Origin of the sequence: Paenibacillus sp. FSL R5-0623, assembly GCF_037974265.1 — a bacterium.
Taxonomy (GTDB): Bacteria; Bacillota; Bacilli; order Paenibacillales; family Paenibacillaceae; genus Paenibacillus.
Genome location: NZ_CP150233.1, coordinates 3,344,949 through 3,402,619 on the forward strand (window position 1 = coordinate 3,344,949; position 57,671 = coordinate 3,402,619).

44 protein-coding genes (2 of these 44 cut by a window edge) are annotated in these 57,671 nt (G+C 44.9%); 40 read left to right on the forward strand and 4 right to left on the reverse strand.

The features are described 5' to 3' along the window. From MKY92_RS14685 to MKY92_RS14770, 18 genes are all read left to right on the forward strand, one after another. On the forward strand, positions 1-289 hold the end of the coding sequence (locus MKY92_RS14685; protein ID WP_036615906.1) for a sugar ABC transporter permease. Its footprint begins 668 nt before the window's first position; 289 of the gene's 957 nt are visible here — the last part of the coding sequence; its start codon lies beyond the left edge, outside the window; it ends in the stop codon at positions 287-289. A 2-nt stretch (positions 290-291) separates the two neighbouring features. Next, positions 292-1,167, forward strand: coding sequence for a carbohydrate ABC transporter permease (locus MKY92_RS14690; protein ID WP_026081082.1), 876 nt, complete (start codon positions 292-294; stop codon positions 1,165-1,167). Positions 1,168-1,182: 15 nt separating this feature from the next. Further along, a complete protein-coding gene (locus MKY92_RS14695) occupies positions 1,183-2,646 on the forward strand; it encodes a hypothetical protein (RefSeq protein WP_339301480.1) in 1,464 nt (487 codons plus the stop codon). Continuing rightward, positions 2,630-3,265: a YIP1 family protein gene (locus MKY92_RS14700; RefSeq protein WP_074095068.1), complete on the forward strand. Its 636-nt coding sequence runs from the start codon at positions 2,630-2,632 to the stop codon at positions 3,263-3,265. The genes MKY92_RS14695 and MKY92_RS14700 overlap by 17 nt, the downstream gene beginning before the upstream one ends. A gap of 17 nt (positions 3,266-3,282) precedes the next feature. Then, positions 3,283-5,859 (forward strand): DUF5696 domain-containing protein, encoded by a 2,577-nt coding sequence (locus MKY92_RS14705; RefSeq protein ID WP_339301482.1) that lies wholly within the window; start codon positions 3,283-3,285, stop codon positions 5,857-5,859. 53 nt (positions 5,860-5,912) lie between these two features. Further along, a complete protein-coding gene (locus tag MKY92_RS14710) occupies positions 5,913-6,758 on the forward strand; it encodes a sugar ABC transporter permease (protein ID WP_082219083.1) in 846 nt (281 codons plus the stop codon). Between the two features lie 17 nt (positions 6,759-6,775). Next, a complete protein-coding gene (locus tag MKY92_RS14715; protein ID WP_036615897.1) occupies positions 6,776-7,723 on the forward strand; it encodes a carbohydrate ABC transporter permease in 948 nt (315 codons plus the stop codon). Between the two features lie 58 nt (positions 7,724-7,781). Continuing rightward, on the forward strand, positions 7,782-8,003 hold the full coding sequence (locus MKY92_RS14720) for a hypothetical protein (RefSeq protein WP_339301484.1): 222 nt from the start codon (positions 7,782-7,784) through the stop codon (positions 8,001-8,003). Further along, the gene (locus MKY92_RS14725; RefSeq protein ID WP_339301486.1) at positions 8,000-9,706 is read left to right on the forward strand and encodes an RICIN domain-containing protein; all 1,707 of its coding nucleotides are present in this window, start codon (positions 8,000-8,002) and stop codon (positions 9,704-9,706) included. Before MKY92_RS14720 ends, MKY92_RS14725 begins: the two co-directional genes overlap by 4 nt. 295 nt (positions 9,707-10,001) lie before the next feature. Continuing rightward, a complete protein-coding gene (locus tag MKY92_RS14730; protein ID WP_339301488.1) occupies positions 10,002-12,353 on the forward strand; it encodes a helix-turn-helix domain-containing protein in 2,352 nt (783 codons plus the stop codon). A 276-nt stretch (positions 12,354-12,629) separates the two neighbouring features. Beyond that, a complete protein-coding gene (locus tag MKY92_RS14735) occupies positions 12,630-13,484 on the forward strand; it encodes an ABC transporter permease subunit (protein ID WP_339301796.1) in 855 nt (284 codons plus the stop codon). A 27-nt stretch (positions 13,485-13,511) separates the two neighbouring features. Then, positions 13,512-14,441 carry a carbohydrate ABC transporter permease gene (locus MKY92_RS14740; protein ID WP_339301490.1) on the forward strand — a complete coding sequence of 310 codons (930 nt, stop codon included), beginning with the start codon at positions 13,512-13,514 and terminating at the stop codon, positions 14,439-14,441. 38 nt (positions 14,442-14,479) lie between these two features. Beyond that, complete coding sequence (locus MKY92_RS14745) at positions 14,480-16,120, forward strand: ABC transporter substrate-binding protein (RefSeq protein WP_339301491.1); 1,641 nt, start codon at positions 14,480-14,482, stop codon at positions 16,118-16,120. Positions 16,121-16,180: 60 nt separating this feature from the next. Continuing rightward, positions 16,181-18,025: a beta-L-arabinofuranosidase domain-containing protein gene (locus MKY92_RS14750; RefSeq protein ID WP_339301493.1), complete on the forward strand. Its 1,845-nt coding sequence runs from the start codon at positions 16,181-16,183 to the stop codon at positions 18,023-18,025. Positions 18,026-18,242: 217 nt separating this feature from the next. Then, positions 18,243-20,489, forward strand: a complete 2,247-nt coding sequence (locus tag MKY92_RS14755; protein WP_339301494.1) for a helix-turn-helix domain-containing protein — start codon at positions 18,243-18,245, stop codon at positions 20,487-20,489. 292 nt (positions 20,490-20,781) lie between these two features. Then, positions 20,782-21,666: an ABC transporter permease subunit gene (locus tag MKY92_RS14760; RefSeq protein WP_339301798.1), complete on the forward strand. Its 885-nt coding sequence runs from the start codon at positions 20,782-20,784 to the stop codon at positions 21,664-21,666. Positions 21,667-21,677: 11 nt separating this feature from the next. Continuing rightward, on the forward strand, positions 21,678-22,574 hold the full coding sequence (locus MKY92_RS14765; protein ID WP_339301799.1) for a carbohydrate ABC transporter permease: 897 nt from the start codon (positions 21,678-21,680) through the stop codon (positions 22,572-22,574). A gap of 46 nt (positions 22,575-22,620) precedes the next feature. Further along, on the forward strand, positions 22,621-24,255 hold the full coding sequence (locus MKY92_RS14770) for an ABC transporter substrate-binding protein (RefSeq protein WP_339301496.1): 1,635 nt from the start codon (positions 22,621-22,623) through the stop codon (positions 24,253-24,255). A gap of 148 nt (positions 24,256-24,403) precedes the next feature. On the opposite strand, the gene MKY92_RS14775 is transcribed toward MKY92_RS14770, so the two are convergent. Next, a complete protein-coding gene (locus tag MKY92_RS14775) occupies positions 24,404-25,237 on the reverse strand; it encodes a helix-turn-helix transcriptional regulator (RefSeq protein WP_339301498.1) in 834 nt (277 codons plus the stop codon). A gap of 236 nt (positions 25,238-25,473) precedes the next feature. Beyond that, positions 25,474-26,616, reverse strand: a complete 1,143-nt coding sequence (locus tag MKY92_RS14780; protein ID WP_339301500.1) for a glycosyl hydrolase family 8 — start codon at positions 26,614-26,616, stop codon at positions 25,474-25,476. A gap of 290 nt (positions 26,617-26,906) precedes the next feature. Here MKY92_RS14780 and MKY92_RS14785 point away from each other — a divergent pair, with 290 nt between their 5' ends. The 13 genes from MKY92_RS14785 to MKY92_RS14845 all read left to right on the forward strand — a co-directional run bounded on the left by MKY92_RS14785 (position 26,907) and on the right by MKY92_RS14845 (position 41,471). After that, positions 26,907-28,190, forward strand: coding sequence for an SGNH/GDSL hydrolase family protein (locus tag MKY92_RS14785; RefSeq protein ID WP_339301502.1), 1,284 nt, complete (start codon positions 26,907-26,909; stop codon positions 28,188-28,190). Between the two features lie 41 nt (positions 28,191-28,231). Beyond that, a complete protein-coding gene (locus MKY92_RS14790; RefSeq protein ID WP_339301503.1) occupies positions 28,232-29,005 on the forward strand; it encodes an alpha/beta hydrolase-fold protein in 774 nt (257 codons plus the stop codon). 71 nt (positions 29,006-29,076) lie between these two features. Beyond that, positions 29,077-29,712 (forward strand): glycoside hydrolase family 11 protein, encoded by a 636-nt coding sequence (locus MKY92_RS14795; RefSeq protein WP_339301505.1) that lies wholly within the window; start codon positions 29,077-29,079, stop codon positions 29,710-29,712. Between the two features lie 133 nt (positions 29,713-29,845). Next, entirely contained in the window at positions 29,846-30,685 is an 840-nt protein-coding gene (locus MKY92_RS14800) for an SUMF1/EgtB/PvdO family nonheme iron enzyme (RefSeq protein WP_339301507.1), read from the forward strand. Between the two features lie 306 nt (positions 30,686-30,991). Beyond that, positions 30,992-32,107 (forward strand): response regulator, encoded by a 1,116-nt coding sequence (locus MKY92_RS14805; RefSeq protein WP_237175375.1) that lies wholly within the window; start codon positions 30,992-30,994, stop codon positions 32,105-32,107. A 4-nt stretch (positions 32,108-32,111) separates the two neighbouring features. Continuing rightward, entirely contained in the window at positions 32,112-33,893 is a 1,782-nt protein-coding gene (locus MKY92_RS14810; protein WP_339301509.1) for a sensor histidine kinase, read from the forward strand. Between the two features lie 13 nt (positions 33,894-33,906). Then, positions 33,907-35,448, forward strand: coding sequence for a response regulator (locus tag MKY92_RS14815; RefSeq protein WP_339301510.1), 1,542 nt, complete (start codon positions 33,907-33,909; stop codon positions 35,446-35,448). Between the two features lie 139 nt (positions 35,449-35,587). After that, entirely contained in the window at positions 35,588-37,243 is a 1,656-nt protein-coding gene (locus MKY92_RS14820; RefSeq protein WP_339301512.1) for an ABC transporter substrate-binding protein, read from the forward strand. Positions 37,244-37,353: 110 nt separating this feature from the next. Then, positions 37,354-38,319, forward strand: coding sequence for an ABC transporter permease subunit (locus MKY92_RS14825; RefSeq protein WP_083657036.1), 966 nt, complete (start codon positions 37,354-37,356; stop codon positions 38,317-38,319). A gap of 12 nt (positions 38,320-38,331) precedes the next feature. Further along, on the forward strand, positions 38,332-39,234 hold the full coding sequence (locus MKY92_RS14830; protein ID WP_017688457.1) for a carbohydrate ABC transporter permease: 903 nt from the start codon (positions 38,332-38,334) through the stop codon (positions 39,232-39,234). 282 nt (positions 39,235-39,516) lie between these two features. Then, positions 39,517-39,891, forward strand: coding sequence for a response regulator (locus MKY92_RS14835; RefSeq protein WP_091016260.1), 375 nt, complete (start codon positions 39,517-39,519; stop codon positions 39,889-39,891). Continuing rightward, on the forward strand, positions 39,881-40,516 hold the full coding sequence (locus MKY92_RS14840; RefSeq protein WP_017688455.1) for a hypothetical protein: 636 nt from the start codon (positions 39,881-39,883) through the stop codon (positions 40,514-40,516). The genes MKY92_RS14835 and MKY92_RS14840 overlap by 11 nt, the downstream gene beginning before the upstream one ends. Continuing rightward, complete coding sequence (locus MKY92_RS14845; RefSeq protein ID WP_339301514.1) at positions 40,509-41,471, forward strand: sensor domain-containing diguanylate cyclase; 963 nt, start codon at positions 40,509-40,511, stop codon at positions 41,469-41,471. The genes MKY92_RS14840 and MKY92_RS14845 overlap by 8 nt, the downstream gene beginning before the upstream one ends. Positions 41,472-41,783: 312 nt before the next feature. On the opposite strand, the gene MKY92_RS14850 is transcribed toward MKY92_RS14845, so the two are convergent. Next, positions 41,784-42,128 (reverse strand): helix-turn-helix domain-containing protein, encoded by a 345-nt coding sequence (locus MKY92_RS14850; RefSeq protein WP_339301516.1) that lies wholly within the window; start codon positions 42,126-42,128, stop codon positions 41,784-41,786. A 265-nt stretch (positions 42,129-42,393) separates the two neighbouring features. On the opposite strand from MKY92_RS14850, the gene MKY92_RS14855 reads away from it, so the two are divergent. The 4 genes from MKY92_RS14855 to MKY92_RS14870 all read left to right on the forward strand — a co-directional run bounded on the left by MKY92_RS14855 (position 42,394) and on the right by MKY92_RS14870 (position 47,678). Next, positions 42,394-43,497 carry a Gfo/Idh/MocA family oxidoreductase gene (locus tag MKY92_RS14855; RefSeq protein ID WP_339301517.1) on the forward strand — a complete coding sequence of 368 codons (1,104 nt, stop codon included), beginning with the start codon at positions 42,394-42,396 and terminating at the stop codon, positions 43,495-43,497. A 274-nt stretch (positions 43,498-43,771) separates the two neighbouring features. Next, positions 43,772-44,512, forward strand: coding sequence for an oxygen-insensitive NADPH nitroreductase (nfsA, locus tag MKY92_RS14860; RefSeq protein ID WP_339301519.1), 741 nt, complete (start codon positions 43,772-43,774; stop codon positions 44,510-44,512). 137 nt (positions 44,513-44,649) lie between these two features. Then, entirely contained in the window at positions 44,650-45,075 is a 426-nt protein-coding gene (locus MKY92_RS14865; protein WP_339301521.1) for a MarR family transcriptional regulator, read from the forward strand. Positions 45,076-45,362: 287 nt separating this feature from the next. Continuing rightward, a complete protein-coding gene (locus tag MKY92_RS14870; protein ID WP_339301523.1) occupies positions 45,363-47,678 on the forward strand; it encodes a glycoside hydrolase family 95 protein in 2,316 nt (771 codons plus the stop codon). Positions 47,679-47,798: 120 nt separating this feature from the next. On the opposite strand, the gene MKY92_RS14875 is transcribed toward MKY92_RS14870, so the two are convergent. Then, positions 47,799-48,650, reverse strand: coding sequence for an AraC family transcriptional regulator (locus MKY92_RS14875; protein WP_339301525.1), 852 nt, complete (start codon positions 48,648-48,650; stop codon positions 47,799-47,801). A 159-nt stretch (positions 48,651-48,809) separates the two neighbouring features. Between MKY92_RS14875 and MKY92_RS14880 the strand changes: the two genes are divergently transcribed. From MKY92_RS14880 to MKY92_RS14900, 5 genes are all read left to right on the forward strand, one after another. Continuing rightward, positions 48,810-50,792 carry a hypothetical protein gene (locus MKY92_RS14880; protein WP_339301526.1) on the forward strand — a complete coding sequence of 661 codons (1,983 nt, stop codon included), beginning with the start codon at positions 48,810-48,812 and terminating at the stop codon, positions 50,790-50,792. A gap of 105 nt (positions 50,793-50,897) precedes the next feature. Further along, positions 50,898-52,484, forward strand: coding sequence for a response regulator (locus tag MKY92_RS14885; RefSeq protein ID WP_339301527.1), 1,587 nt, complete (start codon positions 50,898-50,900; stop codon positions 52,482-52,484). Further along, on the forward strand, positions 52,466-54,205 hold the full coding sequence (locus MKY92_RS14890; protein ID WP_339301529.1) for a sensor histidine kinase: 1,740 nt from the start codon (positions 52,466-52,468) through the stop codon (positions 54,203-54,205). The genes MKY92_RS14885 and MKY92_RS14890 overlap by 19 nt, the downstream gene beginning before the upstream one ends. A 121-nt stretch (positions 54,206-54,326) precedes the next feature. Further along, on the forward strand, positions 54,327-55,988 hold the full coding sequence (locus MKY92_RS14895) for an ABC transporter substrate-binding protein (RefSeq protein ID WP_339301530.1): 1,662 nt from the start codon (positions 54,327-54,329) through the stop codon (positions 55,986-55,988). Positions 55,989-56,030: 42 nt separating this feature from the next. After that, on the forward strand, positions 56,031-57,671 hold the 5' portion of the coding sequence (locus tag MKY92_RS14900) for an ABC transporter substrate-binding protein (RefSeq protein WP_339301531.1). Its footprint extends 36 nt past the window's final position; only the first 1,641 of its 1,677 coding nucleotides appear in the window; it begins with the start codon at positions 56,031-56,033; its stop codon lies off the right edge, out of view.

Genomic DNA, 57,671 nt, shown 5'->3' on the forward strand with positions numbered 1-57,671 from the left:
CCGCTGGCAGGAGCTCTGGTACATCACCTTGCCTTCGATGAGACCGCAGCTGATGTTTGGTGCGGTAATGCAGATTACCGCTTCCTTCGCCGTAGCTGAGATCTCCATCGCACTGGCAGGTTTCCCGAGCGTAAACTATGCGGCACACACAGTTGTCACGCATCTGATGGACTTCGGAACCATTCGTTTCGAGATGGGGTATGCCTCGGCCATTGCAACGGTCCTGTTTGCCCTGATGCTCGGTACAAACGTTTTCACGCAAAAAATGCTTAGAAAGATAGGTGAATGACGATGACCAGCAAAGTACGTGCCGTGTTTGGCATGCCAAAAAGGCTTAATCGGTCATTTACCGTCAGCCTGATGTTATTTGCATTGCTGGGCGTGTTTGGCTCCTTTATGGTGCTTCCGCTCATTTATGCTGTCAACAATGCATTCAAGCCGCTGGATGAGCTGTTTATTTTCCCGCCGCGCTTCTGGGTGAACAATCCGACAACGGAGAATTTTGCCGATCTGATCAACCTCATGGGCAATTCGTGGGTGCCGTTATCCCGCTATATTGCCAACACATTGCTCATTACGATACTTGGCACAGCCGGGCATATCCTGCTTGCATCTGCAGCGGCTTATCCGCTGGCGAAATATCGTTTTCCGGGTTCCAAAGTGTTGTTCACCATTGTCATTCTGTCCCTGATGTTCTCGCCGCATGTTACGGCGATTCCGAACTACATGGTCATGTCCTGGCTTGGCTGGATTAACACTCATGCGTCCATTATTGTGCCATCACTTGCGTTCTCGTTGGGACTTTTCCTGATGAAACAGTTCATGGAGCAGATTCCCGATGCTTTGCTGGAGGCAGCCAAAATCGATGGAGCCAATGAATACCGGATATTCTGGAGCATCGTGATGCCCAATGTGAAGCCGGCGTGGCTCACGCTCATGATCCTGCAGTTTCCAGCGTTATGGGGAACGGATGGCGGGAGCTTCATTTACAGTGAAAATCTCAAAACGCTGCATTATGCGCTCAGTCAGATTGTGCAGGGAGGGATTGCAAGAGCCGGTGTAGGTGCGGCTGTTGCCTTGCTGCTGATGATCGTACCGATCACTCTGTTTATCATCTCTCAGAGCAGTGTTATGCAGACGATGGCCACTTCGGGCATGAAAGAGTAGAAAGGAGGCAGCGAGGTGCGGAGAAGCACATGGAAAAAACGTAAATCGATCATCATGGGCATGATCTGCCTCCTGTTGTTCGTTCAAGAGGCGCCCTACGTGAGTGCAGACGGTAAAACGGATGCGTATCATTATTCCTTCTGGGGTGACGCAGTTCCATCACCGGCGGCATATGAGGCAACAACCATTATCACCGGCAAGAAGCTGAACATAACTCCTATGAAAGAGCCAAGTGACATGCATGTTACAGCCAATCAGCACGTCTTTGTGCTCGACTCGGGCAATGGCCGCATCATTGAGATGGATCGCAACTTCAAGCTGGTACGGATGATTGATTCATTTGAGCAGGAAGGCAAGGAAGATCATTTTAAAAATCCACAAGGACTGTACGTCACGGAAAAAGGCCATCTGCTAGTCGCTGATTCGGATAATCACCGGGTGGTGCATCTGGATGAACAAGGGAAGCTGGTCAAGATCGTGTCTGAACCAAAATCGGATCTGCTAAAAGCAGACTTCCAGTTTAAACCGATGCGCGTTGTTATGGACAAAGGGGAGCGTATCTACGTCATGGCCGAAGGCGTATTTGATGGATTCATGGAGTTCAGCGCCGACGGTACATTCTCTTCCTTCATTGGAGCGAACAGAGTTCAGGTGGACCCGGTGGAGTATCTGTGGAAACGGTTTGCAACACGGGAGCAGCGGAGCCAGATGGTGATGTTCACTCCAACGGAATTTACCAATCTGGATATGGATGAAGAGGGCTTCATCTACGCCACTAGCGGGGATCGCGGCAAAGATCCGGTCAAGAAGCTGAATGCCCAGGGTACAGACATTTTGCGCAGAGAAGGCTATCAGACTCCGCAGGGGGATTTGCTGTATACCCAGGAAGCAGGGCCATCCCGCCTGATTGATGTGGATGTGGGTGACAGTGACATGTATTCCGTACTGGATTCCAGCAAGGGCCGAATCTTTACCTACAATGGAGACGGATATCTGCTCCATATTTATGGGGGCATCGGGAACCGGCTGGGCCAATTTAATACACCTGTTGCCCTGGAACGTGCGGGAGACCGGATGTTAGTTCTGGATAAAGCGCTGGGTGAAATCACCGTCTTTCAAACAACTGAATACGGACGTACACTCCACGAAGCGGTGCGCAGCTACTATAACGGTGATGAAGATCAATCTTCGGTGCTGTTTGCCCAAGCTGCCGAGATGAACGCTAACTTGGAATATGCGTATGCGGGAATTGGCAAAGCATTGCTTCGTCAGAAGGAATACGCCGAGTCTGCGAAATATTTCAAGCGCAGCATGGAGCCCAAAGGGTATTCCAAAGCTTTTCTTTTGTACCGCAAAGAGCTGATGCGTGAGCATTTTTCATGGATGATGTCCGGTATATTCCTGGCTGTCGCTGCGATTGTCACCGTCATCATCGTTCGCAGGCAGAAAAGGAGGACTACGAATGCAGGCATCAAGTAAGCAACTATACCAGTACCCGCTGCATCTGATTTTCCATCCGTTTGACGGATACTGGGAATTGAAATATGAACGGAACCAGAGAAACTCACTGCTGATTGCTTTCATGATCCTGGTGCTTCTGGTCATCACCAAAATTTTGCATGCCCAGTACAGCGGTTTTCTTATTAATCTCAGTAATCCAAAGTACCTGAACAGTCTGCTCGAAATGTTATATGTCATTATACCGGTACTGTTTTGGTGTGTGGCTAACTGGTCGTTAACCACATTGATGGACGGGGAAGGCAAGTTCTCCGAAATATTCATGTCAACGTGTTTTGCACTGGTACCGTTGTTACTCATTCATTTTCCATGGATCTGGCTGAGTCTTGTGATCTCTGCGCAGGAAACTGCCTTTTATTATTTCTCCAATGCACTCGCCGTTGTATGGACGGTATATCTGTTATTTGTGGGGAATATGACGGTTCATCAGTACACACCAGCCAAAACGGTGCTCACGATGCTGCTGACACTTGTGGCGATGGCGTTTATGGCATTTCTGTGCCTGTTATTCTTCAGTCTTGTACAGCAGATTGTATCGTTTGTCGTAACCATCTATCAGGAATTAGTGCTTCGGGGCTAAGGGAGGAGGAAATTGTTATGAATTATACCGTAGCCAAAAAAATAACAGGAATGCTGCTCGCGGGCAGTCTGCTTCTTGGCGGTTGTCAATTCTCGCCAACACCGCTCGCTCACGAGACAGTGACGGCCGCAGATCCGACGGACTTTCCCTCCCTGCCTCCCGGAGAGAAACTGAAATCATCGTTCAGCGATGTTCGCCTTCCCGGCATGGTAGGCATTGCGCAGAATGCTGCGCTGCAGTTGTTCATCAACGAAGAGACTGCCGAGATTGCAGTGATTCACACGCAGAGCGGCCAGATCTGGCGCAGCAATCCTGCAGATCGTGAGCAGGATGGGGTTGCAGCTGGGATAAACAAAGACCTTTTGTCATCACAAACGAAGCTCAGCTTCTTCAACAGCCTCGGACAGAGTAGCACCGTGAATTCCTTCACGGATAGTGTTGCACACAAGCAGATAAGCTACGAGGTGCTGCCAAGCGGCGTGCGGGTCCACTACCAGTTTGGAAGCACTGAGCGATCCATAGAAGACTTGCCGATGAAGATCAGCAAGGAGCGATTTGAACAAAAGCTGCTTGCACAGCTAGACAAGGCCGGGCAACGGGCCTTGAAGGTCGGCTATGCGGAAGACAAGGATGAAGGCGCTTACGTCCGGATTGATAAGGCGATGCAAGGATTGCAATTGTCCCGGGCCTTGAAGGCTTTTGACACAGCCGGTTACACATCGGAGGATCTGGCTCAGGATCATGCCGAGTTTGGCATTGAAGAGGAACGAAGTGGACCACGGCTGTTTATGCTTACGATGGAATATGAGTTGGATGGAGAGGATCTGCTTGTACGTGTTCCGTCCTCAGGCATTCATTTTCCGGAGGAATATCCGATCAACAACATATCTGTAATGGATTATTTCGGGGCTGGGGGTACAAAAGAAGAGGGCTCCATACTGGTGCCGGACGGTTCGGGAGCGCTGATCCATTTTAACAATGGCAAGCTGCAGTATCCTGCCTACCAACAAGATATATACGGACCGGATATGACCATGAAACTGCGGGAAGCAAGTTCGAATGAAGCCAGAGCCAGGTTGCCGGTATTTGGACTGATTCGGAAAGAGGGGGCTTTCCTGGGCATTATTGAAGAAGGGGATGCCGTTGCAGTTGTGAATGCCGATATCAGCGGCAAACTGAACAGTTACAACAACGTATATCCAAGCTTCTATGTAGTGAACAAGAGCGATGTGACGCTTCAGGCAAGTGATATGGTTCGTACACTTCCGAAATTCCAGAAGAAACCGACTGTGTCCGACTTCGTCGTTCGATATGCTTTTGTGGGGGCGGATAAAGCCTCGTACTCAGGGCTTGCAACTCTCTATCGGGATTATCTGATGCAAAACGGCGGACTTCCCGAGTTAAACGCCAGCAAGGAGCAGAGTAACGTTCCCTTTTATCTGCAACTGTTCGGTGGCATGACAACAAGGCAGCATATGCTGGGCATACCGTATGATTCAACGGAGGCTTTGACCACATTTGATGAAGCCAAAAACATTCTCTCCGCCTTAACGGAGAAGAAGGTATCCAATATTCAGGTGCGCTATGCGGGATGGCTTAACGGCGGACTTCATCATCGACTGCCGGATTCCATCCAAGTAGATGGCGCGGTAGGCGGGAAAAAGGGATTGCGGGATTTCAGCACATACACACAAGAAGCGGGCATCGGCTTCTATCCCGATATCGCTCTGCTGAATGTGCAATCCAAAAAAGGGTTTAAACCGTCCAAAGAAGCTTCACGCACATTAACTCAGGAACCGGCGGTCTTGTATCCGATGAACCAGGCCATCCAGCGGCGGGACCGGGATCGTTCACCATCCTATGTGCTTTCGCCCAACATGCTGGAGGACGTGACGGCAGACATGTTAGATGAGCTGAGGTCCCTTCAAAAGGATGGACTGTCACTAAGCCTGAATGATCTGGCAGCTCAGTTAAACAGCGATATGAATCCGAAAAAGCTGGTGGACCGAACACAAGCGCTTGGCTCCGTAAAGAAGGCACTTGAACAGATCGGGCAGCAGTCTGGCTCGCTTGTTGCTGAAGGCGGGAACGCTTATGCCCTGCCGTATGTAACTGATCTGACAGATGCACCGATGACCAGCAGCCGTTTCAAGCTGGAGGATGAAGAGATTCCGTTCTATCAGCTCGTTGTACACGGCAGCATCGGTTATACGGGGACGCCATACAATCTCTCCACATATACCAATGCAAGGCAATATGTGCTGAAGCTGATTGAATATGGAGCCAGTCCTTACTTTGCATGGTTCAATGCGCCAAACCATGTTGTGAAAGAAACGGATTATGATGATCTCTACGCGGCGAATTATGAACAATGGATCGATCTGGCCGCCGAGATCTACAGCGAGGTGAACCAGGTGAACCAGCCGTTTGCCGGACGTTCCATGATATCTCATGAATCCCTGGAGGAGGGCGTCTTCCGGACAACATATGAAGGTGGCGGGTTCGTAATCGTCAATTATAACGACTTCCCTGTAGAAGTTGACAACGATACAGTGGAAGCCCAAAGCTATGTGACTGGTGGTGAGCAGCTCTGAAGACGCTCCTGAAATGGAAATGGGGAAGTCGTACGTATGCTCAGCAGAAAGCCATGTGGGGCGTAATCTACGTGCTTCCCTGGCTCATTGGTTTTGTGTTGTTTTTCTTCATTCCGCTGTTAGCCTCTCTGCGATACAGCATGAGTACAATTCAGGCTAACGCGGAAGGCATAGCAATTCAGTTCAACGGTGTTGCCAATTATATTCAGGCGCTGACCGTCAATACAAGCTTTAACCGTGCGTTAATTGAGGCGATCACAGACGTGCTCATCAACGTACCGCTTATCGTTATATTCAGTCTGTTCCTTGCCGTCATCCTGAATCAGAAGTTCAGGGGCCGGGCTGTAGCGCGGTCGATCTTTTTCCTGCCCGTTATTCTGGCATCGGGAGTGATTATGACACTGGAGAGCACCAGCCTGATTGAAGCGGTTAATCAGAGTAGCACAGGTGGAAGCTCACTCGGGACATTTGAACTCGAAAATCTGATGGTTAACGCCGGAGTGAGCGATTGGATCGTTACGTATCTGAGCAGCGCCGTAGATCGGATCTATCAGATCGTCAGTCAATCCGGTGTACAGATTTTGATCTTTTTGGCAGGGATCCAGACGATTTCCCCTCAACTGTATGAGGCTTCGAAGATGGAAGGGGCAACGGGTTATGAAGCCTTTTGGAAAATTACGTTCCCAATGGTCAGCCCGCTTATTTTTGTCAATGCGATCTATACAATCATTGATTCGTTTGCCAATAACGCCATGACGGAACTGATCCGGGATACCGGCTTCGTCAAATTTGACTTTGGATTAAGTTCTGCCATGGCATGGGTCTACTTTCTGGCCATTGCCATCATTCTGGTTATCGTAAACATCATTTTCTCGAAGCGAGTCTTCTATCAAGATTAGAAAGGAGGGTGTCCCACGTGACAACATCACGATTATTATCGCTGGAGCATTGGAAAGGCTGGCTGTGGGCCATGATCCGATTCGTTCTGATTACCGGGCTTTCCTTCGTTATCCTGTTTCCCATATTTCAGAAGGTTTCCACATCCATCAAAGCTAAAGGTGATCTGTATTCGGCAGTGGTGGTGTGGATTCCACAGAACTTCTCCATCGACAATTTCAAAGAGGCGATACGCGTAATGGATTACTGGGCAACGCTGTTTAATACGTTTGCCCTGTCTGCAACGACTACACTGCTGACTACAGCATCCTGTGCACTTGCAGGATACGGATTCGCCAGACTGAAATTCAGGGGAAGCAACTGGCTGTTTGCTGGTGTAATTCTGACGATTCTTGTACCGCCAACGACCATTCTCATTCCGGTATACCTGAATCTGAAAAGCTTTGATCTCATGGGGCTTATGACGCTTATAGCCGGCAAACCTGTTAATTTGCTTAATACCTATTGGCCGTTTATTCTGACGGCGATTACGGCCAATTCACTTAAGGCCGGTTTGTACATCTTTATCTTCCGGCAATTCTTCAGAGGTATTCCGAAGGAAGTGGAGGAGGCGGCCTATGTGGACGGCGCGGGCATCGGACGAACATTTTCAAGAATCATGCTGCCCAATGCCATTCCGTCCATGGTAACAGTCATGCTGTTTTCCTTCGTATGGCAGTGGAACGACAGCTTTTATACGACGACTTATCTGACTTCAAGTAAAGTCATGTCGACTCAGTTATCGTCCCTTCCGTATAATCTGGCTCAGCAGGTTACTGACGGTGCAGCTTCCCAGGCCGATCCGTTCTATTTGAGCATGATCCAGGATACAGGAATTCTTCTTGCCATTCTGCCTTTGATCATCATCTATTTGTTTGTGCAACGATATTTCGTAGAGAGTGTAGAGCGTACGGGAATCGTCGGTTAAGTTAAGTTCTTCTGTACGTTTGGAGTGGGATCAGACTGGAAGAGGGAGGAGGAACTTCATGCAACATTCCATCTGTGAAAAGGGGGCATGTAACGATCTCATGAACGTCTGCTCACAGCAGAACCGCGATCCTTCCCTGCGCAGGATCCCCCTGCTGATGTGGAACGGGTTGCGGGAGCGGGCGCCGACCCTGAGCGATCTGTTTGATCAGAGATACTCTGACGGAACTTACCTCGCATTATTGCAAGGCAATATATCAGATCAGGAGGAATTAAAGTGAAGAAGTTCATGACATCTTGTAAACTTGTACTCATTCTGGCTTTATTGATCACAATTGCTCCATGGGGAGGCAGCCGTGCCGAAGCATGGGTGGGCATGCCGATGGGCAAGCTGCACGTAAACGGCAAAAACCTGGTGAACAGCAACAACCAACCTGTGCTACTGAACGGTTGGCATCAACCCTCAGGTGCCTACTGGACTTATCAGGACAGCAATTATTATCTCAATCTGCACGGCAATAACCGTCATGCAGCTACACTGGCTTATCTGAAAGACATTACCGATACTTTTGCTGACACCAGCGCGAAGTACGGAAGCAATCATGGCTGGAATATGAATCAGGTGCGTCTGTTCATTGATCGTCAGGACATGGGAGATGTGGCTGCTGGTACATATAACTTTGCCGGTGTGCAGACCGTTACGCAAAATGTAATTATTCCGTACATTCAATATGCCAAAACAAAAGGTGTCTATGTTGTCCTGGGACTGGACTTCACACTGAAGGATGATCAGGCAACAACACCTGCCAACCTGCAAAAATTCAACGAAATCTGGGGTTATCTCGCTTCACGCCCGGAGATCAAAAGTGCAGACAACGTTCACTTCGAACTGATCAACGAACCGGTGAAATCCTATGCCAATGGACATTGGGGTGGATACAACGGGGAAAATGACTTTGTGGATCACTGGAATGACTTGCGTAATTTCCAAAATTCCATGATTTCAACAATTCGTAGCAAAGGTGCGGACAACGTCATCTGGGCGGCAGGTCTGGGATACAACCAATTTTACAGCTTGACGGCAAGCCATCCATTGACTGATCCGCTCAATAACTATGGATATGCGGTTCACTGGTACCCTGGTTATGGCGCATATGACAACTTCTCTATCCTGCAAGACCAGTGGAATACCAACGTGAAGGCAGCTGCTGACAAATATCCGATTAATATTACCGAGGTAACCTGGTTCAAAAACAAACCTGGCGATTCGGCCTATTGGAACTTGTTTAATGGTAGCAATGAAGGGTTTGGCACCAATACCAAAACGATTTTCAACGCAGCAGGCAATGTCAGCATTGCAGCTCATATGAACGGATTCATTCTAAGTGAAGGACCACGAAGCTCCTTTGCCGACCCAACGGCTGGACTGAAATGGGATGGAGATGCTTCACGGAGTGCCATGGGACGATTCCTGTTCAACTGGTACCATGAACGTGCTCAGACTTACCCGGGCAGTGGACAAGGCGGCGGACCGACAACGGGTCTTGTATCCGGTGCAACTTATAAAATCGTAGCCCGGCATTCCAACAAAGTTGTTGATGTTCCTGGTGGTCAAAATGAAAATAATCTTCAGCTCCAGCAGTGGAGCGATCTGGGCGGTAACCCTCAGAAGTGGGTTCTGACCTCGATCGGCAGCGGCAACTATACACTGACAAGTGTGAACTCACCGGACAAAGTCATCGATATTCGCAACGGGACCCTCACCAATGGGGAAGCGGTTCAACTCATGAGCAATCTGAACACAACTGCTCAGCATTTTAAGGTCAACGATCTTGGTAACGGGTACTGGAGTATCATTAACGTGAACAGCAATAAAGCGATTGAAGTGGCAAACGCTTCCACTTCGGATGGAGCCAAGCTACAGCAGAACACCTACACAGGTGCTACAAACCAACAATGGAAATTTGTTGCCGTGAGCAATTAATAAGGACAATGTTAAACAAAAAACCTCCCCAAGTCATTCCATGTCTTGGGGAGGTTTTTTGCGTTTATTTTTAATACTTTGGGAATGAGACCATGCGAAGGTAAAATACAACTATATTTGTGCGTCAACCCGCAGAGTGACAATTATTTTCATGCAAGCATTGTACGCTGCAGTATGTAAATGTACCATAAGGAAGAAGTTGTACCTTCACCAGGAAGAAATGCCCGGTGTATCATTGAACAGCTACCTTATCACAGAGAAATGTAAGCGCTTGATAAAAAAAGGGAGGGTACATATGCAGCTCCTATGGTCCAAATTTTCACCCGTGTTCCGCCGATTCCTCATTTCGTATCTTGTCATTCTAATGATTCCTCAAATTGCGGGATATGCTTCTTACCGAGCTTCCATTGAAGCAGCCCGTTCCAGCTCCATTGAGAACAGTTTGAAGTCGCTGAGTCTTGGCAAAGAGATCATTGAGCGAAATCTTCTTCAAGTCGAAGCTTTTACCAGACAACTTGCCGTCAATCCCGATTTGCAAAATTTAATTGCTGGCCCAAAGCCGCATGATCTCCACAATGTCTACGGTATGAACCGCATGCAGCGGAGCCTCTCCATGTACAGCAGTACCAATGATTACTTGTCTCATTTCTTCATTCACATTCCGAACTACAATGCCATCATCACACCAAGAACTGTGTATTATCGTCCAGAGCATTATTATGCTGCCAATCAACTGGACGGTATGTCGTTTGAACAATGGCATGACCAAATTCTCAAACAACCACACTTTAATGAAATCATACCGCTTCGAAACTATAAACGTGAAATACTGGGCACTGTGCTTGCAGACGTTCCCGCCATTACGTTTCTGCAATCTCTGCCTTTGAACAGCTTCAACAAACCGCAAGCGACGATTGGTGTCATGATTGATCAGGATCAGATGGCCAGCCTTACTCAACATATTGTGGATCAATATGGCGGCTGGACTCTCGTCACCGATGCGGAAGGGCAGATCATTTTCTCCCTTGGCATTGAACAGGGCGAGGCTGAGCAAATGGCACAGAATCATCGGAGAGAAGGTAACACTGGGGAAACGGAGCTGAACGTGCAGAATGTACAGCCTGGAAGTGATGGTCGGCTGCTGATATCGATACAGTCCAGTCAAAATGGATGGAATTACATGGCAGGGATTCCGGAGAAAGCACTCATGACAAAAGCGGACCAAATCAAACAAGTCACGCTGGTCTTTACTTTGGCAACCATTGCCTTGGGACTGTTATTCGGGCTGTTTCTGGCCTATCGTAATAGTGCACCCGTATACAGATTGTTGGCCTCTTTTCGGGAACAAATCACCGATTCTCCAGGCAGACGGGGCAATGAATATGATTTTTTGGCAAGCCATATTAACAATCTCATTGCTAATAATGACTCACTTAAAAACGCCATGAATGAGCAGATTCCGTTATTGAGAGATGGTTTTATCAAACGTTTGTTAACCGGAGAAGTCTATACCTCACTTGAGTTGGAGGTTATCTCATCCCAGGCGCACATTTCTCTTCATAGCAGCAAGGGCTTGGCAGGCTTAGTGAAGGTAAACGGATATGCCAATCCGGACAGTGAAGAAACTATCCATGAACTGGGTGTGGCAAGGCTGCTTATCAAACAAGTACTTACAGAATGGAATGCGCAGCTGCTGATCACGGATTGGGGAACAGACCAGATCGCTTTTGCCTGTCCATTGGATGAGAACTCACTGAATGAAGCTATAGGGAGATGTGAAAAAGAGCTGAACACCTTGATGGAAGTGATCTACCGGGAGCATCGGATATCCACAACAATTGGCACAGGTGCAGCTTACGAGGTCTGGAATGATGCGGGTCGCTCCTTTGACGAAGCCAAACAAGCTCTGGATTATGCCATTCATATGGGAACAGATCATCTGGTGAGATTTGAAGATACGATGAAGGAAAATGAATTGTACTATTATCCGATTGAGTCTGAACAGCGCTTGCTGAACACGATCAAAGTCGGTGAGCCTGAAGAGGCGATACGCATTCTGGAGCAATTGTTTCTTCGTAATTTAGAGGAGCGGGAACTGTCCTACGAGATGACACAGCAGTTCATCATGGAGCTGAAGGGGACTTTTCTGAAGCTGGACGAACCCAAATTCAAGCTGGATGCCTCCCTGCTGGAGGAATATAAATCTCGGGTGACATCCATTCAGATGACAGAAACGATTACTTCGCTGCAGGCAAAATTCAAACAGTTAACAGAAGACATCTGCGGTGACTTCCAGAGAAGAAGAGCAGGAGCACATGCGGATACTGTAAGCGAAATGATTTATTTTATCCAACAACATTATGGGGATGCAAACTTGACGATCTATCGGATTGCCGAGCACATGAGCAAGTCCGAGAAGTTTATATCTCAACTGTTCAAAGAACATACAGGAGAGAATCTTTCCGATTATGTAGAACGGGTACGCATCGATGCTGCCTCGAACTTGTTGCACTCTACCGGTCAGACTATTGACGAGATAGCGGAGGCCACCGGGTATAATAGTGCACATTCATTCCGCCGAGCTTTCAAGCGGGTACGCGGCATTTCTCCGAGTGTATTTCGGAAAATGGACGTTCATAGCGGTTAATGTAGGCTGTTTCTCGGGAACTATATTCGCTATTTGTACTTTCTCAGCGTAACTGTACCTTTACGCATCCCCAGCGCAATCTTATGATTACTCAAAAAGTAAGCGCTACCAAGTTGAGCTGAAGTTCAGCACGATTTGGAGCCAAGAATGGGGGGGATGATTCTGAGAACCACAATGACCAGTGAATCAAAGTCCGTGGAGAAACTAAGTAAACCGTTTGCCTTGAAGCAAGCATTATCCAGAAGCTGGAGGCGACATTGGCAGCTGTATCTGCTGATCCTGCCACCGATTGCTTACTTTATTATTTTCAAGTATGTACCCATGGTGAATGCAGTCCTGGCTTTTAAAGATTACAACGTCATCAAGGGGATCTGGGGCAGTCCGTGGGCCGGAACCAAGTATTTCGAATTACTTTTCAAAAATCCGGCGTTTGTCACGCTGATCAAGAACACGCTCTACATTTCGTTTTACAGCCTGATCGTTGGTTTCCCGATTCCTATATTACTGGCGCTGGCACTGAACGAAATCAAAAACATACGATTCAAAAAAACAGTACAAATGGTGACGTATGCTCCATATTTCATCTCTACCGTTGTTATGGTCTCCATCATTATGCTCTTTCTGTCTCCTAGGCTGGGTATTGTCAACACGATTGCAGGCGCCCTTGGTTTCGAAGCAGTGAATTTTCTCGGTGAGCCTGGACTGTTTCGATCCATCTACGTATTCTCCGATGTGTGGCAGGGAATGGGGTACTCCGCTGTGATATATCTGGCTGCTCTGGCAGGTGTTGATCCATCCCTGTATGAAGCCGCCAAAGTGGACGGAGCCAACCGAATACAGAAAATCATCAATGTTGATCTGCCTGGACTACTTCCGGCAGCCGTCATCATTCTGATCCTGAGTGTAGGGAATATCATGGCTGTTGGCTTCGAAAAAATATATTTGCTGCAAAATCCGCTCAACCTGTCTGCTTCGGAGATCATCTCCACGTATGTCTATAAAATAGGATTGCTGAATGCCAATTACAGCTTCGCTACTGCGGTCGGCCTGTTCAACTCGGTGATTAACCTGATTCTGCTATTAATCGTAAACGCGGTTGCCAAGCGACTGTCCAATACAAGCTTATGGTAACGGGAGCGAAAGGAGGAGAACCAACCCATGCCTAACACACAGACAAATGCAGGTCGTCCGCGGATCAAGAGCAGTAGTACGATCCGTGAATCCTGGGGAGACCGCGTATTTATAACGGTTGTTTACTTCATGCTGACTGTGGTGCTGATTGCCGTGCTGTATCCCTTGATATATATTGTGAGTTCATCGCTCAGTAGCCCTGCTGCTGTCTCCTCGGGAAAAGTCTGGTTGTGGCCCATTGACCTGACGTTTGACGGTTACAAGTCTGTATTGCGGAATGATCAAGTCCTTACTGGTTATGCCAATTCCCTTTTCTATACAGCCTGCGGCACCTTCATCAGCGTGGCACTGACTATTATGATTGCTTATCCATTATCCAAAAAAACGTTTGTTGGTCGCAGCTCGTTAATGATGTTTATTACCTTCACCATGCTGTTCTCGGGCGGTTTGATCCCTACCTATCTGGTGGTCAAAACCATGGGACTGATTGATACCCGCTGGGCGTTGCTGATTCCCAATGCCGTTTGGGTATGGCAAGTCATCATTGCCCGTACTTTTTTTCAGAATTCGATACCGGAAGAATTGTCCGAAGCAGCAGACATCGATGGCTGCAGTGACATCCGGTTTATCTTCAGTATTATCCTGCCACTCGCCAAACCGATTATCGCCGTGTTGTCACTTATGTACGCTGTCGGTCAGTGGAATGCATACTTTGACGCCCTCATCTACCTGAAATCACAGTCGCTCTATCCGCTACAGCTGATATTGCGCAGTATTCTTATTCTGAACAGCAGTACGGGGAACATGGATGCATCGGAAATGATCAAACAGCAGCAGATGGCTGAACTCATGAAGTACTCGTTAATTGTGATGGCCAGCTTGCCGGTGTTAATCATTTATCCATTTGTTCAAAGGTATTTCGTGCAAGGTATGTTGATTGGCTCAGTCAAAGGATAAGTTCATTTTTTCTATTATTCATGAAGGAGAGGATTATATTGAAAAAAGCGGGATTCATCATTCTTGCCTGTATGCTGTTTACCTCGTTGGTACTTGCCGGATGTTCAAGTTCTGATAAGGGGAACGGGGAAGGCAGCGATCCATCAGGCAAGACAGCCATTAATGTGTTTGCTCACCAGGGTTCGGATACCAACCTGTCCACTAACAAATTCACGAAGAAAATGGAAGAGAAGTTTGATATTCAGTTTAACTGGACCACGGTTCCATTCGACGGTGCAGCGGAGAAAAGACAGATTTCCCTGGCTTCTGGTGATTATCCGGACTTGTATCTACTCATCCCTTGGGTAGATCGTTTCTCCCAGACAGACTTGTTGAAGTTTGGTCAGCAGGGGGTTATTTTGCCGCTGAATGATCTGATTGAGGAGCATGCTCCCAATATTAAAAAAGTGCTTGAAAGCAATGACTATTATCGGGCCATGAACACTGCTCCCGACGGAAATATCTATGGTCTGACGGGTCTGAATGAATGTTTTCACTGTTCATACCCGAACAAGATGTGGGTCAACACCAAATGGATGGAACAACTGGGCCTGACCGAACCCACGACGACAGAAGAATTTAAGGAAATGCTTCGGGCATTTAAAACGAAAGACCCGAACGGGAACGGTAAAGCCGACGAAGTACCGCTAAGCGGTTCGACTGAAAATTTCGGTGTGCACATTATTCCGTACTTGATGAACGGCTTTATCTATGACGACGATCGGAATTATCTCATTGTCAATCAGGGGAAAGTGGAGACCGTAGTGAACAAACCGGAGTGGAAAGAAGGGCTTGCCTATATTAAATCCCTGTACGATGAAGGGTTGATTGATCCAGGGGCATTTACCCAAAACGTCGGGGCCTTCAAAAAAATTGGCGATAACGCTGATGCACAGCTTCTTGGTGCGGGAGCAGCGATGCATCCATCGTTATTCGTAACGACTGCGGAAGGTTCACCTTACGGAAATGATTACAATCCCATCCCTCCATTGAAGGGACCCCATGCTGCTTATGCTACGTACAACTATCCAATTGATCCCGGAGCGTCCTTTGTACTGACAAACAAAGCCAGTGAGGCAACGCAGATCGCGGCCATAAAGCTGCTGGATTATATCTATACCCAGGAAGGAACCATGGCATCATATCTGGGAGAAGAGGGCGTAAGCTGGCGCAAACCACAAGAAGGAGAAGTGGCGCTCAATGATCAGATTGAGCCGTTATATAAAGCCATTCCGCTTCCTCCTGGAGAAGAACCTCGTAATGACAGTTGGGCTGCATTGAGTCAGTACAATCATTATCAGGCATATCGGGACTCCGAAGTACAGGGGACAGACATCTATGCCAATGATGGTGGTGAGCGACGTCTCTATGAGGCGACATTGTTAATGGAAGGCAAGGAACCAAAAGAGATTTTCCCTCATTGGGCATTGTGGGTAGATCCGTCCCAAGCTGATGAAGCCAGCATGATGCAGACCAATCTCAAGGATTACATCGATCAGAACGCCCTGCAATTTATTACTGGCGCCAAAAGTCTGGATAAGGATTGGGATGAATATGTGAAAGGCCTGGAGGGACTGAACATTAATCGATATCTGGAGATTATGCAGGCTTCCTATGATACTTCTTCTGTTTCCAAATAATTAAAGGATCTGAAGGTACAAGGTTATGCGTTCAGATATCTAGTTGAAACGAGGTGCCCTTTGTTTACCAACTTTAGCCTGAATGAAGTCAGGTTGACGAATGGAGATTTTGCTCATCGCCAGCAGCTTGTGCAAACCTATTTGATGTCATTCAACTTGGAACGGCTAGTACACACGTTCAGGCTAAATGCCGGAATGCCATCGTGCGCAGAACCGTTGAATGGCTGGGAAGCCGAAAATTGCAGCCTTAGAGGACATTTTACAGGACATTTTCTATCGGCATGTGCCAAGTTGGCTTTTGCCAATCAGCATCGGGCACTCACGGCAAAAGCCAACGAGATCGTGGATATTCTGGAATCCTGTGCACGTTCGGACGGCTATCTAAGCGCATTTGGGGAAGATCAGCTTGACCTGTTGGAAATCGAACAGAACCGAAAGGTATGGGCACCGTACTACACCCTGCATAAAATAATGCAGGGACTCATCGACTGCCATATATATCTGGGCAATGTGAAGGCGCTAACGCTTGGAGTGAAACTGGCCCATTATATATCTGGGCGGTTTGCGAGGCTCTCTTTGTGGCAAATCGATGGCATTCTCCGCTGTACAAAGCTGAATCCGGCAAATGAGTTCGGGGGAATGGGCGATGCGCTTTACTCACTCCATGAACTTACCGGGGATGTGAAAATACTGGAGCTTGCACATCTGTTCGACAGAGACTATTTTATAGGCCCCCTCGTTAACAGTCAGGATGTGCTTGCAGATTTGCATGCCAACACCCATCTTCCCATGATTATAGCGGCAATGCACCGTCACGAGATTACGGGTGAGAAGCAGTACAGAAAGGCGGCTGTACATTTTTACGAATGTTTGAAGGGAAGAACATTTGCCAATGGCAATAACAGTTCAAAGGCTTCATTTCCTGTTCAAGGCGAGGTTTCCGAAAAATCGGAACATTGGGGCGGCTTCGGAAGAATGGAAGATGCGCTAACAGGTGGAGAGAGTGAGAGCTGCTGTGCTCACAACACAGAACGCATGTTGGAGCGATTGCTTTCATGGTCCGATGCGGTTGAATACCTGGATCATATGGAATCATTGAAATATAACGCGATTCTGAACAGTGCGAGCAGCCAAACAGGGCTGTCACAATACCACCAGCCAATGGGAAACGGTGTAACTAAAACCTTCAGCAGCACCTATGATTCCTTCTGGTGCTGTACGGGTTCCGGCATCGAGGCGATGAGTGAACTGCAGAAAAACATCTGGTTCAGAAGCGGAAACAAACTGCTGTTGAATGCATTCATCTCGTCAACCCTTGAGTGGAGCGAGTATACCCGGATTGAGCAGCGCAGCACATTTCCCGATAACCTTGCTTCCAGCCTGGTCATCAAGACGGTCAGACCAGTGACATTGGCCTTGTACCTGAAGGCGAAGTCTGTCACAGCGGTTACAATCAACTCCAAGACGGCAAATTTACAATATAAGAACGGATACATTGTCCTGGAGCGAGAATTTCATGATTGGGATATCATTGAGATTGGAATTGATGCCAAGTTACATCTGGTTCCACTACAAGGTTCGGACAGCATGGCCGCAGTAATGTATGGCAGTATTCTGCTTGCACAGCTGGGTGAGTACAGAAGAGTGAAGGGAATAACGGCAGGTAATCTGCATGAGAAGATCGTCAGACTTCCCCAGGAACAACTGGTATTCACCGCAGAAAGTGAGCAAGGAGAAGTATTAAACTTCATTCCGCTGTTTCGGGTGGAGGAAGAAAGATACACTGTCTACCTGGATTTGCATAATGATGCTTCTGCTGTCCAGCCGTTCTCCATAGCCGAGACCGGCAGCGCGGCTTACGAGAACCAGACAACCAATAATTATGAAGAGGCATCCAGATCCTAAAGAAGCATGGAATACAGAGCGGGAAAAGTTACTCTCTGTATTTGCACACCGAAACGTTCCCGGTTCGCAGTTAGTACTTGCGAGCTGGGAATGTTTTTTTATTTACATAAATTAAATCGTAATATCATTGCATCCTTCTTAAAATTCTGTGATTGAACCTGTTTTCCCGGTCAGATATCATATGAACATCATTTCATTGTCTGGAGGGGAGACGTGCATGAAGAGGAAGATCTTTTATTATCGACAGCTGTTATCCTACATTCCTGTCTTTTTCATTGTAGTTACCTTTATGTTTTTCTTATACTACCAATTGCTGAGCAGTCAGAGTCGTAAGGAAGCGATCATGGCGAATGAAAGCTTGCTTGTTCAGGCCATGAATCTGGTTGATTCTTCACTGAAAACGATGGAGCAAGAACTGCTTTCCGAATTGCTGCACAATAATGAGCTTTTCTTATTTTGGAATGCCAGCCAAACGGACAACGACTACCTGCACATTCAGATAGCCGAGTTCATGAGACAGTTCAAGCAGGATCATCCGCTAGTGGATTCGATCTATGTTGTTCGAACGCATCATCCGGTTGTCATTAGTGACGCAACCATCACAACGTTGGAGGATTTTTCAGATGCTCCATTTATCCACTCACAGTTAACAAAGTCGGGGAATCACTGGACGGAACTCAGGAAGTTTGAACCCTTTTCCATTGTAGGTTATCGCCAGGTTGTCAGTCTAGTGCTCAGAAGTCCCGTTCTCCTTAACGGGGAAGGGCTGCTTGTTGTTAACCTGTCCCCCGGCAAAATGACCGAACTTGTCAACGGAATCTATGAACAGCAGATCAGCTATACCCGAATTCTGGATGGGGCAGGGCAGGATATTCTCGACTTGGCCGGGGCGGAGCATGACGATCTGTCTGTTGTTACGCAGAAAACCTCAGCATTAACCGGGTGGACGTATGTGAGCGGACCATTAAACGGTATTTTTGTAAACGCTACCAATGTCCTGTATAACGTCTGGTTTGTGATAGGCATCGTCATGATTATCGTCGGGGTTGGCTGGTTTTTTTACATTACGCGAAAAAGCTATAAGCCTATTGAACAGATCATCTCCAGGATCAACAGTTTTCCGCAGTTTAAGGATAGTCCTGTCTCGCAGGATCATCAGGGGCTTAAAGACGAGTTTGCATTCATTGAATCAGCACTGAATCTTTTTCTGGCACAGAATCGCATTTACCAGCAGCAAAATCGTGAAGATGAACAATTGAAGAAAACATATCTGCTCCAGCAATTGCTGGATGGCCAATATCCTGAGAATCCAAGCCAATGGGACTCACAGCAAAACGGATTTCAATTGAATGATCTAAACCAAAAACAGGTCATCTGTGTCGTAGAAATGGATGATTATGCTCGTTTTGTACAGTATTACTTGCCTCGGGATCAATATTTACTGAAGTTCGCCATTCTGAGCGTCATTCAGGAAACGGCTGAACAACACGGTTATACGATATGGGCGGGATGGATTTCGGGTGATGTTCTGGGAGCCATGCTGCAATTGGAGGATGAACAGGGAGTTGACCCACATCTGCTTCAGATGTTCGAGGATACACGGACGTGGATTGAGCAAAACATGAATCTCAGAATCAGTGTTGGTGTGGGAAGCATCGCCAATACGTATACGCATATTCCTGATTCTTATCGCCAAGCGCTGCAAGCGTTGAAATACAAGATGGTTTTGGGTGGCAACCAGGTCATTCTGTTTTCCAACGTAGATCAGGATAAAAAGGCAGGAGCGTTTGACTATTTCCAACTGGTTCATGCCATGGCACAATCCCTGCGTACAGCGAAGTCTGACTGGGGACAGCAATACAATACGATTATGCAGCAGATTGAGCAGGATATTCTGGACCGGGATAATATTGTAAGTCTGGTCGGGTATATGATCTATTCCATAGAGCGGGAAATAAGCAGACTTCCCAAAGAATTTCAAGAACTGTGGGCAGCAGAGGTCGAACCCTCCTTGCAGGATGCGTTGTCCTCTTCCGAGACGTTCCAGCAGCTTGAGGCGAATGTACGTCAACCGCTGGAGCAGCTGACAGAGCAGATTCGTATTTTTCAGGAGAAACGAACACATTCGGAACGGATTTTTGAGATTCGCAAATGCATTGAACGGGAGTATGGCAATCCTGAGCTCTCCCTCGATTATCTGGCGCAGCAATTCCAGCTTAGTCCCAAATCCATCAGCAAATTGTTTAAGGAAATGACGGGCAACAAGTTTGTCGATTATCTAATTGATGTTCGAATCAAGCGTGCAAAGCAATTACTGGAACAAACGACGTTGTCCGTGAATGAGGTTGCAGAGGAAGTGGGATACGCCAATGTGATTTCTTTTGGCCGGGCGTTCAAAAAACATGTAAATACTTCACCCGGAGAATATCGTAAATGGGCGCTAAATCGAATTGAGATGAGGTAATGTTGAGCGATAAATCCTTGTTAGATGCACAGTGGGTCAAAGACGAATAATGTTTGTATGGAGAAAAAGATTGGTTCACATGCTATAACTCCCGCTTCAGTTGATACAGGTCTTTTGAGGAAATAGGTTGCATCTGTGAAAGATGTATATTGTTCGAGGATGCATTGTCTGTTTAAGATGGCACCATTACATGCAAAGGAGCGTGACAATGGACAGCAAATCATCCTTCACCGTTTCACCTCGGCAAGAGCCTGTGTTATCCGAAAAGTCACCAAGCGGCATTGCCCGCAAAATGGGCAGACACTGGCAGTTTTATCTGTTAGTTTTGCTGCCTATGTTGTACATTCTCATGTTCAAATACGTTCCGATGTTTGGCGTGCTGATTGCTTTTAAGGATTATAATGTCGTACAGGGAATATGGGGAAGTCCATGGGCAGGTCTCAAGTATTTTGAACAACTGTTTCAGGCACCATTCTTCTGGCAGTATTTTCGAAATACGCTAGTAATTTCGTTATATGGTCTGCTCGTCAACTTCCCGTTACCCATCTTGCTTGCGCTGGCATTAAACGAGATCCGGAACGGCTTTTTCAAAAAAACAGTACAAATGGTCACTTACGCACCCTATTTCATTTCAACGGTAATCATCGTATCCATCCTGATCGTCAATCTGTCACCCAATGTCGGACTTGTCAGCAATCTGTTCAGATTATTCGGGATGGAACCGATTGACTTCATGGGCAGCGCCAGCATGTTCAAGACAATCTATGTATTTTCGGATGCGTGGCAATTCATGGGGTACAACGCCATCATCTACATTGCAGCCTTGTCTGGTGTAAACCCCGAGTTGTACGAGGCCGCCAGGGTGGACGGGGCAACACGACTGCAACGGATGATAAACATTGATATTCCCAGCTTGGTCCCCGTGATGTCCATTCTGTTGATCTTGAGTGTGGGCTCAACTATGAGTGTAGGCTTCGAAAAAATATATCTGATGCAGAACCCGTTGAACCAAAATGCATCTGAAGTCATCTCAACTTATGTCTATAAAGTCGGATTGCTGAACTCCGATTTCAGCTTTTCCGCTGCCATCGGCCTGTTTAATTCCGTTGTAAACTTTGCACTGCTCGTGCTGGTGAACCTGATATCTAAAAAGGTCTCATCCAATAGCTTATGGTAGGGAGGAAAATGATGAAAAGCGTCGCCATACGAGAATCTGCTACCGATCGATTGTTCATGAGTATCATTTATCTGTTTTTAGCGTTCATTCTGTTTATCATTTTGTTTCCCTTGCTTCATATTTTAAGCGCTTCCTTTAGCTCTCCGTCAGCAGTTTCTTCCGGAAGGGTGTGGCTTTGGCCAGTCGAATTCAGCTGGATTGGATATCAGGCCGCATTCCAAAATAAAGACATCTGGATCGGATTTGGTAATTCCCTGTTCTATACCATGGCGGGGACAGTGCTAAATGTGTCGTTTACGGTGATGATCGCATATCCATTGGCTAGAAGGTCGTTCTATGGGCGCAACATCATCATGCTTTTGCTTGTTGTGACGATGTTTTTTGACGGAGGACTGATCCCCAACTATCTGCTTGTGAAATCCCTTGGGCTGCTCGACACACGCTGGTCCATGATTCTTCCGGGGGCATTCGCTGTGTTTCAGGTCATTATCGCCCGGACATTTTTTCAATCCACCATCCCGGATGATCTGGCCGAGGCCGCACAGATTGACGGATGCAGCGATTTAGCCTTTATATGGCGGGTGGTATTGCCGTTATCAAAGCCGGTTCTTGCCGTACTGGCGCTTATGTATGCGGTTGGGCATTGGAATACGTATTTCAATGCACTGATTTATTTAAGTGATTATACAAAATTTCCATTACAAATCTTCCTTCGTAACCTGCTTATCTTGAATGCAGATAACTCGGATATGTACGTTAATATCAGCGCTCAGGCTGTTCAACAGGGATTAAAGGATTTGCTGCAATATTCACTTATTGTGATCGCGAGTGTACCCGTGCTTGTTATATATCCTTTTGTACAGAAACATTTTGTTAAAGGGGTCATGATTGGCTCTCTGAAGGGGTAGCGACTAACCAAATATGAGCTTGATTTATTACAAGGGGGAATTGTAGTTGAAAAGATCAGGACGTCTATTATTGTGTTTGACGCTGGTTATGACCATGGTGCTCTCCGCATGCAGTGACAATAAAGACAAGGATTCTTCTGCAGAAGCGGTAACCAAGGACGGAGCGGTTCGTCTGAGTGTATTGGCACCACAAGGCGAAGCTATTGAAAAGCTGCAAATCAATCGATTCTCGAAATACATCGAAGAAAAACTCAAGATCCAGTTTGCTTGGCAAACGACACCCGGCGGTGCCTATAATGATAAAAAACAGCTTGTTCTCGCGAGTGGAGACTACCCGGCAGTCATTCTGGATGCAGGAATGAGCAAGGCTGATCAGATCAAGTACGGAAAGATGGGAGCCTTTATTCCGCTCAACGATCTTATCAAACAATATGCACCAAACATTCAAAAAGCAATCGACGAGGTTGAAGGTGTTAAAGAAGCGGCTACTGCGCCGGATGGCAACATTTACGCTATTCCCAAAATTAATGAATGTCTTCATTGTACCTACAATCAGAGAGTGTGGATCAATACCGTCTGGCTCGACCAACTAGGCCTCAGTATGCCCACAACAACGGACGAGTTCTATGAGGTGCTGAAAGCGTTCAAGGAAAAAGATCCAAACGGTAATGGAAAAGCTGATGAAGTGCCATATACAACAACTCCGGACGAGTGGGGCGGTGGTGTTGACGCTTTTCTGATGAATGCATTTATCTATAACGATGCCAGTAAATATCTAAGTGTGAAGGATGGCGTGGTCATCTATTCAGCAGCACAACCGGAGTGGAGAGAAGGTCTGGAATATCTTCGTCGCTTGTATCAGGAAGGACTTATTGACAAGGGGGCCTTTACCCAAAATGCAGATGCTGTGAAGCAGCTTGCCAATAAGCCGGATGCCGCAGTGGGCGTTGTGGGTTATGCCATTGTTACCGGCGGGGTCAAGTATCCGCGCAACAAGGATTATGCGGTACTGCCACCCCTCAAAGGACCACATGGCGTGCAGCTCTCCGGTTATTCTGCGGGAATCGGTCAGAGTGACTTCGTCATTACAAATAAAGCGACAGAGGAAGAAAAAATTGCGGCCATCCGACTGGCCGATTACTTGTACAGCGAAGAGGGCACCATCCTGACCACTTATGGTTTTGAAGGAGACGGCTGGAAAAAAGCTGAGAGTGGCCAGATGGATTACAATGGTCAGCCGGCCCAATATGACGTCTTGTTATCTGATTCGAAGACAGATGGAAGTGTGGCCCTAGCCGATACATGGTGGCAGCTTGGCACAATGCAAATGCTCAATTCCATCCGCGAATCCTTTGTAGCTCCTGAAGATCCGCTCGCTGAAGGCGATGGGCCAAGGGAGTATCGATTCTGGCTGGCAGCCAAAGAATACGAGCCATTTGCGGATCTGGATGTGGTATATCCAAGCAATGTCAATTTCAAACCGGAAGATGCGTTGACCATCTCTCAAATCGAACGCACGCTGATGGATTACGTGGATTCTAATATGGCACAGTTTATTACAGGTAACAAGGATATAACGAAGGAATGGGACAGTTATATTGCGGGGTATAAGGGATTACAACTCGAAAAGTATTTACAAGTATATCAAGATGCATACGATGAATGGAAGTTGTCAAAGTGACTTTGAAGTAACTCTTAATTGGGAGTATGAAAAGGAGATCTCAGGATATTCCTTTTCGTGCTCCTGTTGAGTTTAATGGAGCAGGAAGGAAGGAATATAAGGGCGTTAAGAATCAGCAATATAGGTTACATTGTGTGCTTGATCGGTGTTACGCCTTCAGATGAAGGCGACGAAATTCTGCAGGTGTTTTGCCCTCAGACTCCATAAATTTTTTGTTAAAGTAGCTGTTCCCCGGATATCCGCATTGCATGGCAACTTCTTTAATCGGCATGGAAGGATGGCTTAATAACAGTTGTTTGCTCCTCTGTATCCGACATTTAGTGATATAAGATACGGGAGTCATTTTGGTAGCTTTTTTGAACAGACTGCAAAAATAATGAGGGGTTAATCCCAGCTTATCCGACCAGATGGCAAGTTCAAACGGAAGATGGGCTTTTTTCTGCATTTCGGGCAGCAACGCCGTAATCTTCTCAAAATTGTTAAGGTTCCGGTAAGCAGAGAGGGGAATGGCATGACTTATGAAATCAATAAGTACACTGTAATTCAGTGCTGAGATGCGAGATGGACGCAAAAAATTAAATTGCTCAATCTCATCAAGCAAATGTTCAAACGAGGACTCGATTAGCGAAGCATGGCTTTGTGTCCAGACAGAGGATTGATAATGTCCGTTCTCCAGTAAAAAAGCAGAGAGTGCATTTCCGTAGAACTGAATCCAGTAAATATTCCACGGATCATCGTTGGACTGATAATAACGCATTGGGTCGTTTGGAATATGAAGAAACACATTACCTTTACTTAATTCGTATTTCTTATGATGTAACTCGACATATCCGCTGCCTTCGGCAATGTAATGCAAGCTGAAATCCTGAACACCTTCCATTCTGTTGATGTGATGCTGATCAGGTTTGGTGTAATTTCCAACCGAATGAGGAAAACAAAAAAAGGTGAATTCCGATAAATCGGGTAAATAAAATGAACGCATGAACAGCCCCTTCCTGCCTAACCTGTAACGCCATCTTCAATCGCTGAATATGGTTTCAACCATCGTTCAACATCTGTCCGTCACAGGTGTTTGCCATGAAATTACATACGTTGAGTTGTATGGGGTTAATCATACCATGTTTAAGGGGGGATCGTTGATTCATGTTATGTTTGCACCTGTCCTGCAAGCTAAACGTCCACAGGACAGGTACAACGGTTCGTGCACATTCCCTTGGTTTAGTACATGCGATATCTTCCGCTTAGAGCCAGCATGCTGAAAAAATACAGGCAATTGTCGTAATAACGTCGCTCTCCCTGACGCAGAGGTGTGTTCCAGAACTTGCGAACGAATGAGTCAGCATGTGGACCGTCCGCAGCCAGTGAAGCCATGGCATTGGTAGCCAGCAAACCTACAGGATGAAGTGAAGGCTCATCAAAAGGTTCTCCATCTATGGTATAACGACGATAATCGGACATTTCAATATCACTGAAGAAGGACTGAATCCGATTGGATTGTTCGATCTGCCAGTGATCCTTGCGGAACCATTCCCAGTCCATTGCTATATTCGCAGCAACACGGTAAGCATCACTGTAAAAATGTCTGAAATCACCATGCGGCTGTATTGGAGCCGGAGAGCCGTCATAGTTTGCATATTCAGGTGATAGTCCGGTTACGGGATGGCAGGCTGTATGAAGGTAAGCCCGACTAGCGTCCGCTGCTTCTTTCCAGAAGCTCTGATCTTCTTCATCCGCATATTTCGCGAAAAGTTCATAAAAATGAGGCAGATGGTAGGATGGGTCACTAAACGGTGTTTCTGGTATGAATTTGATCAGTTTTGTTTCCGGATCCCACATGGGATCGCCTTCGCCGTCTTCGCCCTGATGTATACATGCACGGAGGATCTTGCGGGCTTGTGCCTTGTAATCATAAGGTTCAGCGCCATCGCTCCAGCGGTTGGAGGCAAAAAAAAGCGCCATGGCAAAAAACTCCTCACCATCAGGAGCAGGACCTTGAGAGAGTCGGGTTCCGTCAGGCTTGCAATGCCAGGCAAAATAATCTTTATAACGTCCCGCTTTATGTTGCATAAACGTGTGTGAGAAATTCCAGAGTCGATCAAATTCTTCCTTTTTGTCCATCTGAACAGCCATCATCATGCCATAGGACATGCCCTCGGAGCGAACATCGAGATTACCGGTGTCCAGCAAATAACCCTTGTCCTCACCCATAGGGTAATATATTCGAGTATTGTCATCGCCATAAAACAGCTCGTTCCATGTTTCTTCCAATCTGTTCGTAATCTCATTCTCATCGTAGCCTAGCTTCAAAAACAGATTTGTATATGTACCCGTATCCCACGCGCCTTGACCCGTGATATTCATGAGAATCCTCCTTCATCAATGCGGTTTTTCAAAATTATAACATGGAAATAGTATACAAATTAAAGCGTTTACACGAAAAATTATAGGTGTTCTGATCTGCATGTCATTGTACTCAACTTAAAATGATATAGTGGTTGAAATCCTATACTTTGTCAGGTTGTTGTAAAATTATGTAAGCGATACACTTTGGGAGAAGGATCACATCTGATCTAATTAATAATACAAGCTGTGATCCTTTAAATGTTGTTTGAGGATGATAAGAATCTAACGGAAGGATGTGATGGTGATTTATGCTCCAGGATTCAGGAGATGCAGGTGAACACACGGAATTCACTGCACCGCGCGATCCAGTTGGAGTGACAGCGTCGGCAGTCAAGCCCGCAATTGACTTTGAATCACATGGATATCGCGACATGATTGGCCGATCTCTTCTGAACAAAGGGAATAATGTCAGATTAAAACGAGCCATTGAGAAGGCAAAAAACGGCGAACCTGTCGTTATCGCTTATATTGGAGGCTCCATTACCCATGGTGCTGGTGCAGTACCTATTCATCTCCAAAGTTACGCTTATCGGTCGTATGAGTCGTTCAAGTTTATGTTTGCGCTTTCAAAAGATAGCCCGATTCATCTGATTAAAGCAGGTGTGGGTGGAACTCCTTCAGAACTGGGGATTGTACGTTATGATCGTGATGTGCTGAGGGGAGGTGCCGTTCAGCCGGATATTGTCATAATCGAATTTGCAGTCAATGACGCAGATGATGAAACCCAAGGTAAATGTTACGAGAGTCTGGTACTCAAAGCACTCACTGCCGATAACAAGCCAGCGGTCATCTTGTTATTCAGTGTATTTGAAAATGACTGGAATCTACAGGATCGTCTCGCTCCGGTAGGCTGGCATTATGATCTGCCAATGGTAAGTGTGAAAGATGCTGTCGTAGATCAGTTCAACAAGACAAAAGATGAAGGCAACGTTATTTCCAAAAAGCAATTTTTCCATGATATATATCATCCAACTAACATAGGGCATCGAATTATGGCCGATTGTTTGGAGTATTTGTTCGACGTGACAAATCGTTCTGAGTGGGATGAGAAAGATCATGATATTGAAAAAGCTCCGCTAATTGGAAATGAATTTGTTAATGTGAAGCTGTTGGATCGGAAAAACGGCAATCACATTGCCCGAATCGATACAGGCTCTTTTTGTAAAACGGACACGGATCTGCAGATGGCTGAGATGGATGCTCATGACTATGGTACACCTCAGTTCCCCAACAACTGGATGCGTACAGGTGAGGGAAAAGAGGATCAGGGCAGCTTTCGGATAAGTTTGCAGTGCAAACGCCTCATTCTGGTCTTCAAGGATTCTGGTAACGACGAATTCGGAACCGCACATATCAAGGTAGATGGGGTAATCGTCCAAAAAGTCGATCCGCGTCAAATTAACTGGACCCATTGCCATGCCACACTTCTGCTTAACGAAGAGCATGTGGGGGAGCACTCCATCGAGATCGAAATGGCGGAAGGTCATGAACATAAATGCTTCACCATTCTGGGTTTTGGCTATGTGGATTAACTGAAGACTGATAGTCACTCATATGTTCGGAGGAAAAGAGAATGGAATTGATCTCACCAGCAGTAACGGGATATGACCAGTATCGGGAGAATATACCACGTGGAGTCATGGAGACGGTAGAGTATCCTTCCACCACGGTTGGCAATTCCCGTAAAGCGATGGTGTACACCCCACCAGAATTTTCTTCGACAACGATGTATCCTGTACTTTTTCTGTTGCATGGTATTGGTGGAGACGAAACCGAATGGCATACTCATGGTTCTCCACAAATTATTCTCGATAATCTGTACAACGATAACTTGCTTGAGCCGATGGTTATTGTTTTCCCCAACGGTCGTGCAATGTCGAATGACCGAGCCGAAGGAGACTTGTTTGAACCTGAGAAAATCAAAGCGTTTAAACGGTTTGAATCCGATCTGCTCAACGATTTGATACCTTACATGGAGTCGAACTACCCTTTGCATAAAAGCCGGGATAAAAGGGCGATTGCTGGTTTATCCATGGGCGGAGGTCAATCCTTAAATATCGGATTAAGTAATCTAGATCATTTTGCATGGATCGGTGCTTTCTCCGCAGCCCCAAACACCAGAAGTCCGGAGTTACTTGTGCCCGAACTTTCGAAAGCGCCTTCATTACTCTCGCTGTTATGGATCTCTTGCGGTGAACAGGACAATCTTATAGAGATTAGTCTTGGGGTTCACCAATATTTGGCGCAACACGGAGTACCTCACATTTGGCATGAGGAATGTGGAGGACATGATTGGCCCGTATGGAAGAACGATCTGTATCTGTTTTCGCAACGTCTTTTCAAGTGAATTTGCTGAAGAACATTCATATCGGATTGTAACATCAACCAAATCTATTAAAATATCAGGAGGTATTATCCATGTTCAAATTCGGCAAAAAATTAATGACCGTTGTTCTTGCAGCTTCCATGAGTTTTGGTGTCTTCGCAGCAACATCGAGCGCAGCAACAGATTATTGGCAAAATTGGACAGATGGTGGAGGAACGGTCAACGCCGTGAACGGATCGGGCGGGAATTACAGCGTGAATTGGCAAAATACCGGGAACTTTGTTGTCGGGAAAGGGTGGACATACGGTACACCTAATCGAGTGGTCAATTACAATGCCGGCGTATTCTCTCCTTCAGGTAACGGCTATCTCACCTTCTATGGTTGGACTAGAAACGCTCTAATCGAATATTACGTGGTGGATAGCTGGGGAACGTATCGTCCGACCGGAACATATAAGGGCTCAATGACTAGTGATGGTGGCACATATGACATCTATACAACGATGAGATACAATGCACCTTCGATTGATGGTACTCAGACTTTCCCTCAGTATTGGAGTGTTAGACAGTCCAAGAGACCAATCGGAGTTAATTCTACCATTACGTTCAGCAATCATGTGAATGCATGGGCGAGCAAAGGGATGTACTTAGGCAACAGCTGGTCCTATCAGGTGATGGCAACGGAAGGTTATCAAAGCAGCGGAAGCGCAAACGTGACGGTTTGGTAAAAATGATGTAATGCAGTTCAACTTCTGCACCTGTATTTGAATTCAATTTTCCGGTAGCGTTGGGTAACGTCATTCTCCAAACTAACGGACCTCGACGTTGCCGGATTTAAGCTTAGTAAAGGAGAATAATTGAATGAGGAAGCTGGTATGGTTAACCTTAATCGCTATAGTTGTTAGTCTAAGTGCTTGTTCAGCAAGTAATACCAAATTAAACGATGGCTTGGTATTCGTCGAAGGGGGAGCCTTCAAGAGCAGTAAGCCGAGTCAGATTGAGAAAAATGAAACGCTGGATTCCTTCTATATTGGTAAATACGAAGTGACTCAAAAAGAATGGATGGAGGTTATGGGGGAAAACCCTTCTGGCTTCAAGGGAGATGACCTGCCTGTTGAAATGGTCAGCTGGTATGACGCAGTGGAATACTGTAATCAAAAAAGTATAAAAGAAAACCTGAAACCTTATTACAATATAGACAAGGACAACCAGGACACGAATAATCACAATGAAAACGACAATATAAAATGGAATGTAACGATCAACGAGGACGCCAACGGTTACCGTTTACCCACAGAGGCAGAATGGGAATACGCTGCAAGCGGAGGTCAAAAGAGTTTAAATTACACATACAGCGGAAGTAATAATCCTGATGAAGTTGCTTGGTACTGGGTAAATGCCGGCGACAACATTCTGACGGGTGACTGGAGCTGGCCCACTATTGAGAACAACCGTAATCAAACCAAAAAAGTCGGAACTCAGAAGGCAAATGAGTTAGGCATCTATGATATGTCCGGGAATGTGAGAGAATGGTGCTGGGAGTGGTACAGTGATTCGGAGGGACCCAATCAAACTTGGCGAGTTGTAAAAGGCGGAGGCTGGATGGGCGGTGTCAATAACAATGAAATATCATTTCGAGGCAAATTTGATGCGAATGGGTTTGGTCCCGATCAAGGATTCCGTATTGTACGTGGAGAATGAAAAATCTTTGTCCTGACAATAGATTACTTCTGAATTCGACCTATAATTTGTCGGGTGAAAACCTATAGTTTATCAGGTTGTTGTACCAAAATGTAAGCGTTACACTTGAATTGTCATCCCGGCGCTTCGTTATAATCGGAGCGTTCTTATAGTACGGTCTGGTGGAAATTTTGTTCCACAAGTTGTGCGAGCAGACAACAATCCTGCTGTTGTTCTGCTGTTTAGCGTTTTTAGAACAACTGGAATCTACCTATAGATATAGATAAAATACATGCAGCTGATCAAGGATAAAAGAGAGGTGAGCTAATGTACAAGGTCATTGTCGCGGATGATGAGCCGTTTATGCTAGAAGGATGGAGAACAATGATTGACTGGCGAACTTGTGGATACGAACTCTGCGGAACGGCAACGGATGGGGAGGAAGCACTTGCTCTATTCAACTCGGTTGAACCGGATCTTGTCGTCACTGATATTCAAATGCCTGTTATGGATGGTCTTGGTTTGATTCACACCTTGCGAGAAGATCTCGCCTATACCTCTAAAATCGTTATCGTTACAGGATACTCCGATTTTAATTACGCGAAGCAAGCCATACGGTATCAGGTTGATCAGTATGTGCTTAAACCTCTTGTTCCCGAGGAAATTCATCAAATCCTTATGGAAATGATTGAACCTCTGGACAAACGCAGAAATGAGCAAAAACAGCAAAATGGAGTCATGGTGACAGATGAAGCCTATGACAATCATCTTAATGAATATCGAATAAGCGAAGAATATAATTTAGAGCAAATGATGAACATCTCCAAAGAGATCTTGGCGTTGATTGAAGCAGAAAACACGTATTCCATCGATATTGCAGTGAGTGCACTGCTAGAGAAGAGTGAGAAAGCAGAGGTATCGTTGGAATGGATACATCATGTCATTCGATATATCCATGGGGAGTTGCTACGAAAATATGGGAAAAGAGAGGGTTGCAGAGAAATACTATGTGAAAAAGAATGGCATGCGGCTGCGAGCTGGTCTTCCGGCACATTGCAAGACTTGTGTGCTCGACTGTCCAAGCAACTTTCCCAGTCTGAATTGAAGCAAAAGACGGGTACGGGAGTGCTGGTTTCAGAAGCAGTGAATGAATTGAAGCAACACTATCGAAGTAAAATTAAATTACAAGATGTAGCTAATCGAATTCACGTGAATTCTGCCTACCTGGGTCAACAGTTCAAGCGGGAGATGGGGGTCAGTTTCAGTGACTATGTGCACCAGCTTCGTGTTGAGGAGGCCCGTAAACTCCTGCGACGTACCAATATGAAGATCACTGACATTGCATTCAGGCTAGGATATCATGATGCTGAATATTTCACCCAAAAGTTCAGAGCGCATACAGGGGAGCTTCCGTCAGTCTATAAAAACAAAAACCAAGGGTGATCATATGCGTCATAAATTCTGGATGTTCCGTAAGGTTAATGATATTCCTCTCCGATCCAAATTTCTGCTTATTTATGTACTTAGTATTCTCCTTCCTGTAATAACGATTAATATCTTCTTTTATCAACGGACTTCTGCGGATATCAAAATTAGAGAACAGGAAAATTTGCGTAAATCCATCGACAGGGCTGCGGGGGAACTGCTAGGTATGATTGATGAGAGCGTTGCCCTGAGCCGAATTATTGCAGCAGATGATTCGCTCTATGAGGCACTGGATCGGACCTATCACTCCCCCGTGGATTATTACAACGTCTACCATGCATTCCTGCGAGATAAATTAACACGGTACATGTCAGCGAATATTCTGGAGGTGCGTATCTATACGGATAACGATACCATTCAGACGGGCAGTCATTATATTGTAATGAAAGACAAGAATGTACTCCCTGGATTGAAACAGCTGAAATCCACCAGTGGAGGCATTCTTGTCGTTGATTATATTGAGCCATCCGGATTTAACGCGGGAAGAAGAATCAGTGTGATTGGCAAAATGGATACCTATACTTCCTATGCCAATTACAACAAGTATTCCAAGATTGATCTGGAACTTAGCCGGGTGTATAGCATTTTAAATCGTGAATCAGACAGTCTTCAGCTGCGTCTGGTGGACAGCAACAATCGAACTGTCGTTTCAAGTGGAGAATTCAGCGAAACCGACTTATCCCCCCTTGATAATGAATCAATACTCAAGGAATCTGGCAGTTCTGCTTACACGCTCGAAAAATCGTTGGGGAATCTAGCCTACCTAAAGGGTTGGAAATTGATTGGAGTTGCCGATACACGTCACCTTGACCATCTGCTGCAAGAAGCCTTTAAGTCAATTCTGGGGTTGCTCGCATTAAGTATCGTGGTCCCCTCTGTATTGATCTATATTATTTTGCGTTCCTACCACTATCGGATTCGCAAGTTATCCAGACATATGGAGAAGGTTCGTAACGAACGATTCGATCTGATTGAAATTCACGAAGGCCGCGACGAAATTGGCGGGCTTATTCGTACATTTAACATCATGATTGGTAAAATTCATACGTTGATTAATGACGTATATAAACTGGAAATCCGTCAAAAAGATCTGGAGCTTGATCAAGTGAGGACTGAATTGTCCATGCTCCAGAGTCAGATGAATCCCCATTTTTTATTTAACACATTGAATGCCTTGCTGGTCGTTAGTACGAAGAATGGATATACGGAAGTAATTGAGATTATTAAAAGTCTGTCCAAACTGATGAGACAGTTGCTCAGTCATTCTGACAATCTGATTCCTTTGCAAGAAGAGCTGGAATTTACGAATCTTTATCTCCAGATTGAGAAGTTTCGCTTCGGGGAGCTTTTTGATTATACCTTCGAGGTTGATCCTGATGCTGCTTCGTTGCTCATTCCCCGCATGAGTATTCAACCGCTCGTCGAAAATGCCTGCAAACACGGCTTGCAGGCGCGAAAAAATGGAAGAGAGATCAAGATAACGGCGAGACGAAACGCTTCCGAACTGGTTATTCAGGTGATCGATAATGGAATCGGTATGGATGCAGGGAGACTAACCGAGCTACTGCGAGATATTCGTTCTGAAAGACCCCGGAACGGCGAGCATGTAGGACTCCGTAATGTCTACCGAAGGTTGGAACTCTTTTATGAAGGAAATGCGATATTTGATCTAAGCAGTGTACCTGGAAAGGAAACCATTGCAGGGTACCGTATACCGATCTCCAAGCTGGAACAGAGGAAATAGGAGGTAAACTCTCATGTACAAAGTACTGTTAGTCGATGATGAACCGTATGCCATTGAAGGGTTACAGCTTCTGATCAACTGGGAAAAGTATGGTTTTGAAATCAGAGGCGTGTGCGCCAACGGTGAGGAAGCCATTCGGATGATGGAACAAGATCAGCCTGATCTCGTGGTGACAGACATCCGTATGCCTGTGATGAATGGGCTGGAACTTGTAGAAGAAGCACGGCGATTGGAACATGAGTCTGTGCTGTTTGTCATCACGAGTGGATACAGTGACTTTAATTATGCCAGACAAGCTATTCGACTAGGTGTCTCCAACTATTTAACCAAACCGGTTGACAGTACAGAAGCAGAGGATATGTTGGTCCGTCTCCGTATGCAATTGCAGGAACGTGAAAACCAGGAGCGTATAAGGGAACATGGAAACGAGCAAAGGATCAAAGCGTTTTTGTCTGCACTGATTAAGGATAAGCAAAATATATCGGAGCAGGAGATGTCAGATATCCTTCCTCGTTTAAACAAGTCACATTGGGCTTACCTGCGGATAGCCTTTCAGGGAGATATTCAGGAAGCCTGTTCAGTAGCCGAACAAACGGCTGAAGAAACAACCTGCTGTTATGTGATAGACAGAACAAGAGACTCATTGGGACTTGTATGGGGGGAGGAAACGAATAATAGAAATGAGACATTTGAAGCAATTAAAGCTTTTACCCAGCGTTTGATGAACAACATGCAACATAACGGCTGCGAAGATATTCATATCGCGGTTGGATTAACGGTCAACAAACTGGAGCATTTATCTGAATCCTTCCGCTCCGCTCAGGAAGTTGGGCGTTATTTGTTTTTTAATCAAGAGCGTCTTTTGTTTGCCGAAGATATTCAGCTGGAGAATTGGCAGTTTGATCCGGAAACGCTGTCAGAGGTGGACCACATTTGCGATCTGCTTGAAAACGGTTCTGTGGAGGAACTCTCGTCTGCGATTTGGAGTGCTTTTGAACTGTTTGTACAGATGAAGGCTGCGCCAGAGATTGTACATATTTTCTCTACCCATATTATATTCCGCGGACTGTCCCTGTGTAGAGAATTAGGAGGAGAACCTAATTCTCTAATGAATGAATTTGCGAGCGGAATTCTGGAGAAGGGCCATCGAAATATAGAAGAGGTTGCTAACAATCTGGAACAGTTCTGTTTGCAATGCAAGTCAGAACTGGCAATTTTCCGGGAGAGGCAATTGGGTGGCATCCAGGCGACGGTTGCTGAATATGTGCAGATGCATTACAGAGAGACATTTACGATCCAGGAGCTCGCAGAACGATTCTACGTGAATCCTGTCCATTTAGGGCAATCCTTTTTGCGAAAGTATGGTAAGGGTGTAATTGAGGTAGTACATGATCTAAGAATGGAAGAAGCGAAGCGTCTGCTCCAGCAGACGAATCAAACATCAAGTGCGATTGCGGAGCAAGTTGGGTACCGCAGTTACCAGCATTTTCTCAGACACTTCGAAAAACGAACAGCAATGAAACCAGTAGAATACAGGCAAAAGTATGCGAATTGATCCTTGAAAAAGAAGAACCCCTCCTGAATAAGACCTACAATTACAGGGGGGTAGACCTTAAATGTATATATTTTGTAACCGCATACATTTCTTCATACTAAAAACAGTAAGACATACCACTTCCAAGGAGGGCAAGTACATGGGGGGACTTAAGAAAAAGAAGCTTTGGGGTTCCGTATCACTCGTTCTGGCTTTGAGTTTGGCACTTGCAGGATGCAGCGGTGACAATGAGAAAGTGACTACAAAGGATGGGAAAGAGGTACTGAACATCACGGCCTTTATCGGAACGCCAAATCAGGCGCCAGCTAAAGATAACCGAATCTACAAGAAGATCCAGGATGAACTCGGCGTTAATCTTGAGATGGAGTTTCTAGTAGGTGATCTTCAACAGAAGCTCGGCGTTATGATTGCCGGTGGCGATTTCCCGGACTTGATCACAGCAGATACCAAATTGGTCTCAGCCGGTGCGGTTATCCCGCTCGAAGATCTCATTGAAGAGCATGCACCCAATCTGAAGAAACATTTCGGTAAAGACTGGAACCGGATGAAAGATTCCAGTGACGGACATATTTACTGGTTGCCTAACTATGGAGTGTATACAGGGGAGTTCATTAGTAACTATTATTCTGGTCCTGCATTCTGGATTCAAAAGTCCATACTGAAGGATGCCGGGTACCCGACTCCTAAAACGTTGGATGATTTCACTAAGTTGATCCGTGATTATGCAGCCAAGAATCCAACGATTGATGGTCAACCAACGATTGGTTTCACTACATTGGCTTCAGACTGGCGGACGTTCCCTTTGCTTAACCCACCTGAACATCTTACGGGTCACCCTAATGACGGGGGCGTAGTCGTAGATGATAGTGGAGTGGCAACCGTTTTTGCCGACAAAGATATCTCCAAACGGTATTATAAAGAACTAAACAATTTGTACAATGAGGGATTGCTGGATAAAGAAGCCTTTGTTCAGAACTATGATCAATATCTGGCCAAAATTTCTTCGGGACGTGTGCTTAGTATGTTCGACCAGCACTGGAATTTCCAAGCCGGCGAAGATCCACTTGTCGCACAGGGGAAAATTGGCCAGACATACGTAGGCTTCCCGCTTGTCTATGATACAAGTATCACAGATCATTATCTGGATCGTCCGGTCATTAACTTGAACAATGGTTTTGGTATCAGTAAAGATGCCGAAGACCCTGTCGCACTCATCAAATTCCTCGATAAGCTTATGGACGAGAAGTACCAGAAACTCTTGTCATGGGGTGAAGAGGGTGTAGACTATCAGGTGAATGAAGAGGGAAGATTCTATCGTACACCAGAGCAACGGAAAGAGCAGGATGATCCGGCATGGAGATTGATTAACAAAGCAGAAGGTTTCTACGCTGCTGCACCGAAGCTCGAAGGAACATTTGAAGATGGCAATGCAATTGGAGCGATCAATCAACCTGAGGAATTCTATGACAACCTCAAACCGGAAGATAAAGAACTTCTGGATGCATATGGCTTCAAAACGTGGAGTGACTTCTTCTCTCCTGCACCAGAGAATCCAGTGTACTATCCAGCATGGCAGGTCGATCTGAAAGAAGGCTCTGATGCTGCGGTAGCGAACAAACAAATGACAGACACTTCATTGAAATTCTTGCCTAAAGCGATCATGTCAAAACCGGATGAATTCGATAACATTTGGACTGAATATGTAGACGCTTACAAGAAAATCGATGTCAAATCCTATGAAGACCGGATTAATGAACAACTGAAATGGAGAATCGAGAACTGGTCTGTTAAATAAAAAAATGCGGCAATGATTCTCTCGGAAGGTATCAACCAAAGGATTACTCAGGCGAGTGCCTTCCGAGACATCATGTTAAAGTCGCTGCAAGCCAATAGGAGGAGTGAAAGATGGCGAACACGCCTGGAGCCATACCAGAGCAAACCACCCGTACAGTCGTTCCAAAAGCACCACTGTTAAAACGATTGCGCGGACAAAGACAACTCATGTTCATGTCATTGCCCATCGTTGCGTACATTCTTGTATTCTCGTATTATCCCATTTGGGGCTGGGTTATGGCCTTTCAGAATTACAGTCCTGCGAAGAGTTTCACGCAGCAGGAATGGGTCGGGCTCAAACACTTTAAGTTTTTGCTAACAGACGATGCATTTCTTAACGTGCTTCGTAATACCATTGCGATGAGCGTCATCAATATGGTGCTCGGATTTGCGACAGCCATTATATTTGCCATTTTACTTAATGAGATCAAACATAAGTTTTATAAACGAACCATTCAAACAATTTCGTATTTACCTCACTTTCTCTCATGGATTATTGTGACAGGTATCGTTGCAAGTTCACTATCTGTTGATGGTGGGATTGTGAATGTGGTGCTCATGAAGCTGCATATCATTCAAGAACCTATCATGTGGCTTAGCGTTCCGGAATACTTCTGGGGCATTGTAGGCGCATCCCATGTATGGAAAGAAGTTGGCTGGAATGCCATTATTTATTTGGCGGCCATCACGTCTATCGATCCTTCCCTCTATGAAGCGGCAGAGATTGATGGTGCGAACCGATATAAGAAAATGCTGTATGTGACCTTACCCGGAATCAAATCCATTGTTATCATTTTGCTGATCATGAATATGGGCTGGATTTTGGAAGCTGGATTCGAGGTTCAGTATCTGTTAGGTAATGGTGTGGTTGTCGACTGGTCACAGACGATAGATATATTTGTCCTGAAATACGGACTACAGATCGGGAATTATTCTTTGGCTACTGCGGCAGGTATCTTCAAAACAGTAGTAAGTATTACGCTGATCTTTGCGGCGAATTCAATTTCCAAACGGCTCGGGGAAGACCGATTAATATAAGGGGGACTAGAGATGGGAATCAATAAATCTCGGCTTGAACCGATTGTCTTCCATACGTTAAATGGTATACTAATGATCGCAATCGCGATTGTTACCCTGTATCCGTTTGTGAATACACTCGCCGTATCATTCAATGCCGGTAATGACACCATCCGAGGTGGGATTTATCTATGGCCTCGGGTATGGACAGATCAAAACTACAGAGCAGTATTTGCAGGAGGGACCATCTTCAGCGCCTTTGGTATATCTGTGGCGAGAACGGTTTTGGGGACAGTTTTAAGTCTATTCTTAACCTCCATGCTGGCTTACACACTAAGCCGAAAAGATTATATATTACGAAAGCCCATTACCATTACAGTTGTTCTTACGATGTATTTTAGTGCAGGACTTATTCCAACTTACTTCCTAATGAAAGATTTGCATTTGTTAAACAACTTCCTGGTGTACATTATTCCTGGGCTGATCAGTGCCTTTAATATGATTGTTATTCGAACCTATATCCAGACACTACCGGAGGGATTAATCGAATCCGCCAAAATTGATGGTGCTGGAGATTTCAGAACATTCATTTCCATTATTCTACCGCTGTGCCAACCGGTTCTCGCTACTGTTGCACTGTTTATTGCAGTCGGTCAATGGAATTCTTGGTTTGATACGTTTCTGTATGCATCTTCCAAACAAAACCTGAGCACGCTGCAATATGAGTTGATGAAGCTATTATCATCTTCTATGAATTCCAACAGCAGTGCAGCCGTTGCCAATGGCGCAGATCTTGGCGCTGCGCGTAACATGGTCACACCTGTATCTATTCGGGCAGCGATTACGATTGTTGCCGCATTACCCATCTTAGTCGTATATCCATTTTTGCAGAAGTATTTCGTTCATGGCTTGCAGCTTGGAGGGGTAAAAGAGTAAACTTAATGCAGTTCCAGATAACCGATCAAAAACGGTCACCTAGTGACCGTTTTTTTATGTTTTTTTAACGATGGGCCGTAGTATGTCAATTGCACACGAATCTAATTTATTCAATAATGTTGTTGACAATTAAATTAAAGTTACTATAATTTATATTTACTTGATTCACCAGTCAGTCTCTTTTCAGGGTGCCACTGCGCGCGTAAGCCCTATATCAAGAACTGTCCACAGCGCCTAACCATCCCGAGCTCTTACCATTTTATCAAGGAGACTGAAGAGAAAATGAAAGTATTAATTGTAGAAGACTCCATTTTCGTACAAAAATTGCTTACAAAGCTGATTGTTGATCATATTCCAGCATGCGAGATTCAGATTGCTAACAATGGAGAGCAAGGATACAACCTATTTAAGGAATTTCAACCTGATTTTATAACCACCGACCTGCTGATGCCTGGTTTGAACGGACAAGAAATGCTTCGTATGATTCGAGAAACGGATAGCAATGTCAAAATTATTATCTTATCTGCAGATATTCAGAAGACAACTAGAGATGAAGTTGAAATGTTAGGCATTTCTGGTTTTTTGAATAAACCGTTAACCGCAGAGAAGGCAACGACCATGATTCAACTGATTCAGGCGGCCTATCATGCTGAATGATTTACAGAAGGATTTGCTTACTGAACTAGTAAACGTTTACGTGGGACAAGCGGCTAACATGTTGTCAGAGATTGTAGACAAGCGTATCGTTTTGAATATTCCGGAAGTGGAACTAATCTCCATATCCGATGTTGATCCTGGAGATCGAAGATACAACATTTTCTTCAGTGAAGGTCACCTGTTTAGGTCATCCTTACAGTTTGGATACGAATTTCAGGGAAAAGCATTTCTGATGTTTCCTGTTGAGCAGGCTAAAGTATTGGCAAACATCTGTCTTGGAGAACTGGGTGAGAGCGTTATACCGAACGATCCGAACCTGATGGATACGGATTTGGACGTTTTGAAGGAAGTTAGCAATGTCTTACTTAATGCCATTATTGGAGAATTCGGTAATTTCCTGGAGATCAAACTGGAATACGTCCTGCCTGATATTGAACTGATCTATGTCACCAATTCCGATCAACAAATATTGCTTCAGAATGAAGTCTATGTCCTGGTTTTACATACCTCGTTTTTACTTGCCGATACGGATGTGACAGGGATCATTGTCATAGCATTAAGTATGAACTCCATATCAAGCCTGCTGGCCAAAATGGACGCTTTGTTGGAGGCGGACAATGGATAATCTTATTTCACAAGCTTTAAACAAAGCCCATATGGGAATTATGATCGTGGACAGGCATTTGAAAGTTGTTGTGTGGAATGCCTGGTTGGAGCGCTTTACTGGCAAGAATGTAGAAGAGGTAGTAGGCTTGAATCTGCTCGAGGTCTGCCCACGGTTTAAATCAAATATGTATCTAAATATTTTGCAAAATGCGCTGTATCATGGACAGAGCAGATTTTGCTCAAGCGCGTTACATAAGGCCTTCATTCTTCCTAATGAAGGAGAGGATGAACAATTTTTCAGACAAAATATGCATGTTGAACCGCTCTATCATGAAGATCGGAGTTATGCCCTCATTCAGATTACTGACATGACACACACCAATACCAGGGTATATAAACTTAAAAATCTGATCAAAGAACTGGAGACGGAGTACGCCAAAATCAAAATCTCCGAAAAAATCAGCAAGCATTTGTCTTTGCATGATCCACTTACAGGTCTGCCTAATCGTCTTGCTTATAATGACCTTCTTGCCTGGGCTATCAGTAATGCCAAAAGAAACCATAGCAAACTAGCTGTCATGTTTGTGGATGCTGATGGGTTTAAACAAGTGAATGATACATATGGACACCATGTTGGCGATCAAGTGTTGCTGGAAATGGCAAAGCGATTAAGCGAAACAATTCCAAGTGCGGACACGGTAGCTCGGCTTGGCGGGGACGAATTCATCATTTTAAGCCATCTGAAAGATGATCATGATGCTGAAGTCATTGCCAAAAGATTGGAAGCTGCATTTAGTACCCATTTCAAAATTGCTGGAAACTATATCAACCTTTCGATGAGTATTGGTATCAGCCTATTTCCCAAGCATGGACAGGAGCCTTCCGAACTTCTGAGACATGCGGATGGAGCCATGTACAAGATTAAAAAAAATGGCAAGAATGGTTACGGAATCTATGAACCTGAAAATGTTTAAGAAATCTAAAAATGTCTTTAAATAAAGTTGCTATTATAGCAACTTTATTTGTCTATAAGGAGAAGTCGGAAAGAGGCGATAGTCAGAACAGTACCAAAAGCAAGGAGAAAAACGCCTCTAAACTTGATACCTATCATATCGTATTCATGAAGTTCATCCTTCGTACGATTAAAAGGCCACGAGTTAGGTCGTCTCAGTGCTCTAACCCCAAAGAATAAACCAATCATTCCAAGCAACAGAAAGAAAAAGAAGAAAAACATATCATCCCCCCTTTAACAAAGATAAGTAATATGGAAGCCTAGTTTAAGTTGCTTAGCCGTATTCTTTGCCGAAGTCCTCCATCTTTTCAAGGATCGGTAGTAACTTCATTCCCATGTCTGTTAAGGAATACTCAACTCGCGGAGGAACTTCCGGATATACATCACGTTGAATAACACCATCATTTTCCAACTCTTTAAGCTGCTTTGTGAGGGAGCCTTGGGACAGATCGCCAAGGAATTTTTTGATATCCGTATATCGCCGTGTTTCGTCTTTTAGGTACCATAAGATGAAATATTTCCAACGCCCAGAAAGGACATTCTGAGTAAAAGCTATGGCGTACATATCACTTTTTCCATCTATAAACTCTTGTTCAAATCCTTCATTGCAAACTCTCATTCATATCACTCCTGGTCCAAAGGTACAAAAAGATGTACTATGTTCATTTAAATTGCCCTCTTTGCAAACAAAACAAATACACCTATGATGGTGTCAACACCAAAACAATTTTAGTTTACCTAAAATGTGAAAGAATAATAATGTATCTCGATTGAATAGTTAGCAAGCTAAATAAAATATATCATAGAAATGAGTGACTTATAAGGGCTGGAGACAAATCAATATTCAATCATACTGTAAATATTAACAAGGGAGATGTTTAACAATGAGTAAAAAAATTCGTACAGGTATCATAGGAGCATCCATTAATAACGGGTGGGCGAGTGGTACACATATTCCAGCTATTCAGCATTTGGATGAATTCGAGCTTACAGCGGTTGGGACAAGTAATATGGTAAGTGCAAAGAAAAGCGCAGAAGCTTTCCGGGCAGATCATGGCTTTGATAATATGGAGGAGTTGGCTCAGCACCCTGATGTGGATATGGTTGTTGTCAGTATTAACGTCAAGGAACATTATAATGCAGTCAAAGCCATCGCTCCTGCTGGCAAACCAATCTATTGTGAATGGCCACTGGGTTCTAATACAGAGGAAGCGCTTGAAATGCAGGAATGGATAGCGTCCGCACAACTGCCAAATGCGATTGGATTACAGGCTAGACAAGCCCCGGCCGTTCAATACGTAAAAGATTTATTGGCAGACGGTTATGTCGGCAAAGTGTTATCTGCCAACCTGAAGATCGCTATAGATGGCATGGGTGGCGTTGGTGACAAGTCGACTGCGTACTTGTATGACCGGAAAGTTGGGGGGAACTTGCTGACCATTGTAGGGGGCCATAATCTGGATGCCTTCACTTTCATGCTTGGGGACTTTACAGAATTGTCTGCAACCACAGCTCAACAGTTTCCAGAAGTTGAATTGGTTGATATTCAGAAAGTCATCAAGAAAACGACGGATGATCAGATCATGATTACAGGAAAATTGACTAATGGTGCAGCAGCCAGTGTCCATATTCAAGGTGGAGTTAAACATCAGACAGGACTCACACTTGAAATCTTCGGAGACAACGGCACAATTGTGCTGAGCGCTCCTGCATCCATTCAATTCGGATCACACCAATTACGCGGTGCAGGATCTACGGACAACGAGCTTCGTGAACTAACCATTCCCGATGTCTATTTCTCGGCTCCACATTCTCTATATAACGACTCCGGATTTGTTCTAAACATGGCTCAGGCTTATCGCAAGTTTGCCAAAGATATTCAAGAAGGCACTACCTTAGCACCTACTTTCGAGGATGCGGTGAAACTACATCAGTTACTGGATGCCGTCGAGAGATCAGCCCAGACCGGTGAACGTCAATATCTATAACCCTCCCTAAACGGAAAAAAATCTGATCCATCCATATACTTAGCATGCTAAATATATTCGCGCTTATAGTAAGGGCACACATATCTGTGCCTTTCCAGAACGAAGGAGAAGATGGTTGAGGATAAAAGTGATGCAACTGGCACTACAGATGATTTCGGGAAAGCGGTTTGTTCCATAAGGAATATGAAGGAAAAACACTAGGCGAGAATATGGGCGTTCCTTACGGATACGGATTGCAGGAACATGGAATCAACGAATAAAGGAGAGGTTCTTAATGAATAACACACTCGAATTGCTTCATAATCATACATCGTTTCGTTCTTACACATCTCAACCCCTAACTGATGATCAAATAGAAGCAATATTTCAGGCAGCGAATCAAACTTCATCGTTCAGTCTTCTGCAGGCGGTATCCATTATTCGCATCACAGATCCGGTACTTCGAAAAAAAGTCAGACATCTGTGTGTCGATCAACCCTATATTGAAGAAGCGGCCGAATTCTGGGTCTTCTGTGCAGATTTCAACCGAAATCATGAAATCGCTCCGGATGTGGATATTGAATATATTGAATTTCTGTTGATTGGTTCTTTCGATGCCGGCCTGATGGCACAAAATGCGTTAACCGCGGCTGAATCGCTGGGACTTGGCGGAGTGTTCATTGGTGGGGTCAGAGCAAATATTAGCGAACTATCTGACGTATTGAATTTACCGAAATATGTTATCCCTCTGGTGGGATTATGTATCGGTAATCCAGCTGGAGATAAGCCGGAACTGAAACCTCGGCTCCCTCAATCCATGGTATTGCTTGATAATCAATACCAACCAATGGATCAAGAGAAATTAGCAATCTATGATGAGACCATGCTGAAGTATTATGAAAATCGTCCGACGAGAGCTCCTTTCACCGTAAAAAAAGTAAAAGGATGGAGTGACCATATACAGGATCACCTCGAGAGAAGTATTCAACCGCAAATGATGAGCTATTTGAACAAGCAAGGGTTTGCCAAAAAATAAGGACCAACCAATCTTTGTTGTAAAAATTGGATAGGAAAAGGCCCTTAAAGACGACACTAAGGAGAATTGACACCTATATATCCCCATGATACATTTAGTCTGCTAAATATAATTCGGATGTTAGGGGGGGATTGTTCATGACAGATGCAGTAGATTGTGATATTCGACAGTCCTTAGATCGAATTTCCTCCCAAATGCGTCGAAACTATAGTGAATCTCTTCGGGAACTTAATCTCTATGTAGGACAAGATAATTTGTTGTATCGGCTGTGGTTGGGTGATGGGGTAACACAGATGCAACTAAGTGAACATATGAAATGCGAACCACCAACGGTTACAAACATGGTCAAATCACTGGAGCAGAACGGTTTTATATATCGCAAACGTGATGTACAGGATGCAAGGATCATGCGTATCTTTCTAACCGATAAGGGCAAAGAATTAGAAAAACCGGTTGAGTATAAATGGAGAGAGCAGCAAGAGAAACTACTTCAATCCATTTCTTCGGAAGATCGGCTGATATTGAGGCAATTCATGCAACAAATGGAGCGAAATATTTTATAACTTATGCCAAGCTTCATGTAAGCTAAATGAAATGAACGAAGCAGAGCCGCTATTATAGCGGCTTTTTTTACTGCCAATAGATATGCATCCTTGTCCAGAACAAAGAATTTGTACTGTCCGTTTCGGAATTCACGATTGCATCTCTAATGCTGGGATAAGATTGTGATAATTCAAGTTAATTTTGTTCATTTCGATGTTGAAGTGATTACAGTACACTGAAAGAACATACAAACGGAACACACTAAACATGAAAAATGTGGGGATTATAATTCGCTGGAGGTTTTAACGTGAAGACCAAAAATATCTGGTTTAATCAACCAGCTGGAACATGGGAAGAGGCATTACCTATCGGAAATGGAACTCTTGGTGGCATGATTTTTGGAAAAACACAGATCGAGAGAATTCAGCTTAATGAAGATAGTCTGTGGTATGGTGGTCCGATGGAGCGGAATAATCCACAAGCACTTGAATCTTTATCTCAGATCAGAAACCTGATTTTTGAAGGTAAGATTAGGGAAGCAGAAGAACTCGCAGCAGATACTCTGGTAGGTGTTCCTGACGGGCAAAGGCATTATGAGCCACTAGGGGACTTCTATATCGCTATGGATCACAGTGAACATGAACCAAATGAATATCAAAGACATCTCGATCTGGAACATGGCAAGGTAAACGTGAATTATACCGCAAATCAATCCATTTACAGCCGAGATTATTTTGCTAGCTACCCGGATCAAGTGCTCGTTGTTCATCTCAAATCTAGCGTGCCTGGAAAGTTATCTTTCTCCACTGTTTTTGGCAGGGGAACCGTTCTGGAATCAACATCCTATTCAGATATTCTTAAGCATCCTGTTGGTTTCCAATCCTATCTGGACCGGATCGAGAAGCGTGGAACGAATGACTTGATCATCCGAGGAAGAAGTGGGGGAGAGGAAGGAATTCGATTTTGTTGTGCGATTCGCCTTATATCTGAAGGGGGGCAGGTTCATTATTCAAGCGGTCAGCTTTCTCTGAAGGATGGTAATTCAGCAACAATTCTAATCACGGCTTGCACGGATTTCCGAGTACCCAAGGAACAACTCGAAGTGGAGTGCCTCAAAAGAATTGAAGCTGCTTTCGCAAAACCATATAGCGAACTGCTCACCGATCATGTCTCGGACTATCAATCCTTATTCAAGCGGATGGATATACATCTCGAAGATGAACATAAAGATGTGATATGTTCCGAACTTCCAATCGATCAGCGCCTTGAGCGGCTTAGAGCTGGTAAGCATGATCCGGAACTGCTGAGTCTATACTTTCAATTTGGTCGCTATCTGCTTATCTCAAGCAGCCGTCCAGGTTCTTTACCGGCAAACCTTCAAGGGATATGGAATAAAGACATGCTTCCTGTATGGGATAGCAAATATACGATTAATATTAATACACAGATGAACTATTGGCCTGCAGAAAGCTGCAATCTGTCTGAATGTCACATTCCATTGTTTGATTTTATAGATCGACTGCAAGTCCGGGGAAAGGAAACCGCTAGAACCATGTATGGATGCAAGGGGTTCGTTGCTCATCACAATTCGGATATCTGGGCAGACGCTGCTCCGCAGGATGTATGCATGACATCGACGTTTTGGACTATGGGAGGAGCGTGGCTTTCATTACATCTATGGGACCACTACGAATACAATAAGGATGTTCAATTTCTCAAAAAAGTTTACTCCACGATGAAAGATGCGGCTATGTTTATTCTGGATTATCTTACAGAGGATCCTTCCGGCAATTGGGTGATATGTCCTTCGTCCTCACCGGAAAATCGCTATATATTAGATAATGGAGAGTCGGGGGCTTTATGTTTTGGTGCTTCAATGGACAATCAGATTATTAGAGAACTCTTCACGCGTTGCATTGAAAGTACCCGAATATTGCAAGAGGATCAGGAATTTGGAGAATTACTCCGTAGTGCTTTAACCAAAATACCGGAGACCTCCATTGGCAAACATGGCCAGATCCAAGAGTGGAGTAACGATTATGATGAATTGGAACCGGGTCACAGACATATTTCCCATTTATTCGCTTTGCATCCTGGAACGCAAATTACGTTGCAAGCAACGCCTGACCTGGCCAAGGCAGCTCGTGTAACACTCGACAGAAGACTGGAACACGGTGGTGGACACACAGGATGGAGCCGGGCGTGGATTCTCAACATGTGGGCACGATTAGAGGAGTCGGAACTTGCACACGATAACATCGTGGAACTTCTACGTTCCTCCACATTACCCAATCTGTTTTGTGACCATCCTCCATTTCAAATTGATGGGAACTTTGGAGGTACTGCAGGTATAGCAGAGATGCTTCTCCAGAGCCATAACGAAGTAATCAGATTGTTACCTGCTTTGCCGGCAGCGTGGCCAAAAGGATATATTCGTGGTATTCGGGCTCGGGGCGGATTTGAAATAGATCTGGAATGGGAAAATGGTCGTCTGTTAAATACCAGAATTCGTTCTATTGCAGAATCAAGAGTAACCCTATCCTATCTGGACCAAAAGATAGAATTAACCTTCCCTGGCCCCAATGCCATGATTGAATTAAAAGGGGATAAATGGAATAAATAATAAGAACTTACCGATTACCTGAGCGAATACCGGCTGATAAAATTGCCGGGTGAATTCGCTCTTTTTTTTGCTGAAATAAGATATAGGCAAAAGTTGGCGTCTTTTTGCTCAATGCAATGTTTAAAGAAGACTTCCATATTTAACAAATTTACCAGGTGAAGTGCCGACCTGCTTGGTGAAGCTGCGAATAAAATTGGCATAATCTCCAAAACCGGATTGATAACAGGCCTCTGTAATACTCAACCCTTCCATTAAATAAGATTTCGACAGCTCTATACGGCGACTAAGAATATATGCTCGAATCGTGAGTCCGGTATGCTTTTTGAATTGCCGACTAATATAACTCCTATTCGTGAACATAGCCTCTGACAATTGTTCGAGGGTCAGTTGCCTCGTCAGATTACATTCAATGTAATCCATCGTGTTTCGAACTAATTCAGGCATAATATCTGTTGCAACAAAATCCGTATTTTGAAAAGTTAGATTTGTTAGAAGGAGTAACTGTGTAATCAAAATATTCCCCAGAATATCCGCTCCATAGTCACTTGATGAGAGACACTGTTCAAGCTCGCCAGCTAATTGCAGCACTCGTTGAAGCTCTTCCACTTCAAGATGTACGATATTACCCTTACCCTTGGGACGGTAGTCGAAACATGCGGATAAGTTGGTGCTTGAAGTAGACAAACGGTTCAGATATGACTTTTTCAGATTTATGGTAATTCTCTCATATTCGTTTTTGTCCAAGGCAAAGGAACGGTGCATCTCCTCCGGGCTAAGAACGAGCAGATCGCCACGTTGCAAATGGTAACAACGGTTCTCAATATAGAAGTTTACATTGCCACGAAGAAATATGTAAAGTTCATATGCATTATGTCGATGATAAAACGTTCCCATATTATACGTGGTGGTGCGATGAAGGTACAACAGTTCATTCTGGATTGGATCAAACAGGTATTCTGAAGTCTCATTCATATCGGATATATGGCCTCCTTGTCGTTTCGCGCAATAAATATAGCCGTTTGTGCAATGAAATTGCAGACGTGAACCTATAAAATGTAACCATCCTAGCATGATGGATACATAATTGCAAGCGTTTCCACTCAGGTGTGTACAACGCGATTGGAGGAAAAGATGGATCTGATTTTCACGGCACGAAGTAGAGTGCAGGACACCGTAGAGTACACAGCATTGGACAAGCATGCTCTCAAGGCTGACGTAAAAGTAAAAAGCGGGAACGGCAGTGCAGAAGACCCATGGCAAGCCGACATTCAGATTTACAACAAGGGCCAGAATCCCTGGGCAGGGGTTATTCATGTGGAAATGCCGTTGGACAAACAGAATCCGAGGTTTTTTTTGCCTGCATTTATGTATGGCCGCAACCGGGGCGAAGCACCACAGAATGTCCCAAATGAGTTCCCCAGACTAAGGGAGGGCAGTCCTTCTCGCCCTTCATCACCCTGGTGGATGGTCCGAAGTGATCGTCTGTCTCATCCGGCTGCACTTATCTATGATGAAGGTCGGATTGTTGGTCTAAGCGCAAGTCCCTACTGGATCAATACAGGAAGCCAGAAGCAGCAATGGTATCCAGGAATGGAAGGAACGTTTGTGCAGTATGGTGGATTCACATGTTCTATTGAAAAGGGTACGGTCGGATATACGTTGGGATATGAGAATGCACCGTTGCTATTTATCAAATCCAGACTTGTCCATGAGCGAGCTGCCCTTGGAGAAAACTGTTTTGAACTTGCGGCAGGTGAATCGGTTGGGCTCACACTTGAACTATATAACTACCAGTCTGAATCAGAACTGGGCATCAATCCAGCACTGGAAACAATCTATAGGAGGTATCACGAAAAACCAAGAGAAGGAAGTGACATTCAGACAACGGTAACGGATTTGTCCAATGCCATCTATGAGTATGCCTGGCTTCCGGAGGATCATCATTATTCTACATTTGTATATGAAGATGCTGCTGAAACCGGTGGCTACCGATACAACAAAATTATCTCAATCAGTTGGACCAATGGTATGACCATCGCTGCACCAATGCTTATGGCCGCACTGCGCCTGAATAATGAGCCCATGCGACAGCAGGCGTTATCCTGTATTACCAATATTATCGAGAATGCCATGAATCCCGAATCCGGACTTCCGTATGACGCTTATCAGGATGGGATATGGAGTGTTAAAGGCTGGTGGTTTGACGGCATGCGTACCCCAGGACATTCCTCATACCTTGTAGCTCAAGCGATGTTCTACATTCTGAAAAGCTACGATTATGAGAAGCGCATTCGAAATGTGAGACACGATGATTGGCTTGCTTACGTCAAACCAATACTCGATCGTCTGGAGTGCACGAAGAATACGGATGGAGAATATCCCACCATTTTGTCAGAGCGGACAGGAGCTGGTCTTGAATATGATGCCTTTAGTGGGGTCTGGTGTCTTGCTGCCAAGGCGTATTACTGCTGGTTAACCCATGATGAATCTTCTCTGGATGAGCTCAGACGCAGTGAAGCCCATTATTACAACACCTATGTCCAACAAATGGAATGTTACGGCGCTCCGCTGGATGCGGACAAGGCAGTTGATTCGGAAGGCATCCTGGCTTACATCAAAGCTGTTCGGTTTCTGCATGCGTTGACCGGTGACGAGCTGTATCTAGATCACATGAGAGATGCAATCAGTTATGAATTCAGCTTCAAATTTTGTTACAACTCACCTATTAAGATTCCGCCGCTCAGTACATTAGGCTGGTCCAGTTCCGGGGGAAGTGTTACTTCAGTAGCTAATCCGCATATTCACCCCATGTCCAGCAATCTAGTGGATGAGCTCTTGTATTATGTTGGACAACGGGAAGACAATTATGTTCGCCAACGTATGATGGATACTATCGGGTGGGGTTGTCAGACCTATAATCGTTATGATCAAGAATTCGGCTATGGCAAAAAAGGATGGATGTCTGAACGCTTCTGTCATTCGGAAGGACTGGTCACTGAAAAATATGAGGATGGTACGCCAGCCAGCACCTGGTTTTGCTTGATGCCATGGGCTAGTGGATCGATCATCGAAGGCCTCGTTGGTGACTATTGGGATTATGCACGACATGAGTGAATGTATTTTGCAATAACTACAACAGTCACCATATTAGATTCATTCCGCCGATAGGGAGACATGCTACCGGCGGTTTATTTTCGTTGGAGGAAAGGGGACACACAGATGTTAAAAGTATTGCTGGTAGATGACGAGATGTATGTACGAAAAGGGCTGTATGAACTCATAAATTGGATGGATCTTAACATGGAGATTATCGGAGAGGCAGAGAACGGTGCAGAGGCATTAAATCTGATTGAATGCCTGAAACCAGACGTGATTATTACAGATATCCGTATGCCAATACTGGATGGGCTGGAACTGATCCGTGCCGTAGAGAAAATGCCACTTCTGGAACCTGTGTTCATTATCATCAGTGGTTATCATGACTTCAAATATGCACAGCAGGCAATCCGGTACGGCGTTCATGACTATATCCTGAAGCCTATTGATGATGAAGAACTGATGGCAACGTTGCAGAAGTCGGCTAATCTGATTTGCAATAAAAGAAAACATATTCTTTTGGCTGAGGGACAGGCCAGTAACATCATGCTGGAGGATATGATCAAAGGCCATATACAGAAGGAAGATGAACATCGATATGCCGAGATGCTCGGGATCAATCGTAACTCCAGTCTGCTCATGAATTTGATTGAACTTCAGACCGGACTAGATGAAATTAAAATTACGATTGAACAGCTACGTGAAGCAGTACATTCTCTGGAGAGTAATTTATGCAAAATGTTCATCAGTGAGCAACAACGCGGCACGTTTGCATTATTACTGTTGTGGCCTGATCATCATCAAGGGGGCTCAGCGTTACAGGATAAACTGCATAGTATTCATATAACAATGAGCAAAAGGTTTAACCTGGACATCGGCCTTTACGCAGGAACACTCGTCAAAGAAATTGGCGATGTCCCACAATCCCTTAAGGCGGCTGAAGAAGCAGCCAAGCATAAATATGCTGAAACTGGCGGTGTCGTGCGTTATACGGAGATCAAGGACAAACCGCTGTTTGTTTTCAATGTATACCAGGACGAGGTGGATCACTTAATTTTGAGCCTGGAAGAGGGGAATAGGCCTGCGTACCACAAGATTGTAGAAGAGAGATTCAAATTGTTTCATGTGAATCGATTTTCTCCTCAGGCTGTATCTGGTTCTCTATTGCGTTATATAACGGGTATTCTCTCTGTGGTCAACGAAATGGGTGGTAATGATGAAGGGTTGCAGCAGCTGAAGGAGCTGGCACAACAAAGTCATGAAGGTTGGAATTTACGACTATTGCAGAATACATTTCTCATCGCGCTGGAGGAGGCCGAGGAATATGTCTCTCATCTGCGGTTGGAGCGATCCAAAGGGGATATCAGCAAGATCAAACGATATATTGATGCAAATTATACCGAGAACATCAATCTCAAAAGCATTGCTGCACTCTTCTACATGAATCCCGTTTATCTTGGGCGATTATTCCGCAAAAGCTACAATCAATATTTCAATGACTATCTGTTGAACCTGCGTATTCATGAGGCGAAGAAGTTATTGCGCCAGACGGATCTGAGAATGTACGAGGTTGCTGCACGCGTAGGATTTCAAAACGCGGATTATTTTGTAACCCAGTTTGAGAAACTTGTTAAGTTATCGCCTACAGAATATCGCAATCTCCTTATGGGAAATGAGCAGCGAGGTGCACAATGCCAAGATGGAACCTGAACTACATGAAGCTTCGAGATAAGCTATTGCTGATGTATGTCCTGTCCGTGTTTATTCCCATCGTTGTCACCAATGTGGTGTTCTACAATGTCACATCCGCCAATATTCGTAGTCAGAAAACTCGTGATGCCGGCATGGCTTTGAACAATCTGAGGAACGACCTGCGGGTAACCATTGATCAGGGCGTCGGCCTCTCTTATTCGTTATATACTGACCCTGTATTCAATGACACCATCTCCCGTTCATTTCAAAGTCATTTTGAGTACATTGACGCTTATAATTCCTATCTAAAAGGGCAATTCTCCGGTCAAATGAATCAGGGAATTCGCTGGTATCAAGTGTATACCGATAACTCTACCATTTTATCTTCCGGTTATATTGATCGTTTAACTGATGATGTCCGCAACTCGGACTGGTACGTTCAATTTCAGGCATACTCCGCCCCTTATCCGGCACTGATCTCATCAGATCAGATGTTAAGTCTGGTTCAAAGGCTCGACAATCTGGACACTGGGGGGAGAGAGCAGTTACTTAAAATTGACCTGAATATGGATATGATCAAGCAGTATTTTCACAACAGCGGATTTGATGGAAAAGTGTATCTTCTTGATCCGGGGGGACACATCCAATTTTCAAATGATCCTACAGCAGAAGAAGCTCAGATAGGGAAACGTTACAGTGAGATCCAGTTTCCGAACAAAATGATTCCCTTTGAACTTACGTATACAGGCATTAACTATCTGGAAGGGTGGTCCCTGCAAGGGGTGATGGATGAAGAAATTGTGTTGAAGGAGGTGCGGAAGTCCCGTTCCTTCGTCGTATGGCTGGCTTGCATTAATTTTGTCCTGCCTTCTATTATCATCGCGGCGATGTCCAGAACTATCCATGTCAGGTTGGTGCGCATTCTAAAACATATGAAAAAAGTAAAAACACAGAATTTCCAGACGATTCCGCCTGAAGATGCAAGAGATGAAATAGGTCAACTTACGATGGAATTTAATCGAATGACCGAGACGATCCATAACCTGATTCATGAAGTATATCTCGCCGACATCCAAAAGAAAGACCTGGAGTTAAAGCAGCAGCAAGCACAACTTCATGCGCTCCATAGTCAGATCAACCCGCATTTTTTGTTTAATACGCTGGAGTCGGTACGTATGCGGAGCCTCATCAAAGGCGAAAAAGAGACAGCCAAAATCGTGCATAACATGGCCAAGATGTTTCGCAAGTCGATTAGTTGGAATCAGAATGATGTGACAGTACAAGAAGAATTGGAACTCATCGAGAGTTTTTTGCAAATTCAGAAATACCGCTTTGGAGAAAAACTCCAATATACCATTGAGGCAGATCCTGCGGTACTGATGTACCGAATCCCCAAGATGGTTATCCTTCCCTTTGTTGAAAATGCAAGTATTCATGGAATTGAGTCATCTCCGGGTGTAGGTATCATTCAACTCTTCGTTTCAATGGAAAATGACCAGCTGCATATCAGACTAACGGATAACGGTATAGGGATGTCACAAGCAAAGTTGGAAGAGTTGTTAAGTTACCTGGATCAGAACACCGATATGGGAGAGCATGTTGGCATGAAAAATGCGTATAGTCGTTTAAAACTTTGTTATAAAAATCACTTTACATTCGACATCCAGACATGGGAAGGAGAAGGTATGCGTATCCAAATTAAGCTTCCACTTGATCCATCAGCCATGCCAGGCGACTAAATACGAGGGATATACTTTTCAAAGTAGGAGGTACACTTTCATGGGTAACTTTGAAAGCGCTATCTTGATATATTGAGAAGGCTTAAAGACACAAACAATACTTTAAGGGGGCATTTGCTACATGTTTAGAAAAAGAAACATTATAACAGGTCTGGCCATTTTACTGGCTGTAACGCTGGCAGGGTGTAATAAAGCCAGCCCGGAAGCCTCTTATCCTGACAGTAATGACAACACCCCGGTCACCTTTAAATATTTCACTTTTGGGGGTGGCAAGAAGGACATTCTGGCAAGCAGCACGACCATTGGCAAGAAGCTACAGGAACAAACAGGCGTTGACTGGAAGATGGAATATCTGGTCGGTGATGGTGCAACCAAGGCAGGTGTAATGATTGCGAGTGGGGATTACCCCGACATCATCGACTCTAGTGGTGAAATGGCCAAATTGATGGATGCAGGATCTTTTATCCCGCTGGATGAACTGATCGATCAATACGGGCCTAACATCAAGCGGGTATACGGGCCTTATATGGACAAATTCAGACAGGAGGATGGAAAGATATACTTCTTGCCATACACTGCCAACATCGGTTATGTGTCAGAGCCTAACTTCCAGACCGGCTTTTATATTCAACGTGCTGTGTTAAAAGAATTTAACTACCCCAAGATCAAAACACTGGACGAATATTTTGACTTGATTGAACAATACAAGCAAAAGCATCCGCAGATCGATGGGAAAGAAACCATCGGCTTCGCCACACTTGCGGGTGAATCGGGCAGCTTCTTCACCCTGCTAAATCCGGCTATGCATCTGGCAGGTTATCCAAACGATGGCAGTGTGATGGTGGATATGCAGAGTCATGAAGCCAAACTGGTAGCCGGATCTGATTATCAGAAACACTGGATTCAGAAGCTGAGCGAGGTTAATGCACAGGGGATGTTTGATCCTGAATCCTTCACAATGAACCAGGATCAGTATCTCGCCAAGTTGACGTCCGGTCGAGTGCTGGGATATTTCAGTTACTCCTGGCAAGTTGGAGACGCAACGAACAATCTCAAGAAGGCTGGTATTGACGATAAACGATACGTATCTCTACCGATCGTATTTGATGAAAGTGTCAAAGACCAGTATGTGGACCCGCCAGGTTTTGTGAACAACTACGGTGTCGGAATTACCGTAAATGCCAAAGATCCGGTGCGAATTATTAAATATTTTGATAATTTGCTTAAGGAAGAAAACCAGATTCTGGTTCAATGGGGTGTTGAGAACGAGACGTATAGTGTGAATGATGAGGGCCGCTTTTACTTTGAAAATGATGACCAACGCAAAGCACACGAAGATCCGGAATTAAGTCGTAAATTCGGCTTTGACTATTTTAATTACAGCTGGCCTCGTTACGGGAATAACTCCGTGCTGGAGGATGGCAACGCCTATGGGCCGGGCAATCAACCAGAAGTGGCTACCTTTAGTTACACCGACGGAGATAAGCTTTTGTTAGAGAAATATGGTGTGGAGACATTCACAGAATTATTCAGCACGCCGGATGAGCGTCCTTGGTCTCCTGCTTGGTCCATTGCACTGGAGCAGGGCTCTCCTGAACAGATTTTTATCACCAAGGCAGAAGACCTCCAGAAGAAATATTTACCCAAAATGATTATGGATTCACCTTCCACTTTCGAGAACACATGGAATGAATATATGAGTCAATTGAATCAACTCGACAAGAAAACATACGAAGCTACGATAACACAGGCAGTTAAGGATCGTGTAGCTGGCAAATGGTGAGTGTAATCCATAAGAGAAAACACGGAACGGGGGAATATTCATATGTTAAAACCAAAATTTAGAACAGCGGGTTTAGCTGTATTACTTACAGTTTTGCTGGCTGGGTGCAGTCAGAACAACTCGTCATCATCACCTTCAGCCACAGGTGATGATGAGAACAGTCCAGTCACGTTCTCGTATTACATGTTCTCTCCAGGCAAGAAGGATGTTCTGGCAAGCGAAACAACCATCGGTAAAGCGTTGCAAGAGCAGACGGGTGTGGACTGGAAGATGGAATATCTGGTAGGTGATAGTGCTACCAAAGCCGGTGTCATGATTGCCAGTGGAGACTATCCTGATGTCATTAGCTCCAGTGGTGAGATGTCCAAGTTACTGGATGCCGGGGCCTATATTCCGCTGGATGATCTGATTGAGGAATACGGCCCTAATATCAAAAGAGTGTATGGACCATACTTCGATAAAATGAAAAATGCCGAAGACGGAAAAATCTATGCACTGCCTTATACAGCTAATCAGGGTGAGTATTCAGGTAGTCCAAATGTGGGCGGAGGAGCTTTCTGGATTCAACGCTCTGTGCTCAAGGAGTTTGATTATCCCAAGATCACTACACTGGATGAATATTTTGATCTGATCCAGGATTATAAGGAAAAACATCCAACTGTCGACGGTGCAGAGACCATCGGATTTGTGTCACTTGCGGGTGTGGCTAATAACTTCTTCACACTGCAAAATCCAGCGATGCATCTTGCCGGTTATCCGAACGATGGCAGTGTTATGGTGGACATGACTACCCATGAGGCAAAAGTCGTCGCCGGAACAGATGCCCAGAAAAAATGGATTCAGAAGTTAAATGAGATCAATGCTCAAGGCATGCTTGATCCGGAATCCTTTACGATGAACAAAGACCAGTATTTGGCCAAGCTGACTTCGGGTCGTGTGTTAGGATACTTCAATTATGGCTGGCAGGTTGGAGACGCGTCGAAAAACCTGCTCTCGGCAGGCATTGATGAGAAACGTTATGCACCACTTCCGATTGTGTTTGATGAAGGAATTAAGGATCAGTATGTTGATCCTCCCGGCTTCGTCAACAACTATGCAACAGGTATCTCGGTGAATGCCAAAGACCCTGTCCGTATCATTAAATATTTCGATAATTTGCTGAAGGAAGAGAATCAGGTTCTGGTGCAATGGGGAATCAAGGACGAGACGTACAGTGTGGATGATAAGGGCAGGTTCTATTTTGCAAATGAGGATCAACGCAAAGCCCATGATGATCTGGAGCTGAGCCGTAAATTCGGGTTCACCTACTTCGGATCAGACTGGCCGCGATATGGCGGTGAATCTACACTTACCGATGGTAATGCTTATAGCCCTGGCAACCAGCCAGAAGTAGCCGCTGCATCTTACACCGAGGGAGACAACAAGTTCCTTGAAGCCTACGGTATCCAAACCTTTAGTGAATTATTTAACAAACCGGAAGAGCGGCCATGGTTCCCCGCATGGTCCATCGCCCTTGAGCAAGGATCACCTGAACAGATCTTCACCACCAAATCAGATGATCTGCAACGTAAATACTTACCGGAAATGATCTTGGGAGCACCATCGAATTTTGATAAGCTGTGGGATGCCTACATGGCTGAATTGAACAAATTGGACAAAGCTGGTTATGAAGCGACCATTACC

Coding starts and splice junctions, on each gene's coding strand:
- MKY92_RS14765 (WP_339301799.1), top strand. CDS start 21,678: ATGAAAAGCGTCGCCATACGAGAATCTGCTACCGATCGATTGTTCATG.
- MKY92_RS14830 (WP_017688457.1), top strand. CDS start 38,332: ATGGGAATCAATAAATCTCGGCTTGAACCGATTGTCTTCCATACGTTA.
- MKY92_RS14705 (WP_339301482.1), top strand. CDS start 3,283: ATGAATTATACCGTAGCCAAAAAAATAACAGGAATGCTGCTCGCGGGC.
- MKY92_RS14785 (WP_339301502.1), top strand. CDS start 26,907: ATGCTCCAGGATTCAGGAGATGCAGGTGAACACACGGAATTCACTGCA.
- MKY92_RS14710 (WP_082219083.1), top strand. CDS start 5,913: ATGTGGGGCGTAATCTACGTGCTTCCCTGGCTCATTGGTTTTGTGTTG.
- MKY92_RS14790 (WP_339301503.1), top strand. CDS start 28,232: ATGGAATTGATCTCACCAGCAGTAACGGGATATGACCAGTATCGGGAG.
- MKY92_RS14755 (WP_339301494.1), top strand. CDS start 18,243: ATGAAGAGGAAGATCTTTTATTATCGACAGCTGTTATCCTACATTCCT.
- MKY92_RS14775 (WP_339301498.1), bottom strand. CDS start 25,237: ATGCGTTCATTTTATTTACCCGATTTATCGGAATTCACCTTTTTTTGT.
- MKY92_RS14760 (WP_339301798.1), top strand. CDS start 20,782: ATGGGCAGACACTGGCAGTTTTATCTGTTAGTTTTGCTGCCTATGTTG.
- MKY92_RS14815 (WP_339301510.1), top strand. CDS start 33,907: ATGTACAAAGTACTGTTAGTCGATGATGAACCGTATGCCATTGAAGGG.
- nfsA (WP_339301519.1), top strand. CDS start 43,772: ATGAATAACACACTCGAATTGCTTCATAATCATACATCGTTTCGTTCT.
- MKY92_RS14795 (WP_339301505.1), top strand. CDS start 29,077: ATGTTCAAATTCGGCAAAAAATTAATGACCGTTGTTCTTGCAGCTTCC.
- MKY92_RS14855 (WP_339301517.1), top strand. CDS start 42,394: ATGAGTAAAAAAATTCGTACAGGTATCATAGGAGCATCCATTAATAAC.
- MKY92_RS14850 (WP_339301516.1), bottom strand. CDS start 42,128: ATGAGAGTTTGCAATGAAGGATTTGAACAAGAGTTTATAGATGGAAAA.
- MKY92_RS14840 (WP_017688455.1), top strand. CDS start 39,881: ATGCTGAATGATTTACAGAAGGATTTGCTTACTGAACTAGTAAACGTT.
- MKY92_RS14690 (WP_026081082.1), top strand. CDS start 292: ATGACCAGCAAAGTACGTGCCGTGTTTGGCATGCCAAAAAGGCTTAAT.
- MKY92_RS14895 (WP_339301530.1), top strand. CDS start 54,327: ATGTTTAGAAAAAGAAACATTATAACAGGTCTGGCCATTTTACTGGCT.
- MKY92_RS14825 (WP_083657036.1), top strand. CDS start 37,354: ATGGCGAACACGCCTGGAGCCATACCAGAGCAAACCACCCGTACAGTC.
- MKY92_RS14865 (WP_339301521.1), top strand. CDS start 44,650: ATGACAGATGCAGTAGATTGTGATATTCGACAGTCCTTAGATCGAATT.
- MKY92_RS14740 (WP_339301490.1), top strand. CDS start 13,512: ATGCCTAACACACAGACAAATGCAGGTCGTCCGCGGATCAAGAGCAGT.
- MKY92_RS14780 (WP_339301500.1), bottom strand. CDS start 26,616: ATGAATATCACGGGTCAAGGCGCGTGGGATACGGGTACATATACAAAT.
- MKY92_RS14800 (WP_339301507.1), top strand. CDS start 29,846: ATGAGGAAGCTGGTATGGTTAACCTTAATCGCTATAGTTGTTAGTCTA.
- MKY92_RS14845 (WP_339301514.1), top strand. CDS start 40,509: ATGGATAATCTTATTTCACAAGCTTTAAACAAAGCCCATATGGGAATT.
- MKY92_RS14880 (WP_339301526.1), top strand. CDS start 48,810: ATGGATCTGATTTTCACGGCACGAAGTAGAGTGCAGGACACCGTAGAG.
- MKY92_RS14835 (WP_091016260.1), top strand. CDS start 39,517: ATGAAAGTATTAATTGTAGAAGACTCCATTTTCGTACAAAAATTGCTT.
- MKY92_RS14885 (WP_339301527.1), top strand. CDS start 50,898: ATGTTAAAAGTATTGCTGGTAGATGACGAGATGTATGTACGAAAAGGG.
- MKY92_RS14820 (WP_339301512.1), top strand. CDS start 35,588: ATGGGGGGACTTAAGAAAAAGAAGCTTTGGGGTTCCGTATCACTCGTT.
- MKY92_RS14700 (WP_074095068.1), top strand. CDS start 2,630: ATGCAGGCATCAAGTAAGCAACTATACCAGTACCCGCTGCATCTGATT.
- MKY92_RS14810 (WP_339301509.1), top strand. CDS start 32,112: ATGCGTCATAAATTCTGGATGTTCCGTAAGGTTAATGATATTCCTCTC.
- MKY92_RS14875 (WP_339301525.1), bottom strand. CDS start 48,650: ATGAATGAGACTTCAGAATACCTGTTTGATCCAATCCAGAATGAACTG.
- MKY92_RS14890 (WP_339301529.1), top strand. CDS start 52,466: ATGCCAAGATGGAACCTGAACTACATGAAGCTTCGAGATAAGCTATTG.
- MKY92_RS14720 (WP_339301484.1), top strand. CDS start 7,782: ATGCAACATTCCATCTGTGAAAAGGGGGCATGTAACGATCTCATGAAC.
- MKY92_RS14730 (WP_339301488.1), top strand. CDS start 10,002: ATGCAGCTCCTATGGTCCAAATTTTCACCCGTGTTCCGCCGATTCCTC.
- MKY92_RS14805 (WP_237175375.1), top strand. CDS start 30,992: ATGTACAAGGTCATTGTCGCGGATGATGAGCCGTTTATGCTAGAAGGA.